Source organism: Acinetobacter sp. SM34 (genome assembly GCF_022012365.1).
Lineage (GTDB): Bacteria > Pseudomonadota > Gammaproteobacteria > Pseudomonadales > Moraxellaceae > Acinetobacter.
Genome location: NZ_JAKLTP010000013.1, coordinates 57,672 through 115,342 on the forward strand (window position 1 = coordinate 57,672; position 57,671 = coordinate 115,342).

At 42.4% G+C, this 57,671-nt stretch carries 61 protein-coding genes and 2 pseudogenes (2 of these 63 cut by a window edge); 23 read left to right on the top strand and 40 right to left on the bottom strand.

The window, feature by feature from the left end:
• From LZZ98_RS11680 to tig, 4 genes are all read right to left on the bottom strand, one after another.
• A protein-coding gene (locus LZZ98_RS11680) for a DUF2846 domain-containing protein (RefSeq protein WP_237787995.1) crosses the window boundary here: on the bottom strand, positions 1 to 364 show its 5' portion. The gene continues 350 nt to the left of window position 1, outside the view; 364 of the gene's 714 nt are visible here — the first part of the coding sequence; it begins with the start codon at positions 362 to 364; its stop codon lies off the left edge, out of view.
• A gap of 202 nt (positions 365 to 566) precedes the next feature.
• A complete protein-coding gene (clpX, locus tag LZZ98_RS11685; protein ID WP_237787996.1) occupies positions 567 to 1,877 on the bottom strand; it encodes an ATP-dependent protease ATP-binding subunit ClpX in 1,311 nt (436 codons plus the stop codon).
• Positions 1,878 to 1,904: 27 nt separating this feature from the next.
• Positions 1,905 to 2,510, bottom strand: coding sequence for an ATP-dependent Clp endopeptidase proteolytic subunit ClpP (gene clpP, locus LZZ98_RS11690; protein ID WP_086198326.1), 606 nt, complete (start codon positions 2,508 to 2,510; stop codon positions 1,905 to 1,907).
• Positions 2,511 to 2,835: 325 nt separating this feature from the next.
• On the bottom strand, positions 2,836 to 4,167 hold the full coding sequence (gene tig / locus LZZ98_RS11695) for a trigger factor (protein WP_237787997.1): 1,332 nt from the start codon (positions 4,165 to 4,167) through the stop codon (positions 2,836 to 2,838).
• Between the two features lie 621 nt (positions 4,168 to 4,788).
• Here tig and LZZ98_RS11700 point away from each other — a divergent pair.
• From LZZ98_RS11700 to LZZ98_RS11740, 9 genes are all read left to right on the top strand, one after another.
• On the top strand, positions 4,789 to 7,104 hold the full coding sequence (locus LZZ98_RS11700) for a TonB-dependent receptor (protein ID WP_237787998.1): 2,316 nt from the start codon (positions 4,789 to 4,791) through the stop codon (positions 7,102 to 7,104).
• A 110-nt stretch (positions 7,105 to 7,214) separates the two neighbouring features.
• A complete protein-coding gene (locus LZZ98_RS11705; RefSeq protein WP_237787999.1) occupies positions 7,215 to 7,898 on the top strand; it encodes a Fe2+-dependent dioxygenase in 684 nt (227 codons plus the stop codon).
• Between the two features lie 370 nt (positions 7,899 to 8,268).
• Entirely contained in the window at positions 8,269 to 10,518 is a 2,250-nt protein-coding gene (locus LZZ98_RS11710; RefSeq protein WP_237788000.1) for a catecholate siderophore receptor Fiu, read from the top strand.
• Positions 10,519 to 10,673: 155 nt separating this feature from the next.
• Positions 10,674 to 11,357, top strand: a complete 684-nt coding sequence (locus LZZ98_RS11715) for a Fe2+-dependent dioxygenase (protein WP_237788001.1) — start codon at positions 10,674 to 10,676, stop codon at positions 11,355 to 11,357.
• Positions 11,354 to 12,451 carry an alpha-hydroxy acid oxidase gene (locus LZZ98_RS11720; RefSeq protein ID WP_237788002.1) on the top strand — a complete coding sequence of 366 codons (1,098 nt, stop codon included), beginning with the start codon at positions 11,354 to 11,356 and terminating at the stop codon, positions 12,449 to 12,451. The genes LZZ98_RS11715 and LZZ98_RS11720 overlap by 4 nt, the downstream gene beginning before the upstream one ends.
• Before the next feature lie 266 nt (positions 12,452 to 12,717).
• Entirely contained in the window at positions 12,718 to 14,415 is a 1,698-nt protein-coding gene (gene leuA, locus LZZ98_RS11725; protein WP_237788003.1) for a 2-isopropylmalate synthase, read from the top strand.
• 101 nt (positions 14,416 to 14,516) lie between these two features.
• On the top strand, positions 14,517 to 15,677 hold the full coding sequence (metX, locus tag LZZ98_RS11730) for a homoserine O-succinyltransferase MetX (RefSeq protein ID WP_237788004.1): 1,161 nt from the start codon (positions 14,517 to 14,519) through the stop codon (positions 15,675 to 15,677).
• A complete protein-coding gene (gene metW / locus LZZ98_RS11735) occupies positions 15,677 to 16,270 on the top strand; it encodes a methionine biosynthesis protein MetW (RefSeq protein ID WP_174558499.1) in 594 nt (197 codons plus the stop codon). The genes metX and metW overlap by 1 nt, the downstream gene beginning before the upstream one ends.
• Positions 16,267 to 16,854, top strand: coding sequence for a tetratricopeptide repeat protein (locus tag LZZ98_RS11740; protein ID WP_086175818.1), 588 nt, complete (start codon positions 16,267 to 16,269; stop codon positions 16,852 to 16,854). Before metW ends, LZZ98_RS11740 begins: the two co-directional genes overlap by 4 nt.
• A 37-nt stretch (positions 16,855 to 16,891) precedes the next feature.
• On the opposite strand, the gene LZZ98_RS11745 is transcribed toward LZZ98_RS11740, so the two are convergent.
• The gene (locus LZZ98_RS11745) at positions 16,892 to 17,335 is read right to left on the bottom strand and encodes a GNAT family N-acetyltransferase (protein ID WP_237788005.1); all 444 of its coding nucleotides are present in this window, start codon (positions 17,333 to 17,335) and stop codon (positions 16,892 to 16,894) included.
• A 121-nt stretch (positions 17,336 to 17,456) separates the two neighbouring features.
• Here LZZ98_RS11745 and rdgB point away from each other — a divergent pair, with 121 nt between their 5' ends.
• On the top strand, positions 17,457 to 18,083 hold the full coding sequence (gene rdgB / locus LZZ98_RS11750; protein WP_237788006.1) for an RdgB/HAM1 family non-canonical purine NTP pyrophosphatase: 627 nt from the start codon (positions 17,457 to 17,459) through the stop codon (positions 18,081 to 18,083).
• A 146-nt stretch (positions 18,084 to 18,229) separates the two neighbouring features.
• Here rdgB and LZZ98_RS11755 read toward each other — a convergent pair whose 3' ends face one another.
• Positions 18,230 to 19,111, bottom strand: a complete 882-nt coding sequence (locus LZZ98_RS11755) for a permease (RefSeq protein WP_237788007.1) — start codon at positions 19,109 to 19,111, stop codon at positions 18,230 to 18,232.
• A gap of 185 nt (positions 19,112 to 19,296) precedes the next feature.
• Here LZZ98_RS11755 and LZZ98_RS11760 point away from each other — a divergent pair, with 185 nt between their 5' ends.
• The 4 genes from LZZ98_RS11760 (at position 19,297) to LZZ98_RS11775 (ending at position 22,964) form a co-directional block, all read left to right on the top strand.
• On the top strand, positions 19,297 to 19,515 hold the full coding sequence (locus LZZ98_RS11760; protein WP_086175821.1) for a Sec-independent protein translocase subunit TatA: 219 nt from the start codon (positions 19,297 to 19,299) through the stop codon (positions 19,513 to 19,515).
• A gap of 12 nt (positions 19,516 to 19,527) precedes the next feature.
• On the top strand, positions 19,528 to 19,950 hold the full coding sequence (tatB, locus tag LZZ98_RS11765; protein ID WP_237788008.1) for a Sec-independent protein translocase protein TatB: 423 nt from the start codon (positions 19,528 to 19,530) through the stop codon (positions 19,948 to 19,950).
• Entirely contained in the window at positions 19,947 to 20,723 is a 777-nt protein-coding gene (tatC, locus tag LZZ98_RS11770; protein ID WP_237788009.1) for a twin-arginine translocase subunit TatC, read from the top strand. Before tatB ends, tatC begins: the two co-directional genes overlap by 4 nt.
• A 207-nt stretch (positions 20,724 to 20,930) precedes the next feature.
• The gene (locus LZZ98_RS11775; protein WP_237788010.1) at positions 20,931 to 22,964 is read left to right on the top strand and encodes a PhoX family protein; all 2,034 of its coding nucleotides are present in this window, start codon (positions 20,931 to 20,933) and stop codon (positions 22,962 to 22,964) included.
• A 40-nt stretch (positions 22,965 to 23,004) separates the two neighbouring features.
• Here LZZ98_RS11775 and LZZ98_RS11780 read toward each other — a convergent pair whose 3' ends face one another.
• Positions 23,005 to 23,787 (bottom strand): NRDE family protein, encoded by a 783-nt coding sequence (locus LZZ98_RS11780; protein WP_237788011.1) that lies wholly within the window; start codon positions 23,785 to 23,787, stop codon positions 23,005 to 23,007.
• 93 nt (positions 23,788 to 23,880) lie between these two features.
• On the opposite strand from LZZ98_RS11780, the gene lgt reads away from it, so the two are divergent.
• The 3 genes from lgt (at position 23,881) to LZZ98_RS11795 (ending at position 25,527) form a co-directional block, all read left to right on the top strand.
• The gene (gene lgt, locus LZZ98_RS11785) at positions 23,881 to 24,693 is read left to right on the top strand and encodes a prolipoprotein diacylglyceryl transferase (protein ID WP_237788012.1); all 813 of its coding nucleotides are present in this window, start codon (positions 23,881 to 23,883) and stop codon (positions 24,691 to 24,693) included.
• 82 nt (positions 24,694 to 24,775) lie between these two features.
• A complete protein-coding gene (locus LZZ98_RS11790) occupies positions 24,776 to 25,162 on the top strand; it encodes a hypothetical protein (protein ID WP_237788013.1) in 387 nt (128 codons plus the stop codon).
• Complete coding sequence (locus LZZ98_RS11795) at positions 25,162 to 25,527, top strand: hypothetical protein (RefSeq protein ID WP_237788014.1); 366 nt, start codon at positions 25,162 to 25,164, stop codon at positions 25,525 to 25,527. The genes LZZ98_RS11790 and LZZ98_RS11795 overlap by 1 nt, the downstream gene beginning before the upstream one ends.
• A 124-nt stretch (positions 25,528 to 25,651) precedes the next feature.
• On the opposite strand, the gene rplT is transcribed toward LZZ98_RS11795, so the two are convergent.
• A complete protein-coding gene (gene rplT, locus LZZ98_RS11800) occupies positions 25,652 to 26,011 on the bottom strand; it encodes a 50S ribosomal protein L20 (RefSeq protein ID WP_004867327.1) in 360 nt (119 codons plus the stop codon).
• A gap of 12 nt (positions 26,012 to 26,023) precedes the next feature.
• Positions 26,024 to 26,218 carry a 50S ribosomal protein L35 gene (gene rpmI, locus LZZ98_RS11805; RefSeq protein WP_004278281.1) on the bottom strand — a complete coding sequence of 65 codons (195 nt, stop codon included), beginning with the start codon at positions 26,216 to 26,218 and terminating at the stop codon, positions 26,024 to 26,026.
• A gap of 236 nt (positions 26,219 to 26,454) precedes the next feature.
• Between rpmI and LZZ98_RS11810 the strand changes: the two genes are divergently transcribed.
• Together LZZ98_RS11810 and LZZ98_RS11815 are read left to right on the top strand one after the other, a co-directional pair.
• The gene (locus LZZ98_RS11810) at positions 26,455 to 27,714 is read left to right on the top strand and encodes an MFS transporter (RefSeq protein WP_237788015.1); all 1,260 of its coding nucleotides are present in this window, start codon (positions 26,455 to 26,457) and stop codon (positions 27,712 to 27,714) included.
• A gap of 103 nt (positions 27,715 to 27,817) precedes the next feature.
• Positions 27,818 to 28,558 (top strand): TonB family protein, encoded by a 741-nt coding sequence (locus LZZ98_RS11815; RefSeq protein ID WP_237788016.1) that lies wholly within the window; start codon positions 27,818 to 27,820, stop codon positions 28,556 to 28,558.
• 36 nt (positions 28,559 to 28,594) lie between these two features.
• On the opposite strand, the gene LZZ98_RS11820 is transcribed toward LZZ98_RS11815, so the two are convergent.
• The 3 genes from LZZ98_RS11820 to LZZ98_RS11830 all read right to left on the bottom strand — a co-directional run bounded on the left by LZZ98_RS11820 (position 28,595) and on the right by LZZ98_RS11830 (position 30,025).
• Positions 28,595 to 29,020: a YqaA family protein gene (locus tag LZZ98_RS11820; protein WP_237788017.1), complete on the bottom strand. Its 426-nt coding sequence runs from the start codon at positions 29,018 to 29,020 to the stop codon at positions 28,595 to 28,597.
• A gap of 15 nt (positions 29,021 to 29,035) precedes the next feature.
• The gene (locus LZZ98_RS11825) at positions 29,036 to 29,320 is read right to left on the bottom strand and encodes a hypothetical protein (protein ID WP_237788018.1); all 285 of its coding nucleotides are present in this window, start codon (positions 29,318 to 29,320) and stop codon (positions 29,036 to 29,038) included.
• A 75-nt stretch (positions 29,321 to 29,395) separates the two neighbouring features.
• Positions 29,396 to 30,025, bottom strand: a complete 630-nt coding sequence (locus LZZ98_RS11830) for a glutathione S-transferase N-terminal domain-containing protein (protein WP_237788019.1) — start codon at positions 30,023 to 30,025, stop codon at positions 29,396 to 29,398.
• Between the two features lie 324 nt (positions 30,026 to 30,349).
• On the opposite strand from LZZ98_RS11830, the gene LZZ98_RS11835 reads away from it, so the two are divergent.
• A complete protein-coding gene (locus tag LZZ98_RS11835; protein WP_237788020.1) occupies positions 30,350 to 30,811 on the top strand; it encodes an Hsp20 family protein in 462 nt (153 codons plus the stop codon).
• A gap of 139 nt (positions 30,812 to 30,950) precedes the next feature.
• On the top strand, positions 30,951 to 31,346 hold the full coding sequence (locus LZZ98_RS11840) for a hypothetical protein (protein WP_237788021.1): 396 nt from the start codon (positions 30,951 to 30,953) through the stop codon (positions 31,344 to 31,346).
• A 95-nt stretch (positions 31,347 to 31,441) separates the two neighbouring features.
• On the opposite strand, the gene infC is transcribed toward LZZ98_RS11840, so the two are convergent.
• The 4 genes and pseudogenes from infC to LZZ98_RS15570 all read right to left on the bottom strand — a co-directional run.
• Positions 31,442 to 31,993 carry a translation initiation factor IF-3 gene (infC, locus tag LZZ98_RS11845; protein WP_086175836.1) on the bottom strand — a complete coding sequence of 184 codons (552 nt, stop codon included), beginning with the start codon at positions 31,991 to 31,993 and terminating at the stop codon, positions 31,442 to 31,444.
• A gap of 5 nt (positions 31,994 to 31,998) precedes the next feature.
• Positions 31,999 to 33,921, bottom strand: a complete 1,923-nt coding sequence (thrS, locus tag LZZ98_RS11850; RefSeq protein ID WP_086175837.1) for a threonine--tRNA ligase — start codon at positions 33,919 to 33,921, stop codon at positions 31,999 to 32,001.
• A gap of 233 nt (positions 33,922 to 34,154) precedes the next feature.
• A pseudogene (locus tag LZZ98_RS11855) lies at positions 34,155 to 34,504 on the bottom strand (hypothetical protein); the annotation flags it as partial.
• Positions 34,505 to 34,839: pseudogene (locus LZZ98_RS15570) on the bottom strand (FAD-binding protein); the annotation flags it as partial.
• Positions 34,840 to 35,075: 236 nt separating this feature from the next.
• On the opposite strand from LZZ98_RS15570, the gene LZZ98_RS11865 reads away from it, so the two are divergent.
• Entirely contained in the window at positions 35,076 to 36,716 is a 1,641-nt protein-coding gene (locus LZZ98_RS11865) for an acyl-CoA synthetase (protein ID WP_237788022.1), read from the top strand.
• Positions 36,717 to 36,867: 151 nt separating this feature from the next.
• Here LZZ98_RS11865 and yjgA read toward each other — a convergent pair whose 3' ends face one another.
• The 9 genes from yjgA to mazG form a co-directional block, all read right to left on the bottom strand.
• On the bottom strand, positions 36,868 to 37,404 hold the full coding sequence (yjgA, locus tag LZZ98_RS11870) for a ribosome biogenesis factor YjgA (RefSeq protein WP_086175840.1): 537 nt from the start codon (positions 37,402 to 37,404) through the stop codon (positions 36,868 to 36,870).
• Between the two features lie 2 nt (positions 37,405 to 37,406).
• Positions 37,407 to 37,676 carry an HPr family phosphocarrier protein gene (locus LZZ98_RS11875; RefSeq protein ID WP_086175841.1) on the bottom strand — a complete coding sequence of 90 codons (270 nt, stop codon included), beginning with the start codon at positions 37,674 to 37,676 and terminating at the stop codon, positions 37,407 to 37,409.
• The gene (gene rapZ, locus LZZ98_RS11880; RefSeq protein ID WP_237788023.1) at positions 37,673 to 38,524 is read right to left on the bottom strand and encodes an RNase adapter RapZ; all 852 of its coding nucleotides are present in this window, start codon (positions 38,522 to 38,524) and stop codon (positions 37,673 to 37,675) included. Before rapZ ends, LZZ98_RS11875 begins: the two co-directional genes overlap by 4 nt.
• 27 nt (positions 38,525 to 38,551) lie before the next feature.
• On the bottom strand, positions 38,552 to 39,397 hold the full coding sequence (gene panC, locus LZZ98_RS11885; RefSeq protein ID WP_086175843.1) for a pantoate--beta-alanine ligase: 846 nt from the start codon (positions 39,395 to 39,397) through the stop codon (positions 38,552 to 38,554).
• Between the two features lie 2 nt (positions 39,398 to 39,399).
• A complete protein-coding gene (gene panB, locus LZZ98_RS11890) occupies positions 39,400 to 40,209 on the bottom strand; it encodes a 3-methyl-2-oxobutanoate hydroxymethyltransferase (RefSeq protein ID WP_237788024.1) in 810 nt (269 codons plus the stop codon).
• Positions 40,210 to 40,256: 47 nt separating this feature from the next.
• Positions 40,257 to 40,742 (bottom strand): 2-amino-4-hydroxy-6-hydroxymethyldihydropteridine diphosphokinase, encoded by a 486-nt coding sequence (gene folK, locus LZZ98_RS11895; protein ID WP_237788040.1) that lies wholly within the window; start codon positions 40,740 to 40,742, stop codon positions 40,257 to 40,259.
• Positions 40,742 to 42,196, bottom strand: a complete 1,455-nt coding sequence (gene pcnB, locus LZZ98_RS11900) for a polynucleotide adenylyltransferase PcnB (RefSeq protein ID WP_237788025.1) — start codon at positions 42,194 to 42,196, stop codon at positions 40,742 to 40,744. The genes folK and pcnB overlap by 1 nt, the downstream gene beginning before the upstream one ends.
• A gap of 135 nt (positions 42,197 to 42,331) precedes the next feature.
• Positions 42,332 to 42,739 (bottom strand): ComEA family DNA-binding protein, encoded by a 408-nt coding sequence (locus LZZ98_RS11905; protein ID WP_237788041.1) that lies wholly within the window; start codon positions 42,737 to 42,739, stop codon positions 42,332 to 42,334.
• Positions 42,740 to 42,750: 11 nt separating this feature from the next.
• The gene (gene mazG, locus LZZ98_RS11910) at positions 42,751 to 43,512 is read right to left on the bottom strand and encodes a nucleoside triphosphate pyrophosphohydrolase (protein ID WP_237788026.1); all 762 of its coding nucleotides are present in this window, start codon (positions 43,510 to 43,512) and stop codon (positions 42,751 to 42,753) included.
• 552 nt (positions 43,513 to 44,064) lie between these two features.
• Here mazG and LZZ98_RS11915 point away from each other — a divergent pair.
• A complete protein-coding gene (locus LZZ98_RS11915) occupies positions 44,065 to 44,436 on the top strand; it encodes a hypothetical protein (RefSeq protein ID WP_237788027.1) in 372 nt (123 codons plus the stop codon).
• A 185-nt stretch (positions 44,437 to 44,621) separates the two neighbouring features.
• Here LZZ98_RS11915 and LZZ98_RS11920 read toward each other — a convergent pair whose 3' ends face one another.
• The 15 genes from LZZ98_RS11920 to LZZ98_RS11990 form a co-directional block, all read right to left on the bottom strand.
• Positions 44,622 to 45,269 carry a 4'-phosphopantetheinyl transferase family protein gene (locus tag LZZ98_RS11920; protein WP_237788028.1) on the bottom strand — a complete coding sequence of 216 codons (648 nt, stop codon included), beginning with the start codon at positions 45,267 to 45,269 and terminating at the stop codon, positions 44,622 to 44,624.
• A gap of 93 nt (positions 45,270 to 45,362) precedes the next feature.
• Entirely contained in the window at positions 45,363 to 46,775 is a 1,413-nt protein-coding gene (gene der, locus LZZ98_RS11925) for a ribosome biogenesis GTPase Der (protein ID WP_086175850.1), read from the bottom strand.
• Positions 46,776 to 46,937: 162 nt separating this feature from the next.
• Positions 46,938 to 48,086, bottom strand: coding sequence for an outer membrane protein assembly factor BamB (gene bamB / locus LZZ98_RS11930; protein ID WP_237788029.1), 1,149 nt, complete (start codon positions 48,084 to 48,086; stop codon positions 46,938 to 46,940).
• The gene (locus LZZ98_RS11935) at positions 48,086 to 48,787 is read right to left on the bottom strand and encodes a YfgM family protein (protein ID WP_237788030.1); all 702 of its coding nucleotides are present in this window, start codon (positions 48,785 to 48,787) and stop codon (positions 48,086 to 48,088) included. Before LZZ98_RS11935 ends, bamB begins: the two co-directional genes overlap by 1 nt.
• 29 nt (positions 48,788 to 48,816) lie before the next feature.
• Positions 48,817 to 50,112: a histidine--tRNA ligase gene (hisS, locus tag LZZ98_RS11940; RefSeq protein WP_237788031.1), complete on the bottom strand. Its 1,296-nt coding sequence runs from the start codon at positions 50,110 to 50,112 to the stop codon at positions 48,817 to 48,819.
• 3 nt (positions 50,113 to 50,115) lie between these two features.
• Positions 50,116 to 51,237, bottom strand: a complete 1,122-nt coding sequence (gene ispG / locus LZZ98_RS11945) for a flavodoxin-dependent (E)-4-hydroxy-3-methylbut-2-enyl-diphosphate synthase (RefSeq protein ID WP_237788032.1) — start codon at positions 51,235 to 51,237, stop codon at positions 50,116 to 50,118.
• A gap of 24 nt (positions 51,238 to 51,261) precedes the next feature.
• Positions 51,262 to 52,053: a helix-turn-helix domain-containing protein gene (locus tag LZZ98_RS11950; protein WP_237788033.1), complete on the bottom strand. Its 792-nt coding sequence runs from the start codon at positions 52,051 to 52,053 to the stop codon at positions 51,262 to 51,264.
• A complete protein-coding gene (pilW, locus tag LZZ98_RS11955) occupies positions 52,044 to 52,805 on the bottom strand; it encodes a type IV pilus biogenesis/stability protein PilW (RefSeq protein WP_237788034.1) in 762 nt (253 codons plus the stop codon). Before pilW ends, LZZ98_RS11950 begins: the two co-directional genes overlap by 10 nt.
• A 61-nt stretch (positions 52,806 to 52,866) precedes the next feature.
• Positions 52,867 to 54,102 (bottom strand): 23S rRNA (adenine(2503)-C(2))-methyltransferase RlmN, encoded by a 1,236-nt coding sequence (gene rlmN, locus LZZ98_RS11960; protein WP_086175857.1) that lies wholly within the window; start codon positions 54,100 to 54,102, stop codon positions 52,867 to 52,869.
• A gap of 122 nt (positions 54,103 to 54,224) precedes the next feature.
• Positions 54,225 to 54,656, bottom strand: coding sequence for a nucleoside-diphosphate kinase (gene ndk, locus LZZ98_RS11965; RefSeq protein WP_035265623.1), 432 nt, complete (start codon positions 54,654 to 54,656; stop codon positions 54,225 to 54,227).
• Positions 54,657 to 54,766: 110 nt separating this feature from the next.
• Positions 54,767 to 54,967 carry a Fe-S cluster assembly protein IscX gene (iscX, locus tag LZZ98_RS11970; RefSeq protein WP_086175858.1) on the bottom strand — a complete coding sequence of 67 codons (201 nt, stop codon included), beginning with the start codon at positions 54,965 to 54,967 and terminating at the stop codon, positions 54,767 to 54,769.
• 89 nt (positions 54,968 to 55,056) lie between these two features.
• Positions 55,057 to 55,608 carry a phosphatase PAP2 family protein gene (locus LZZ98_RS11975; protein WP_086175859.1) on the bottom strand — a complete coding sequence of 184 codons (552 nt, stop codon included), beginning with the start codon at positions 55,606 to 55,608 and terminating at the stop codon, positions 55,057 to 55,059.
• A gap of 31 nt (positions 55,609 to 55,639) precedes the next feature.
• Complete coding sequence (locus tag LZZ98_RS11980) at positions 55,640 to 56,923, bottom strand: glycosyltransferase family 4 protein (RefSeq protein WP_237788035.1); 1,284 nt, start codon at positions 56,921 to 56,923, stop codon at positions 55,640 to 55,642.
• Positions 56,924 to 57,126: 203 nt separating this feature from the next.
• Positions 57,127 to 57,540, bottom strand: coding sequence for a hypothetical protein (locus LZZ98_RS11985; RefSeq protein WP_237788036.1), 414 nt, complete (start codon positions 57,538 to 57,540; stop codon positions 57,127 to 57,129).
• 13 nt (positions 57,541 to 57,553) lie between these two features.
• Positions 57,554 to 57,671: the 3' portion of a fimbria/pilus outer membrane usher protein gene (locus LZZ98_RS11990; protein WP_237788037.1), read on the bottom strand. The gene runs 2,222 nt beyond the window's last position; only the last 118 of its 2,340 coding nucleotides appear in the window; its start codon lies beyond the right edge, outside the window; it ends in the stop codon at positions 57,554 to 57,556.

Genomic DNA, 57,671 nt, shown 5'->3' on the forward strand with positions numbered 1-57,671 from the left:
TCCCGACAGGTAGTTCAACCCAATAATAGTGATTATTTAATAAGCTTGGGATACGTTCACTATTAATAAATAAACTGGATGCCACAATTTCCTGACGGTTCCATTTACTGTCAGGACGATATAGATACACTATAGCTGCCTGATCATTTTGCGCCTGTACCGGCTGAAAGCGCTGTCCTAATTTTTGATTGACCCAAGCACCAATGGTAAACATACCAAAACGATATTGCTCCAGCATACCCGGCTCATGTTCGGTATCTACAGGTTTTAAGGTTGATGTAGCTTGAGTATGCTCCATAGCAGATTTGCCATGACATCCCAATAAAATAAAGCTTGCACAGACTGCAATACAGACTCCACGCATGATTTTCCCTCACTGCGTATTTTTTATTTTTGTACTCAATTGAAAATTCATTCTTCGCTTATTGATCGCGACATTGATCTGAGTTAGTTGATCTTATTTAGGCGTCCACGCCTAATCATTGAGATTAACATTGCGTTTTATTTTTGGAAATAAAAAACGTGCGAAAACACCAGTTTTCCGCACGTTTCTGACGAATAGCGAGTTAAGCAGATTTAGAATTTACCACTTTTAAATCTACTTTAGAGGCATTTTCAGTCTCTGATTTGGGCTGACGCTCTGCTTTTAATACCGGTTTGGCTTCACCAGAAATCACTGCATCACTCACAATTACCGTCCCGATATCGCTACGGCTTGGTAAATCATACATGGTTTCAAGTAACGAGTTTTCCAGAATTGAACGCAGGCCACGCGCACCCGTATTACGCTCCAATGCTTTTTTGGCAACGGCACGCAGTGCTGAATCTTCAAATACCAGATCAACATTTTCCATATCAAATAAATATTGATATTGACGGGTTAAGGCATTTTTAGGTTCAGTCAGAATCTGCATCAAGGCTTCTTCATCCAGTTCATCCAAAGTTGCAATGACCGGTAAACGACCAATAAATTCTGGAATCAAACCAAATTTCACCAGGTCGGTCGCCTCAACTTGACGGAACAAATCAGATAATTTTTGAGTATCATCTTTGTTCTTCACTTCTGCCGTGAAACCAATACCGCCTTTTTCCTGACGCTGTTGCACGATCTTCTCTAGACCTGAGAAAGCACCGCCACAGATAAACAGGATATTTGAGGTATCAATTTGAATGAACTCTTGTTGCGGGTGCTTACGACCACCTTGAGGTGGAATTGAAGCAACCGTACCTTCAATCATTTTCAGTAAAGCTTGCTGAACACCCTCACCCGATACATCCCGGGTAATCGACGGGTTTTCAGACTTGCGGGTAATCTTGTCGATCTCGTCGATATAGATAATACCCTTTTGCGCTTTCTCTACATCATAGTCGGCTTTTTGCAAAAGCTTCTGTACGATGTTTTCAACATCTTCCCCTACATAACCGGCTTCGGTCAGTGTAGTGGCGTCTGCCATGGCAAATGGAACATCCAACAAACGCGCTAAAGTTTGTGCCAGTAAAGTTTTACCTGAACCTGTTGGCCCGACCAAAAGAATATTACTTTTTGCGAGTTCAACAGCATCTTCAGGCTTATGGCCTGAATGAGTGACTTTTAGGCGTTTGTAATGGTTATATACTGCAACTGAAAGCGTTTTCTTAGCCACATCCTGACCAATCACATATTGATCAAGTGCAGCACGAATTTCGTGTGGCTTTGGCAAAGGCTTACTTGCCCAATCACCAGATTCAACTTGCTGACTGGTTTGGACTAAATCTAAGCATACGTCCACACACTCATTACAGATGTAAGCGTCCTCACCTGCAATCAGTTTCCCGACTTCAGACTGCGTTTTACCGCAAAATGAACAATGCTTTTGTCCTTGAGGATGGTCGGACATATTCACTCCAATATAAAAATCTGAAAATTATGGACGTTTACTTAACACTTCATCCACGAGACCGTACTCTTTAGCAGCCTGTGCTGTCATAAAGTTGTCACGGTCAGTATCTCTGGCAACAGTTTCATAGTCTTGACCACTATGCTCTGCCATTAAACGGTTTAAACGTTCTTTAATGAATAGAATTTCACGTGCGTGAATTTCAATATCTGATGCTTGACCACGGAAACCACCAAGCGGCTGGTGAATCATCACACGTGCATTTTCCAAGCAATAACGTTTACCCTTAGCACCTGCATTCAGCAGGAATGCACCCATCGATGCTGCCTGCCCCATACAATAAGTCACCACATCAGGTTTAATAAACTGCATGGTGTCATAAATGGCCATACCCGCAGTCACTGAACCACCTGGTGAATTAATATAGAGATGTATATCTTTATCTGGGTTCTCTGCTTCTAAAAACAACATTTGCGCAACAATTAAATTTGCCATGTTGTCTTCAACTTCACCGGTCAAAAAGATAACGCGTTCACGCAAAAGACGTGAAAAAATATCGAAAGAACGCTCACCACGAGAAGACTGTTCTACCACCACTGGTACTAAAGCGTTATCAATTGTTGGAACATACATACGTTATTTATTCCTAAATTCTTGTTACTCAACTCATAGTCACAATATGAGGGATAATTGCCGAAAATGCAAAATATTCCCAATTAAATAACAGATATTTTTTATATAAGCATTGTGAATTTAGTAGAGGTTCAACAGGGTTTGTTGACAATTCGTCTATGTTTGCGACTACGAGTATTTTTTAGGCAATACAAGGCGTGAAATACGAAATTTAGTCATTCTAAACGAGTAGTTCACAACGCAAACCATTTATGAAATGTCAACAGACCCTATAAGTCTGTAAATAAAAAAGGCGCATGATGCGCCTTTTTTTAATCAGCTAAACTTAGCCTTGTTGACGAGCTTGTTGCTCTTTCAATAAGTCTTCGTAGCTTACTTTAGTGTCAGTCACTTTAGCAGATGCCAAGATGTGATCAACAACTTGATCTTCTAGAACAACAGCTTCTATTTGAGCACGTTGCTGTTTGTCATTTTTGAAGTATTCAATCACTTCAGTTGGATCTTCATAAGAAGAAGCCATGTCTTCGATGTAAGCCTCAACGCGAGCTGCATCTACTTCGATTTTAGATTCAGCCAATACTTTGCTTACAAGCACGCCTAATTTAACTGCTTTTTCAGCTTGTTCTTTGAACAATTCATCTGGAAGCATGCTTGAATCAAATGCTTTAGCGCCTTGAGCACCAAACTGTTGAGTGAACTGTTGGATCATTTGTTGACGTTGGCGGTCAATTTCTTGAGACAACATAGCTTCAGGAATTTGAACTTCGTTTGCAGCTACAAGCGCATCAAAAGTTGCACCTTTTACCTGGTTACGAAGACCATTTTTCACTTCACGTTCCATGTTTTTACGAACGTCAGCTTTTAATTTTTCAACGCCTTCTTCTTCAGTTAGACCGAAAATTTTAAGGAATTCAGCATCAATTTCTGGAAGTTTTTGTTTTTCAACTAATTTCACAGTGATTTTGAATTGAGCAGCTTTACCCGCTAAGTTTTCAGCTTGGTAGTCAGCAGGGAAAGTAACATCAATTACTTTCTCTTCGCCTTTCTTCATACCAACAATGCCGTCTTCGAAGCCAGGGATCATACGACCTGAACCTAAAACAAGCTTGAAGTCTTCAGCAGCGCCGCCTTCAAATTTCTCGCCGTCCACAGTACCTTCGAAATCGAAAGTCACTTGCATGTCTTTTTTAGCCATGCCTTTAGTTTCAGTCCAAGAAGCACGTTGCTTTTGAAGGTTTTCGATCATTTGATCAACGTCTTTGTCGTTCACTTCAGTTGCTTTACGCTCAACTGCCAGACCGTCAAATTTAACTTCAACTTCTGGATAAACTTCTACAGTTGCTTCATAAACAAGAGCGTCTTCTTTGTTTTCAACTTTTTCAATGTTTGGCATGCCAACAGCATTGATTTTCTCTTGTTGAATTGCTTCAAATACTGTGTCACGAATTACATCGTTCACAACTTCTTGATAAATGCTTGCGCCATATTCACGACGTACCACATTTAAAGGCACCTTACCTGGACGGAAGCCGTTGATCTTCACAGTTTTAGCAGTGCGTTTTAAACGAGCTTCAAATTGCTCGTTCACACGGCTCGTCGGTACAGATACATTTAAACGACGGGCAACGCCCGAAACCGCTTCAGAAGTTACTTGCATGGCTTCCTCGATATAGAAATAGTAATTGCAATTTTGAAAGTGCCACATTATATGACAACATTGAAAGATATACAAAACAGGATGGCTTAACCATGTAATTTTACGCTTTTTAGATAAAATTCTGGCTTTATTGTTCTTTCATCCCATCTTTTTAAAGATAACACCTTGCCGAATTTGTTCGTATTGCATTTGTGTGGTCTATTCTTCTCATTATTTTACCCGCTTCTCTTTTGGATGCTTATTCATAAATAGGGTTTTGTCCCCTATTTCTGCAACATCTCTCTATAAATACGACATCAGCTTAAATTATTTATCATGTTTTAAAAAATACGCTTTTCACGAGATGAAATATGCGTGGGTAAAATGCAAGAATTTGTTCTATCTCTGCGCTGAAAATGTTAAAAATTGATATCAATATTCACAATTAATAATACTTTCTTGATCGTTTTATTAATTAATAATAATTATCAATAACTTAATTAAATATTAATACATCATACCATCCATATAAACACTTAATTATTTACTTTTAATCGTCAATTCCAATTCAACTTAATAGTGATGTAAAATAAGAATCATTATTATTCTCATACATTTTCACAATACCATATTGAGTTAAAAATGGCCTTCATTAAAACACGCAAAAAAATCGTATCTTCTGCGATTGTGTCATCACTTTCAATGATGGCAGCTAATGCAATTGCACAAGATCAGGTTGCTCAGCTTGACACTATTCATGCTCAAGCGGAAGCAGAAACAACTCAAGGTTTAAAAGTAGATAAATCTGCAAACTCCAAGTTCGTTGCTCCTTTGCTTGATACGCCTAAATCAGTTTCTGTTATTTCTAAACAGCTGATTGCAGATACTCAAGTGACAACTTTAAGCGATGCTTTGCGTACAGTACCGGGGATTACTCTAGGTGCTGGTGAAGGTGGTAACCCGAATGGTGACCGTCCATTTATTCGTGGTTATAACTCTGAAAGCTCGATGTATATAGACGGTGTACGCAATGCGACATCGCAAAACCGTGAAATGTTTGCAGTAGAACAGGTTGAAGTGACCAAAGGTTCTGCATCTGCAATGGGTGGTGCAGGTACTACTGGCGGTAGCATCAACATGATTTCTAAAGTTGCTAAAAAAGGTGACTCATTAGAAGGTTCTATTGGTGCAGGTACCGATAATTACCAACGTATTACCCTAGATGGCAACAAAGATTTTGGTAACGGTATTGCTGCTCGTGTTGCAGTGATGGGCCATCACAATGAAAAAGCCGGTCAGGCAGATGGTACTGAATACAAACGTGCCGGGATTGCACCAAGCATTAGCTTTGGTTTAGACACCCCTACCCGTGCAACTTTAAGCTATTACTACTTAAAGACAGATGATATTCCGGATTCTGGTATTCCTTATAACAACCCTTTCGGTGCGCCAAGTGCCGGGGCGACTGATTACCGACCATTAAATGGAAATGGTAAGCCTATCGATGTGAAACAGGGTAAATATTACGGCTGGAAAGACCGTGATTTCCAGAAACAGGAAAACCAGTCTGCTACGATTAAACTTGAACATGACCTGACTGACAATCTAACCATTTCAAATACCGCTGTTTATAGCAATTCTAAAAATGATTATCTATGGACTAATCCGGATGATTCTCAGGGTAATTTCTATAACAAAGCTGGTTTTACAAATGAATTAATAGGTAACGTTTGGGCACGTACCAACTCACGTGTAGCTGATACCGATACCTTTACTGACCAGCTGGCTTTAACCGGCAAGTTTAATACGGGTGCCTTACAGCATAGCTTTAACCTGGGTGCAGAGTACTCAGATCAGGAAACTGACCGTACCCAATACATTATTGATGGTCTAAACGCGACAGGTAATGCACATAATGCCTGTAATGCTACTGATATTGCTTCGGGCTGGTGTACTTCAGTACAAAACCCAAACCGAGGCCCATGGAACGGCTCTATTAGCACAGAGGGGGCTGATCAGTACAATATTCAAAGTAAATCAACATCGGTTTATTTCTTGGATAATATTGAATTCAATCCACAATGGATTTTAGATTTGGGTGTACGTTGGGACAAATTTGATACCCAGCAAACCATGATTGCAGGTAGTAAAAATACTGTTGTTCCCCCAGGCACTGTACGCAAAGCAGAAAATGACAATAATTTCTTCAACTATCAAGCCGGCATTACTTACAAACCTGTAGAAAATGGCTCTATTTATGCAAGCTATGCGACTTCAGCGAATCCGGTCGGTGTTGATGGAGGTGATGGTTCTGAATCATTCAGCAATCAAAGCGGCTCTACTAGCCTAGAACAGGCAAATTACCTCAACAATCTAAAACCTGAAGAAGTCCGCACTATGGAGTTAGGCACCAAGTGGGATATTCTGAATGACAAGCTGAACTTAACTGCCGCGATTTTCCGTACCGAAAAAACCAATACCCGTGCAGTAGATTCTGATGGCTTCACGCGTAATATTGGTGAAACTCGTGTCGATGGTCTTGAGCTTGGTGCAAACGGTAACATCACGGATAAATGGGCAGTTTCTGCGGGTTATACTTATTTAGATAGTGAATTGGTTGATGATGGTGCTGGTACAAATGATGGCAAACAAGTTCAAAACGTTGCGAAAAACAGCGCAACCCTTTGGACAACTTATCAAGTATTACCACAGTTAACACTGGGTGGTGGTGCAACTGCAATGGATAAAGTCTACGGTAATGCTGCTAATACCAAGTTTGTTCCAGGTTATGTACGTTACGATGCTATGGCACGTTATAACGTCAACAAAAACGTTGATTTACAACTTAACCTAAACAACTTGTCTGACGAACGCTATTTCACTAAAGCTTATGCATCTCACTATGCCACTGAAGCGGAAGGCCGTAGCGCAGTATTGTCTCTAAACTTCAAATACTAAAATCGACTTTAAAAATCCCATAATTTATTTATGGGGTTTGATTTAAAATAGCCTCATAATGAGGCTATTTTTATAGCTAAAAGAATTCATCCTTCCAAAGGTATATTGCCGTGATCCATCATATTCCTAACGTCCTGAGCAAAGAACAAGTCCAATATTTCCGTGAAGAAATGAATAAAATTGAATGGGTCAATGGTAAGGTCACAGCCGGCACGTTTTCGGCAACTGTTAAACAAAACCAGCAACTGCCTGAAGATCATCCCCTCACTCACCATTTAAGTACCATTATTCTAGAGTCATTGGGGCAACATCCGCTATTTTTATCTGCGGCCATTCCGCTCGATATTATTCCACCGCTGTTTAACCGTTATGAAAACAATGAAGCTTTTGGTTTTCATGTCGATAATTCAATTCGCCGGATCCGTGGCAGTAATGAGCGCCTGCGTACAGACTTGTCCTGCACAGTTTTTTTGAGTGAACCAGAGGAATATGAAGGCGGTGACTTGGTGGTAGAAGATACCTATGGTTACCATGAGGTTAAACTGCCTGCAGGCGATATGATTCTCTACCCTTCCACCAGTGTGCATGAAGTCACGCCAGTGACCTCCGGCTGCCGTCTCGCTTCATTCTTTTGGGTACAAAGCATGATTCGTGATGATGCAGAACGCCACATGCTGTTTAACCTAGACCAGTCCATTCAGAACTTGCGTATGCAATTAGGCGATCAGCATCAAGAAGTCATCAAGCTGACCAATCTTTATCATAATTTAATGCGCAAATGGGCTGAACTCTGATTTTTTAAAGCCATAAAAAATGAATAGCTTAAATGCAGAATTGCGGCTGATATGGGTTTAATTTCGTAAAAAACCCAGCAGTAGAGTTAAGCATTTCATTGTGAGCCAGTAAAAAATCACAGCATAATCATCATTCTTGTTCATTAGCGCACTGGATTAAGCACATCCATTGCGCTTTTTTAAGCAACATTTCAAATAAAGCCTGACAATCTCATACAAACTTATTGCAAATAATAATAATTATCATTAATATTTACACCATTGTTACAACCCATAACAATATGTTCACTTTTAGTTCCAGATTACTGACCTCAAAAGTTGCAAAACAGTATTGGAATTCTGTCATATACGAAACCAGAGATTACCGACCATGGCACAAATCAAAAGCCGTAAACACCACAGAAACGCTCAACTGGTTGCATTAGCGGCATCGTTCCCGCTTATGACTCATGCAGCAACCAGCAATGGTGTAACCCAGCTGCCAACCATTACCGTGGAATCTAAAGCGGAAAATAAATATAAAGCCGATAGCCTCAGTTCCCAAAAATATACTCAGCCGCTGGTCGATACCCCGCAAACCATTTCAGTGATTAAAAAAGAATTATTAAAAGAACAAGGTGCAACGTCTTTGGTTGAAGCCTTAAGAAACACACCGGGAATTACCCTGCAACTGGGTGAAAATGGTAATACCAGTGCCGGCGATGCCTTTCAAATGCGCGGTTTTTCTACGCAAACCTCGACCTATGTCGATGGTATCCGTGATTTAGGTGCAGTCACCCGTGATGTCTTTAACGTGGAACAGATTGAAGTGGTCAAAGGCCCTTCTGGTGCGGAAGCCGGTCGTGGTGCAGCATCAGGGTATATCAACCTGGCCAGCAAACTGCCACAGACTGAAAATAGCCGTGAAGTTTCTGCCACTTACAATACTGCAGAACATGCCCGCCTGACTACTGATATCAATCAGGTGATTAATGATGGCATTGCAATTCGCTTAAATGCCATGGGACAGGACGGCGGCGTTGAAGGCCGCGATTATATTGAAAATAACAGCTGGGCGATTGCACCCTCGATTGCCTTTGGCCTAGATAGCGATACCCGCCTGTATCTATATTCACAGCATATTCGTCAACGCAATATTCCGGATGGCGGTATTCCGACCATTGGCATGACAGGTTTCTACAATGCCGATTCAGCTTTAGCCATAGCACCTAAAGTCAACCGTGAGAATTATTATGGCCACGTCGATGACCATGAAGATGTCGATGCAGACATGTACACGGCAAAAATTGAAAGTGATCTGGCTGAAAACGTCAAACTGACCAACATCACCCGTTTGGGTAAAACCAGTATGAACCGTGTTTTAACCGGGATCAATACCGGTTCAGCAGGTTTAAGAACCAATGGTTCAACTGATCCAAAAGACTGGGAAGTTAACCGTTCACGTCAGGGTGTCGATCAGGAAAATAAGATTCTGGCTAACCAAACGACTTTGAACCTGAATTTAACAACCGGTGCGATTGAGCATGATGTGGTTGCCGGTCTGGAATTCTTAAAAGAACAGCAACATACAAAAACTATGGCTACGCAAATGCCGGGTCAAGCGACGGTCGCAACCTCTTGGGCAAATCTTTATGATCCAGATCGCAATGAAGCAATGCCCGGCCTGATGTATAACGGGGGCTATACCCATGGTGAAACCGATACAGCTGCCGCCTATTTATTCGATACGCTTAAATTTGGCGAACGCTTCCAGCTGAATGGCGGGGTGCGGGTCGATTATTACGACACTGAATATGATGCTTTGACCTTGCCATCGGGTAGCAGCAGCTTGGTTCCATCCAGTTTTGGTGCCCATGACACCTTGGTCAGCTGGAAACTGGGAGGCTTATTTAAACCTACAGTTAAAAGTGGCGTATATGCTTCTTATGCCAAATCCCTGACCCCTCCGGGAAGTGCCAACTTTAGCCTTTCAGCAGATGGAATTAATAGTGCTGCTGCAAAACCGCAAGAAACCCATCACTATGAAATTGGCACCAAGTGGGATGTGTTGAATGATCAACTGGCACTCAATGCTGCTGCTTATTACACTGAAAATGAAAACCAGTTTACTCAGGATGCGATTACCCAAGAATCCATTCAACAAGGTAAAACGACCGTAAAAGGGGTTGAACTGAGTGCTGTGGGTAAAATCACGGATGCATGGAATGTATCTGCCGGGGTTGCGCACATGAAAACTGAACAAGAAGACCAGCTCAGCGTGAATGCAACCACAGGCGCAATTACCCGAACCAACAATGTGCGCTGGTCACCGGAATGGACAGCAAGCTTATGGTCGACCTATGATGTTGCCGGCTTTAAACTGGGTCTAGGCGCACGTTATGTTGATGAGCAAAAACGTGTGATTACCGACAGCACGGCAGCGGCGAATATGCCTAACATTCCAGGCTATGTGGTATTTGATGCTATGGCGGGTTATAACCTGAATAAAAATGCCTCGGTCAACTTGAATGTCTATAACCTGGCAGATAAGGAATACATCAGTACCTTGAACAATGGTGGTGGCCGTGTGATTTTAGGACAACCGCGTTCAGCAGCTTTAACCTTTAACTATAAGTTTTAAGCCATTCGCTAAGTCTTAGCAGATTGAGTATAAATGTGTAGTGCGTTAGATTTATAGTGACTGTTGACGCCTCGTGTATGAAATAGCAACTGTACCTAATGCACTACATGATTTATTTTTGAGTCCAATTAACTTTAGGGATGCAGATCAAGCTGATGATGTTACATATTCCTGAAATTCTGAGCAAACAGCAGGTTGCCGAGCTACGACAACAATTAGATAACAGTCAGGCCTGGATTCAGGGTCAGCACAGCGCCGGCTTTCAGGCTCAAAAAATTAAAAATAATCTACAGATTGATCCCAACAGCATTGCTTACCAATCCTTTGCGGCCAAAATTCTTCAGGCCTTACAACACAACATCCTGCTCAAATCTGCGGCATTGCCCAAGCATATTCTTCCGCCGTTATTTAACTGCTATCAGGATCAGGGGCATTATGGCAATCATGTCGATAATGCCGTGCAATATTCCGGCAGCATCGGACATGCCATTCGGACTGACGTTTCCATCACCGTGTTTTTATCTGAACCTGATGAATATGCAGGCGGTGAACTGATTGTAGAAGACAATTATGGCAGCCATGAAGTCAAGCTCGATGCGGGAGATGCCATACTCTACCCGGCGACCAGCTTACATCGGGTGGAACCGGTGACCCAAGGCAAGCGGATTGCGGCATGCACCTGGATACAGAGCATGGTCAAAGATGACTGGCAGCGCAGTATGCTGTTTAACCTGGATATGAACATTATTAAATTACGCCAGCAGATTGGCGATAACGAAGAAATTCTGGGTTTGACCAGTCACTATCATAATTTATTACGCCAATGGGGAGACCTATGAAAACCGTTGCTCCCCTCTCGCAGATTCCGCCCTATTTACAAACTATTGCCGATTATGAAATTGAAGCACAAAAGCATCTTTCCGACATGGTGTGGCAGTACTTGCAAGGCGGCTCTATGGATGAGGTCAGTGTTCGCGACAATCTGGATCAGTTTCAACAGATTCACTTATTGCCCCGAATGCTCAAAAACCTGACTCAAGGTCATACCCACTGTAAAATTTTAGGGCAGGAATATCCGCACCCGATTTTTCTGGCCCCGATTGGACACCAGCAACAGTTCCATCCTGAAGCTGAAGCAGCAACCGCACTGGCAGCAGAAGTGCTGGGTAGTAATATGGTACTCAGTACCTTTAGCAATACCGACATGCGCCAGCTAAAACAGGACAATCCATACAAATGGTTTCAGCTGTACTGGCAAGGTGACCGGGAAAAATCGCTGGCGCTGGTGAAACTGGCCGAACAGCACAATTTTAAAGCCCTGGTGATTACCGTGGATTCACCGCATACCGGCATCCGTGACCGTGAACGTCGGGTATTCTTTCATTTACCTGAAGGCATGCAGCATCCGCATACACCGGCGCATATTCCCTTGCCTGAATTGCAGGAAGGAGATCACCCCGTATTTAATGGCTTGATGAAAATTGCGCCTACCTGGGAAGATATTGCCTGGCTGGTTCAGCACACCTCACTACCGGTCATTTTAAAAGGGATCGTCAATCCGCAGGATGCTTTGCTGGCCATACAGCACGGCGTACAAGGCCTGATTGTATCCAATCATGGTGGTCGTGTGTTAGATACTTGCATTCCTCCACTCACCGTATTGCAGCTGATTAAAAAAGTAGTGCCGGCCGATTTTCCGCTGTTATACGATGGCGGGATTCGCCGTGGTTCAGATGTATTTAAAGCTATTGCGCTAGGCGCTTCCGCGGTTTTCATCGGTCGTCCTTATATTTATGGGCTGGCAACTGCGGGGGCATTAGGTGTGGCGCATGTGATTAAAATATTGAAGGAAGAATTTGAAATTACCATGGCATTAATGGGAACAGCCACGCTAAAAGACATCAACAATGATTATATTTTCCACAATAAATAAGATTGGTGAAAAATATTTTCTTAAGTTAGCCCCTAAATGCAAAAATAGAAAAATATTTTCGGAATAAATGAATTAATATTAAGTTATAGATTTACAAGTGCTACGGTAAAACTAAATCATAATAATGCATTGGTTTTATTACAACTTTCGACTAATGTCTTCCAGTGTCAGACTTGTAAATTGCTAGAATAGACACAATCTATATAAGTAACAGGTTGCCGTTATCCACGACTTTAAGCAACCCATGTTACACAAGGAGTTACCTCATGATGTTGGCTGATCCAAGTAAAAAATATCGTCGCATGTATCAACGTGTCGACTTGCCAGACCGTCAATGGCCGAATAATGAAATTACCAAAGCGCCAATCTGGATGAGCACCGACCTTCGTGACGGTAACCAAGCCATTTTTGAACCGATGGATATGGATCAAAAATTCAAGATGTTCCAGATGTTGGTGAAAATCGGTTTCAAGCACATTGAAATTGGTTTCCCTTCTGCATCGCAAATTGATTTTGACTTTACCCGCAAATTGATTGAAGAAAACCATATTCCGGATGATGTTTACATCGAAGTGTTGGTGCAGGCACGTGATCATTTGATCCAGCGTACTTTCGAATCATTGGTCGGTGCAAAACGTGCCATCGTGCATATCTACAACTCAAACTCTCCAACTTTCCGTCAAAAAGTCTTGAATGTGGATGTGGAAGGTGCACGTCAGTTAGCGATTAATGCTGCACAAAAAGTGAAACAATATGCAGCGCAATATCCTGAAACTGAATTTATTTTTCAGTACAGCCCGGAATGTTTCTCTGCAACTGAATTGGAAGTGGCAAAAGCAGCCTGTGATGCAGTGACTGAAATCTGGGAAGCCTCTCCTGAGAATAAAGTGATTTTGAACTTGCCAGCCACTGTTGAAGTTTCAGGTCCAAACGTTTATGCCGACCAGGTAGAATGGATGCACCGCAACATTCAGCGTCGTGATGGCGTGATCATTTCTGTACACTGCCATAATGACCGTGGCTGCGGTATTGCAGCATCAGAATTGGCGATTATGGCCGGTGCTGACCGTGTTGAAGGTTGTGTGTTTGGTAATGGTGAACGTACCGGTAACGTCGATGTTGCAGCTATTGCCTTGAACATGTATACCCAAGGTGTGGCACCTCACTTGGATTTCTCCAACATCAACGAAATTATTGCCACTGTTGAAGAATGTACAGGCTTGCCAGTGCACCCTCGCCATCCATATGCCGGCGACTTGGTGTTCACCGCATTCTCCGGTTCGCATCAGGATGCCATCAAAAAAGGTTTTGAATTTCAGAAAAACGAAGAAATCTGGGATATGCCGTACTTGCCAATTGACCCTAAAGACTTGGGCCGTGACTATGATGCGGTGATTCGCGTTAACTCACAGTCAGGTAAAGGCGGTATTTCTTACTTGTTGGAATCGAACTACAACGTGGTGTTGCCGCGTCGCTTACAGATTGAGTTTTCGCAAGTGGTTCAACAGGTGACTGACGAGCAAGCCAAAGAAGTTTCTGCACAAGACATCTGGACCTTGTTCAAAGACACTTATGTAGCAGCGAAAGATGCTCATTACTCGGCCAAAAACTACAAATTATCAGATGAAAATGGCAATCAGGTCATTGAGTTGGATATTGAAGTAAACGGCGAAGTTCAACACTTGCGTGGTGAAGGTAACGGTCCGATTTCTGCAATCTTGAATGCATTACAGTTGCCAATTGACGTGTTGAACTATGAAGAACGCAGTATTGGTTCTGGTGCAAATGCCAAAGCATTGGCCTTGGTTGAGCTTCAGGTCAAAGGTACCGGTAAATCAGCCTTTGGTGCCGGAGTGCATGACAACATTGTGACCTCATCTATCGAAGCGATTATTGCCTGCACCAACCGCTTGATTGAACAAGGTGTATTAAGTACCGATCAGGTGATTGCTGCTGCGGTATAAGTATTAGCAATAATATTTAGCATTAAAATGACTTTAGAAGGATACCCGCTAGTGGTATCCTTTTATTTATTGATCCTAAAGATTTAAGGCGAAAATTTCCTGTGTCTTTTCCAGCTGATTCAGTGGGCTTAGTTACCCCGCAAAAGTTTATTTTTGAAGAGCCGTTAGAGCTCGAATGTGATCGAATTCTTCCACGTTTTGAGCTCATGGTCGAAACTTATGGCGAACTCAATGCCGACAAATCCAATGCAATTCTGATTTGTCATGCGCTTTCAGGCCATCACCATGCGGCAGGTTATCATCATGAAGATGACCGCAAACCCGGTTGGTGGGATGCATGCATTGGACCAGGCAAAGCAATTGATACTTCTAAATTCTTTGTGGTTGCACTAAATAATATTGGCGGTTGCAGTGGTTCGACCGGCCCGATTTCGCCGAATCCGGAAAATGACAACCGTCCTTATGGACCGGATTTCCCACTCGTCACCGTGCGTGACTGGGTCAAAACCCAGGCCCTGCTCTCTGACCGTATGGGCATTGATGTTTGGTATGCCATTATTGGCGGTTCTCTGGGCGGCATGCAGGCTTTGCAATGGTCGGTGGATTATCCGGACCGTTTAAAAAAATGCGTCATTATTGCCAGTGCACCGAAACTATCGGCACAGAATATTGCCTTTAATGAAGTGGCGCGTCAGTCCATTTTGTCTGATCCCGACTTCCATAATGGCCGTTATCTGGAAAATGACAGCTATCCGAAACGTGGCCTGATTTTGGCACGTATGGTCGGTCATATTACCTACCTCTCTGAAGAAGCCATGAAACAGAAATTTGGCCGTGACTTGAAATCGGGCAAATTTATGTACGGTTTTGACGTTGAGTTCCAGGTGGAAAGCTATTTGCGTTATCAAGGCGAACAGTTCAGCCGTAACTTTGATGCCAATACCTACCTGATTATGACCAAGGCGCTGGACTACTTTGACCCATCACGCGAGTATGAGCAGTCATTGAAAAAAGCCATGGCAAATACCCAATGTAAATTTCTGGTGGTTTCATTTACTACCGACTGGCGTTTTACTCCGCAGCGTTCACAAGAAATTGTCGATGCACTGATCAGCAACCATAAACCGGTAAGCTATGTCGATATTGATGCCGAACAGGGTCACGACTCGTTCCTGTTCCCGATTCCGCTTTACGTTAAATCATTACGTGCATTTTTAGGTGGTGTAGAACACCTCGAAGCCACACCTAAGGAGACTGTGTAATGCGTATCGATCATCAACTGGCAGAAACATGGATTAAACCAGATTCCAGCGTACTGGATTTAGGCTGTGGCGATGGTGAACTGCTGGCACATATGAGCAAAAAGCACAATATTCGTGCATATGGCCTAGAAATTGATCAGGAAAAGATTGCAATTGCAGTCAGTCGAGGGTTAAATATTATCCAACAAGACTTGAACCTCGGTTTAAGCCGCTTTGCAGACCAGTCCTTCGACTATGTGGTGATGGCACAGGCTTTGCAGGCTGTAGATGCACCGGACGTATTATTGCGTGATATGGTGCGTGTGGGGAAACAGGCAATTATCACCTTTCCTAACTTTGCGCATTGGAAGACCCGTTCTTTCTTGGCATTAAAAGGGATGATGCCTGTTTCAGAAGCATTACCGTATATGTGGTATAACACGCCAAATATTCATTTATGTACTTTCCGTGATTTTGAAGCACTTTGTGCCGAAAACGATATCCGGATTATTAATCGACTCGCCGTGAATGGGGATCAGCAAGGTAGTTTACTCAGTAAACATATCCCGAATCTGTTTGGTGAAGTCGCTATTTATCGAGTGAGCGCACTATGAAAAAAATATTATTAAGCACACTATTCGTTGGACTGTTTAGCATTCAAGCCCATGCAGAATATGTTGCACCTACAGCTTCGGTTTCAAGCCAGGCTGCGCAGTATTCTGTTATGGATATCAACAACCTGACCAAAGCCGCTAAAGCCGGTCAACCCGCTGCACAATTTTATCTTGGTACCAAATATCAATACGGCAAGGATGTTCAGAGAGATGAGCAGCAAGCCTTTACCTGGTACAAAGCCGCTGCGGACAATGGCTTGACCGCCGCCCAGCTGAATGTGGGTCGTATGCTGGCGGATGGTATTGGCACCAAAAAAGATGAAGCTTTGGCACGTAAATATTTTGAAAAAGCAGCAAGCCGTGGCGATAACCGTGCCAGCTTCAATCTAGCCAGGATGGAAGAGCAAAAGAAAAACTATGTTGGTGCATACCAGTGGTATGAATTGTCTACCCGTGACGGCATGCTCGACAATAAAGTTATTTCCCTTTCTGAAGGCAAAAAAACCGCTTTGGCTGCCAACTTGAGCCAAGAACAGATTCGTCAGGCACGTGACCGTGCGGACAAGTGGATTCAGGCACAGTAATTCTGCCTGATTCTAAAAAGCACCTGCGGGTGCTTTTTTATGCACAGGATGATTTGAGCCGAAGCATTTTAATAAAGCGCAAACCGCCAAACTCACAGACATCTGAAATACATTCAAAACCAAATTTTTTATACACAGCAACAGCATTACAACTCGAATTTACACTCACTTGCTGAGGGTTGCCATCTTCCAGACTTTGCAGCAGATAATTCCATAATAATCGTCCAATCCCCTGCCCCTGATAAGCCTGATCTACAAAAAAATGAACGAGATGCGTTGGTTCTCTATAAGCGATTACACTAATTATTTTGCTTGCTCTTTCATAAACAAAATAATGGACTTTTGTTTGTTGTAATAACCGTTCTAAAGCAGACTGGCTAAATTTCTGCTCGCCTTCTGCATGAATAGCAAAGTCAGAAATATAGGGCTGAATCAGCTGCTGTATGTCTACACTATCTGACAACTCGGCAATTCTAATCACAATTTATTTCCTTAATTTTCTTATTATTTAATTCAAACTTACAATCAGCAGCGCTGAAGCAAATTAGGAACTAAAAATCCGTTAAAATAACACTATATTTATTGATACAAAGAGCACAACAATGGCGTCTCAAGACTGGTTATCTCAAGGAACCCTCGTTCTTGCAAGCAACAACAAAGGTAAAATTGCCGAATTTGAAAAAATGTTTGCAGAACTCAATCTTCCTGTTGAAGTCATTCCACAAGGCAAACTGAATATTGAAGATGCTGTTGAAGACGGCTTAAGCTTTGTTGAAAATGCGATTATAAAAGCGCGTCATGCGTCTAAGATTTCAGGAAAACCAGCGATTGCCGATGACTCGGGTATTTGCGTTCCTGTACTGGGCGGTGCGCCAGGTATTTATTCTGCAAGATTTGCCGGCGAACATGGCAATGATGCCGCCAACAATGTAAAGCTGTTAGCCCAACTGAAACCGCTTCGTAAAGAAGGCGAAGTAATTGAAGGCATGTTTGTTTGTGTCCTGGCACTGGTGCAACATGCTGATGATCCACTGCCACAAATTTTCCAGGGTATTTGGACTGGTGAAATACTAGAAGCTGCTCGCGGTGAAAATGGTTTCGGCTATGATCCATTGTTCTGGTTGCCTGAACTGAATGTATCCAGTGCAGAATTATCAAAAGAAGATAAAAATAAAATTAGTCACCGTGGTCAGGCGATGCATTTATTTAAGGCGAGTTTAGAAAGTTAAAAAAACTTCTCAATAAAGTTCTCCCTCCTCTCAGGAGGGATGAGAAGTTCAGCTTCGCAAGGGGAGGTTAATCTTTCAAAACCCTCTCTCTAACTCCCTCCCAAAGGGAGAGAGAACTTTCAAAACTCTTCTAAACATGTCATAAATCATAAATTCGGCACTAAGCTATGTAACACCACTCCATACACGCCAATCAATATCGCACTCGCAATCGTACCTGACGCAATATATTTAGCAGAATGGCCTGTGCCCTGATAATGGGTTTCCAACGCCACAATATTAGCTGCGGGTGGAAGTAGGAAATACATCATCATAACAGCGTAGCTCAGTACTTGATGCGGAATAGGTAAAAACAAATAAGCTCCTGTTACCAAACCTAAAGCGAGAATAAAACGACCGCTAATCAGCAGCAGACTTCGCTTTAAATCGCTTAGTTGAATCCTGACTTTACTCAGCCACATCCCCAAAATACACATCCCGGCAAAAGTCACCAGAACCTTATTGGCCTGATAGCCCCACTGAATGACTGGGTGAGATTCATAAGCACTAAAATCCCAGAAGGATAGAATCCCGGCAATCGTCAGTGCCATCACCGGCGGTGATTTCAGCATATTTTTAACAATAAATTTTGGATCCTGTTTATCAGGACTGACTGCCACGACCGCACTAACATTTCCAAATAGAGAACCACCGATATATAAGGCAACAATGGTATTTAAGGCTTCAGGACCAAACAATGCCAAAGCAAATGGGAAACCGAGCCAGACACCGTTTAAATAACTAAAACACAGTGCATGTAATTTATCTCGGGAAAAAACATAGAACAGGCCAAACAGGAATAGTGAACTACAGATACTAAAACCGATCAGCCACAAACTCCCCTGCTGATAGAACACCATGTTGTAAATTACAATCAAGGGGATCAGTAGACGAGCCAGTATTGCGGCCATCATCGGGCGAATCGGCTTTAATACATTGACACCCAAATATCCAATAAGAAACGAGATGAGTGGAAGGATAAGTGCCATGGATTGCAAATTGAATTGAAGCAGAAGTTTAAATCCTAGCACAATCCTATAAATAGCATGACCGAGTCTGCTTATTTTTCTGATTCCATCTCCATTCATGATTGTCTTGAAACTGAAATTTTTCAGTCACATTGCTGTCATGGCCAAATGTTCAGATAGAGCTAAATAAAAAAAGAGTAAAGAACATGGCAGGATTATCAATTTGGCACGTAGTCATTTTTGCAATTGTGGTGATTTTATTGTTTGGCACCTCCAAACTGAAAAACCTAGGTAAAGATGTCGGTGGTGCAGTCAAAGATTTTAAAAAATCCATTAAAGATGATGAAGCTATTCCATCTAGATTAAATGAACCCCGTACCATTGAGGCACAGGTGAAAAATCCTGAAAATTCAGTGAAAAGCTAAGAGTACCGTGCCATGCTGAATGTAGGTATGACAGAACTGCTGTGCTTTGCCATTATTGCATTGCTGGTACTCGGTCCAGAAAAGCTTCCTGAAGCTGCGCGCTTTGCGGCGAAATGGTATGGCAAAGCCAAACGTTTCATTCAGAGTGTTCAAACTGAAGTCGATCGGGAACTCAAGCTTTCAGATTTTCGTGAAGAAATCCAAAAAGAAATTGACCGCATGACAGAAATAGAACAGCGCTTGCAAAAGCAGCTGGATCATTTGACTCAGTCAACACAACAAGAAAAGACTCAAGCGCCATCTTCCCCCCTTTATACTTGGCTCAGTCCGTGTCGTTTGACACCCTTTTCAGCGAATTTTGTTCAGTTACATGGCACTGATGCGCTCATGACTTCAACCCCTCACATTCCATCTAAATTGAAGATTGCCGTATGAGCCCAAGTCAATTGCCTGCCGCTGTAGTCAAATCAGAGACTGAAAATCTGGAACAAATGCCTGTGATGCAGCATTTAATCGTTCTGCGTCAGTATTTATTTAAAATCGTTGCTATTACCCTACTGCTGTTTTTCTGTTTATTGCCATTTCGCAATTATACTTATCAGCTTTTGTCGGAACCACTCAGACAGCAATTGCCTGTCAATTCAACCATGATTGCCACCGATGTTACTGCAACCTTTATGGCACCGTTTAAGCTGAATTTATTTGTGGCCTTGATGCTGGCAATGCCGCTGATCATCTACTTCTTATGGTCATTTGTACGCCCTGCCCTGTATGAAAAAGAGCGCCACCTCGCTATTCCGCTTTTAGCCGGCAGTATTTCTTTATTTTACTTAGGTATAGCTTTCGCCTACTTCATTACCCTACCGGCAATTTTGCATTTCTTTATCAGTGTGTCGCCGGAGAGCGTTGCACCAATGACCGACATCAACAGTTATTTAAGTTTTTGTTTAAAACTGTTTTTGGTGTTTGGATTGACCTTTGAAATTCCGATTGTCACTTTAGTCCTGATACTGATTGGTGTGGTCAGCACGCAAAGTCTGGCAGAAAAACGTCGTTTTATTGTGGTGGGCTGTTTCTTTGTCGCCATGTTTGTGACTCCACCTGATGCTCTTTCCATGGTGATGCTTGCCATTCCCATGTGGTTATTATTTGAAATAGGATTATTTCTTGGAAAGATGTTAGAAAAACGCCACGCATTTAAACCGTAATCAGACTACTTTTACCCGGCTCCAAACCTGAAACGCAAGTTTTGAGTTTTTATTTATATATATTAAAATATTGATTTTATTATTTTTAAATAAAACAAATTGTCTTTAAATTGACCAAAAAGTGTAAAAAAACTGTCATTACCCGTTTATACAATCGCTCATGATAACCAACTAAACAATAACTTAATTACACTTTACGGATTGAATATGACAACCACTTCTCATCAGCCAACTCGTCGCGATCTTTTAAAATGGTTTTCTGGAATTCCTTTTTTACCGCTTGGGGCAATGGCCACAACAGCAGCATTAACGGGGTGTAATAATAGTGATTCAGACGCCATCACTATTCCACCGACAAAACCAGTCAATTTTAAAAGTGCTAAATTCACCCCAATGACTGCACCAAGCACAGTTTCTGACATGGCGACGACATCGGTCAAATCAAAACTACAAATTACTTGGGATGATGCAACAAATACCGAATATCAGCTTGCATATAAACCCTTCTTTGTTACAGGTCAAACTGTACCCAAACATGGTGGCGGAACAATTGTTGCCGGCGGCTATTTTGATGTGAATGGCAACCCGATTATGGATAAATCCGTCGTAGGACAAGAACGTCAGTTCTTTTCTGATGCTCCGGATGGTTCATCACTCATTCATTTAGACGGTGCCAAAGTCGAGGGTGTGACAACCCCCGTATTCCATGTGGTTCAGTTTGAATATAATTCAAAAGACCAGTCAGGTGCAGACACCTACGGTCAATTGCCTTCTCCAATTGCCATTTTGACTCTAGATCAGGATCAAAAGACCGGTCATTTAGAACTTAAAAAGTATTTCAATGTGAATACTGCACCTGTGCACGGTTTATGGATTACCTGTGGTGCCAGTCTTTCTCCGTGGAATACCCATCTTTCCAGTGAAGAATATGAACCTGATGCTTTCAACCAAGGCATTGGCGGTGCAGATCCAGCCGGATTTGGAAAATACTTCTTTAATAATGATATGAGTAAAGTCAAACCATATAACTATGGTCATTTACCCGAAGTGATCGTGAACTTAGATGGCACAGGTAGCATCAAGAAACATTATTGTTTAGGTCGTATTTCACATGAACTGGTTCAAGTCATGCCTGACAATAAAACCGTCATCATGGGTGATGACTATACCAATGGCGGTTTCTTTATGTTTATTGCAGATAAAGAGAAAGACCTCTCTGCGGGAACACTCTACGCTGCTAAATACAAAGATGAATTAAATGAAACCTCTACAGCACGTATTGAGTGGATTAAGCTTGGTTCTGCAACCAGCAAAGAAATTGAAGATTTGGTCAATGTTCAAAATATTCAACCAACAGATATCATGGAAAGCTTAAACGTAAATCCAAATGATGCGAGCTATACTGAAATCACCTTAGCGAAGAAAAAGCTTTGGGTCAAACTCAAACCAGGTATGGAAAAAGCAGCCGCTTTCTTAGAAACCCATCGTTATGCGGCACTGATGGGTGCGAGCATGGCATTTACCAAAATGGAAGGCACAACCGTTAATATCAAGGATAAAGTGGCTTACTCTGCCCTTGCCAACATCCAAGACTCGATGGTTGTCACAGGTAAAGGTTATGTTGCTGCACATAATGTTAAATTTGCAAAAGCATTGAAAGCAGGTGGTGTACTTGCTCATGATCTTAAAGGCAGCCAAGTTGACAGCAATGCTACACTCATTAAAAGTGAATGGGTGCCTGCGCAAAGCCATATGTTATTGATGGGCAAAGATATTAACTTTGACAACTTGGGTAACACAGCTGATCCAGAACAAATTGCCAGTCCAGATAACTTGAAGTTCTCGGAAAAACTACGCACTTTGTTTATCGGTGAAGATTCGGGCAACCATTTGAATAACTTCTTGTGGGCTTACAATGTGGATACGAACACCTTGGATCGTATCTTGTCTACGCCAGCCGGCGCAGAGTCCACAGGTTTGCATGCCGTAGATGAAGTGAATGGCTGGACCTACATCATGAGTAACTTCCAGCACCCAGGTGATGAATGGAATCGTTTCTATAAAATCGATGCTACAACTGGTGCACGTAGCGGCTTAAGCGCAGATTTACTGACGCAAATTGACACTGCAATTGATGCAAACTACAACAAAAAATTCGCTGCGGCGGTAGGTTATATTACTGCTGATCCTATTGCTCCATCAGTGACCAAAAAAGTTACCGATACCAAGAAGCCTGCGTAGACTCAACAGATAAAAATGCCGACCTCGTGTCGGCATTTTTTTATTCATTTAAAGGCAAATCAATCTGGATAATATTGTCTTGGGTTTCCCCCTGCTGGGATTTTTCCTGCCACAGCCAGAGATCATTTTTCAGCCTTAAAAAATTGGAACAGCGTGTGCCATAAACGGGACTTTGAATAAAAGTCGATGAGAGCAATTCTTCCATCTCTAAACTAATGCCGGTTTGGGGCAAAAGTTCCGGAATAATTTTTCGTTCATCTTCCAGAATGTCCCACACCGTAAAATCAAGATCGGCTTCGGCTATATCTGCCTGTTGTAACATCGGCAAAAATTCCTGGGTAAAACGCTTACGCAGGTGTTTGGTCTTTTCCCAATGCTCGGTCATTAAACCATTGGACACCACATACACGCCTTTGGCTAACACCTGCGGTGCTTCACCTCTATTACTCATATAAACCGCCTGATGCTGATCACCGACAAACAGGTTAAAACCGGCATAATCACATTGCCGTTTTTCCAGGGCTTGAGCAAAACGAATCGAGGTTAAATCAGATTCTAAAAAGGCCTGAATCAAATGACCACGTGAAGTTGGATACTGCTTTTTATCAGTCGCGTCTCTAAAATTGGTCACGACTGCCCAGCGACCTGATGCAGTAATTCCCATCCATGTGCCACCTGACTGTAAATCTTTTCCGGCAATAATCGGGCTGTTTTCCCAGTAATGTAATGCCGAACTCGGCCGCTGATAAAACTCATCCCGATTGGAAATCAGACACAGCGGTGTATCATCCAGAACCTGCCAAGCTAAAGCTACAATACACATAATTCATGCTCTTTATCTTTACACATTGAATGTACAACATTTTTCCTTGGTTTCAGCTAAAATCTGTGCAAAACATAATGACAAGGAACAGGAATGCTGAGCTATCCGAATATAGACCCAGTTGCGGTATCGCTGGGACCATTACAAGTCCACTGGTATGGACTGATGTATTTACTGGCATTTTTATTTGCCTGGGGACTGGCGACTTATAGAACCAAACAGCGTGATGGCTGGACACCCGAGATGGTTTCAGACCTAATTTTCTATGGCGCTTTAGGTGTGGTGGTGGGTGGTCGTGTAGGTTATGTGTTCTTTTATGGCTTTGAGCAGTTTCTGGCCAATCCGCTATGGCTATTCCAGGTCTGGACAGGTGGCATGAGCTTCCATGGCGGATTTCTGGGTGTCATGCTTGCCATGCTGTTCTGGTGCAAAAAATATCAGAAAACCTGGTTTCAGACTTTGGACTTCATTGCACCCTGCGTTCCGACTGGCCTAATGTTCGGTCGTATTGGCAACTTCATTGGCGGTGAACTGTATGGCCGTCCGGTCACTGATCCAAATTTTGCGCTTGGGATGATTTTTCCCAACGACCCGCTGCAACTGGTGCGTCATCCCTCACAGCTTTATCAGGCACTGGGTGAAGGTTTAATCCTGTTTATTGTGCTGTGGTGGTTCAGCTCCAAGCCGCGTCCACGTATGGCTGTGTCAGCTCTATTCCTGATCGGTTACGGTATTGCCCGCTTTGTAGTGGAGTTTTTCCGCGAACCCGATAATGGCCAGCTGTTTATTGGCTGGATGAGTAAAGGTCAATTCCTGACTGTACCAATGATTTTGATTGGCCTCTGGATGATGTGGTATGCCTATCAGAAGAAAATCTATGATTGGGGCCCAAATAAAAATTCTTAATTTCTAGCGAGGCAAAAGCCTCGCTTTTTTATTGCCGTTTTTGCTAAAGTGCCATTAGCTCTCATTTATCTATCGGAACAATATGCTTGAATTTTGGTTTAATCCTAAAGTTTCCATCCTCCGTAAATTGCTAATCTTTGTGGTCATTGCTATTGCAACAGGCGTGCTGTACTGGATGGAACCTTTAAAACCAGATGCGATTCTGATGTTTCTGGGAACAGGGATTATTTTTCTAATTTGCCGTTATTGTAAAATTCATTTTGCTGCAAAAAATCCGACCGGCCTGTTCTACCGGCTATTGGTCTGGATTCCGATTGCCCTATTACTTGCGCTGATTTTCATGCATATGCAGAACGGAGAAATTCTCATTCCGGGTGCTCAAGGCATTGGTTTTATGGCATTGGCCATTTGTCTGTTTTCGCCTTTATCTTTACTGAATAAAAATGATTCTTTAGATGAGCAAAAATAATGCTGGAATTTTGGTATTCAGACAAATGTAGCCATCAACTAAAACTGATGGTTTGCATTGCAACTTGTGTGATCATTTATCTCTGCTCTACGGTACAGCAACTTTCAGCTGTATTTACCGGGATCAGTGTGGGGATTGGTATGGCCGTACATGGATTAAGGGCTTTAAACTTAAAAATTGCTGTAGATAATCCCTATAAAAAAGGTTTTGCAATTCTTATTTTGATCATGCCGCTAATGGCTTTAATCAGCTTGATTTCAGTACTGCCAGCACAGCATAAACTGATGCTTGCCATTCAGGCGATTGGCTTTGCTGCGATTGGTTTATTTTTATTATCGGGCTTTCCCAAACGCAGATTTGATTAAAATGAACTGAGCGAACCGTCCTATATTTGGCCCTCAAAATAACCCTGAATGAATAAGGGATATTTTTAAAGCCGAAAATAAAAAAGACCGCTAAAAAGCGGTCTTTTTTTAAGTCTTAAAAGACTTATGCAGCTAATGCGCCTTTAGCTTTTTCAGCTAAAGCAGCAAATGCAACTGCGTCATGCATAGCGATGTCAGCAAGTACGCGACGGTCGATGATCACTTGAGCTTTTTTCAAGCCATCGATCATACGGCTGTACGACAAACCATTTTGACGAGCACCGGCATTGATACGTGCAATCCACAAAGCGCGGAATTGACGTTTCTTTTGACGACGGTCACGATAAGCGTATTGACCTGCTTTGATTACTGCTTGGAACGCAACGCGGTAAACGCGTGAGCGAGCGCCATAGTAACCTTTAGCACGAGCAAGAATTTTTTTATGACGGCGATGAGCCTGTACACCACGTTTTACACGAGCCATTTATAAATCTCCTTAGATGTATGGGCACATACGGCGAACTGAAGCAACGTCACTGACGTGAACCATTACACAGCCGCGTAATTGACGAATACGCTTAGCAGATTTTTTGGTCAAAATGTGGCGTTTGAACGCTTGTTTACGCTTAAAACCGTTAGCAGTCGCTTTAAAGCGTTTAGCTGCACCACGGCGAGTTTTCATCTTAGGCATAACAACCTCTTTTGAACACCTGTTCGGCTCGTTTGCACCATTACAAAACGACCTGCAGGTAAGGGAGCCAGTATTCTAAAGCATCTTTGCTTAAAACAAAAGCACATATGCTGAAAATAGCGCACCGATCATCGACTTCACTTAGACTTATTTTCACTATTCAAAGCGGGATGTTTTTATTAATAAATCAACTATTCGGCATTATAATTATCACAACATAAGAATACTGGACTCCTATGAACCCTGCACAGGATGCTTTTGCAGCCCTGCGTTATCGTGACTTTTCCATTATGACGATCAACCAGTTCTGCCTCACCCTCGCTATTTTAATTCAAGAAATTATTGTCGCCTATTCGCTGTATCAGATTACCAAAGATCCGTTGACGCTGGGTTTAATTGGACTTGCCGAAGCAATTCCGTTTATTGCCTTGTCATTATGGGGCGGCTATTTTGCCGACCGCTTTAATAAACAGACCATCATGAAAATCTGTTTGTTTTTTGCCTTACCTCTGCCTCTAATCTTATGGTGGCTTTTTCATGCTTATGGCTTAGGTCAAATTCAGGTGAATACCCTGTCTTGGGGGATCTATGCTGTTATTTTTGGCTTGGGCACCATTCGCGGTTTTTACAATCCATCTGCAACATCGCTCAAGCCTTTTCTGATTCCACGTGAGCTCTATGCCAATGGTGCAACCTGGACCACAATTGGCTGGCAAAGTGGCGTGATTATTGGTCCCATGCTCGGTGGTTTTATGCTGGCATTTTTAGGTCGCGAAACCAGTCTACTTGCTGTTTCAGTATTACTGGCCATCTGTTTTATCCTCATCAACCTGCTGCAAAAACGTAGTTTTCCCAAGATTGAAACAGACAATTTACTGGAAAGTTTGGGTGATGGTTTCCGCTTTATCTGGAAAACCAAAATTGTGCTCTGGGCCATTTCACTGGATCTGGTTTCAGTACTGTTTGGCGGCGTGATTGCCTTATTGCCGATTTTTGCTGAAGACATTTTAAAAGTCGGACCTGAGGGTTTGGGTTATTTGCGTGCTGCTCCTTCCATTGGTGCACTCATCACCATGATTGCCTTAACCAGATTTCCACCGACCCAGAATGCCTGGCGCAATATGCTGCTTGCAGTGGCCGGGTTTGGACTGTTTACCTTGCTATTTGCTCTCTCGAACAATATATGGCTATCGCTGTTTGCCTTGGCCATGACCGGTGCCTGTGACAGTATTTCAGTAGTTATCCGACAAACCATTCTACAAATTTACCCGCCAGAAAATATGCGTGGTCGCGTCGCAGCGGTTAATGGCATGTTTGTATCATCCAGTAACGAGCTGGGCGCTTTTGAATCCGGTTTGGCCGCAAAATATATGGGCACCATTATGGCAACCGTATTTGGCGGCTGCATGACCATGGTGGTGGTGGCCATGAGTTGGGCAAAAACCCATGATTTATTTGGTGTCGATATTACTAAAGCGCATGATCATGAACATTAATTGAATTTTTAGACTTGCGAGTATTTCCAATTCAGGAAATACTTCGCACTAACAATACTCCACTCCTGCCGCAAGATCTGGTTTGATTAAGAAATAAATATTTATGAAACAAATACTGTGTTTTTCTCTACTCATGAGCCTCCCGTTCAGTGCTGTCTATAGCGCCGCACCCAAAGCAGCAAAACAACTCGCCGTTCAGAAAAGTGCAGCCCTTCCAGCGCATTTGACTACCCGCATTCAGTGGACCAAATTTCCGCGCCCCAACTACAAAAATGAAGATTTAAAAGACCAGAATCGCAGTGCCATTATTCGTATTTATGCCGATGAAACCGGCAGTATTACCAAAGCCAGCGTACAAGAAAGTACCGGATTGGCACATTTGGATAACCTGTTAATGAATGCCGTGCATGAAGCACATGTTAAACCGCATATGGAAAATGATACTGCAACCCCCCTCATTGGCTATCAAACCTTTAATTTAAGATTAAGCCAAGATGATGCTGAAATTTGTTCTTATCACTTTGAATCGAAAAATTGGCAGGCTCAACAGCAGAACAGAAAAACACCTTTTTCATACCAAACCCAGCCTCAGCTAGACATCGATTCTGAATTGCTCAACGGCCACAATCGTAGCGTTAAATTCACCTTTAAGGTCAATAAACACGGCGATGTAAAAAAAGTTAAAGTGAAACAGGGTTCAGGTATTTATGCTTTAGATCAACAGATCGTTCAAGCTGTATCAAATAGTCAAGTTACGGTAAAACGTACTGCCACGACCTTATGGCTGTATAAAAAATCCAGCTTTAAAGATGAGATTAAGTTCGACTTAAATCACTGTGAATAAGCAAAATAAAAAGAGAGATACTCAGGTATCTCTCTTTTAAAATAGACTAAAAGCCAAATAGATAAATAAATAGCGCCCTATTTTAGCAATTGAAACCATCATTAAAAATCGGGCAAAATTTTCTTTCAGCAAACCGGCAATCAGGGTAATCGGATCACCAATGATCGGCACCCAGCTCAGCAATAATGACCAGTAGCCATATTTGTGATATTTCGCCTGTGCTTTCCACATTTGCTGCTCTGATACCGGAAACCATTTTTTGTCTTTGTAGTGTTCAATCTTAAAACCCAGCCACCAGTTCACACAGGATCCCAGAATATTTCCCAGACTGGCAACAGCAATTAACAGCCATACCGCATGCTGACCTTCGAACAGAAAAGTGAGCAGCACCGCTTCAGACTGTAACGGTAATAAGGTGGCCGCACCAAAAGCAGAAATAAACAGTAACAGGTAGGCCGGCATTAGGCTGATACCGGTTTAAAGCCCAAGTTTTTTCTTGGTCGAGATATATTCATAAACAGACCAAAGCACCGCTAAAATCAGAATCAGATAACGGCTATAGCTATAGCGCTGCGTCAAAGGCTGGATAGCTGCGTATAATGCATTTTGATCCTGCGTATTTAAAGTTGCCATAAAATTCTGGATGTGCACGGCTTCTGCAATAAAAAGGATTAGACAAGCCGCTATACCAAAAATAATACTCCAGTAGATTCTGGCATTTCGTTCAAGAATACGGGTTGAATTTAAAAAGAATGCTTTCATAAGGTGCTGATCCAATAAAAAACCACCGCTGGGGTGGTTTATTTTTCTATACCGCCATCTTAACACAATTGCAATTTATGCTAAGCCATCTACCCGAATCGACAATGCTTTCTGCACAGCTGGACGTGCAGTCAGACGATCTACATATTCTTTCACATGTGGATAATCTTCAAGCTGAATTTGCTGCCATTCATGGCGTAAAATCCACGGTAAAATGGCCATATCGGCAATCGAATATTCCCCAGCCACATATTTTTGACCAATCAGCTGCTTATTCAGCACTCCATATAAACGTTTGCTCTCAGCTACATAACGTTCAATTGCATAGGGAATTTTTTCAGCTGCAAAACGACCGAAATGATGGTTCTGCCCCAGCATCGGCCCCAAACCACCCATTTGCCACATCAGCCATTGCTCGACTTCAACACGCTGCTGTTCATCGGTAGGATAATACAGCCCGGTTTTACGGCCCAAATACTGCAAAATGGCGCCCGATTCAAATATGGAAATCGCATCGCCATTCGGACCATTCTGATCCACAATCGCTGGAATTTTATTGTTAGGAGAAATACGTAAAAAGTCAGGTTGAAACTGATCATTTTCTAAAATATTGATGGGAAAAATTTGATAATCCAAACCCATTTCTTCTAATGCTATTGTAATTTTATGACCATTGGGCGTTCCCCAATAATAGAGATCAATCATGTTTGCTACCTTTTGCCTTTTTCGTTTTACATGACGCTATTGAACTGTGTACTTATTTATAGCATGTTTTTTATGGACAAATCTTAAATCCTTAGTGACGCTTAGAAGCAAAATTACCAATCTAAACACTTATTCTGATTTAGCATGACCAGATTTCTGCATACTTTAAAAAACGAATTTCAGTGATTGAAAATACGCCAAACAGTCTTATATAAAAATAAGGCAATCATCTTTTCAGAGATTGCTTTAAATACTGTGAATGTAATAGCAAACAGGATTTTTTCCTGTTTGTAAAAACTTCGTGATCCTCAGGAGGTTCTATCAATGAGCAGTTTCAGTCTTAGTCCCTTATTTCGCCGGAGTATTGGCTTTGATCGCTTCAATGATCTATTCGATTATGCAATGAAAAGCGATACTCCCAATTACCCACACTATAACATTGAAAAAACAGGCGACAATAATTACCGCATTGTTGTTGCCACTGCCGGATTTAATCAGGATCAGCTCGAGATTAATCTGGAAAACCAGTTATTGACCATTACCGGTAAAGCCGTTGACGAGTCTTCAGACAGCACGGTCGAGTTTCTGCATAAAGGTATTGCCAGCCGTTCCTTTAAACTGTCGCTACGTCTGGATGAACATATAGAGGTGCAACAAGCCGATTATGAAAATGGTTTACTGAAAATAGACTTACAACGTTCTGTACCTGAAGAAGCCCTGCCACGCCAAATTCCAATTGGAGCTAAAGCTACTGAACAGCTCGCTTCACCCGAAAAGGACAAATAAAAGATAAAAAGACCCGCCAATAACGGGTCTTTTTTATAACCATCCTAAAATCCTCAAACACGCTGGATTTTCTTTGCCATATACTGACTAAAAAGCGCTTAAAAACCCAAAACAATAGTTTAAATAAAACAGGTCTATCATGAACTATACAAGACAGCCTCCGCTTAACCCAATCAGCTTATTTATTATCTTATTCTTTTCCCTGCTATTGGTGCTTCTCTTGCTGTTCGGTTGGCCGCATTATAAAGTGTGGAAACAAGGCATGGACGGTCAAGCTGCACTAGCAGAAGCGGAACAATCCAAAATGATTCAGGTGCAAGTCGCTAAAGCAGAACTGGAAAGCGCCAAGCTTCGTGCTGAAGCGATTAAATTGGTTGGAGAAGCGGCTAAAGATTATCCTGAATACCGTAAACAGGAATTCATTGGCGCCTTTGGTGAAGCATTGCGCGATGGGCGGATTCAACAAATCATCTACGTACCGACTGAAGCCAACATTCCCATTGTTGAAGCAGGCAAGCAGAGTACGGCGCAATAAAGTACATATCCAGGTAATAAGAATTTTAGTATTTCTCACAAAAATCAGCCATAAAAAAGCACTGCCATTGCAGTGCTTTTCTAATCAATGAGTGCTTACTTTTTACGTTTTGGTCCAAGTAGCATACCCATTTGACGACCTTCCATTTTTGGTGTTTGTTCAACTACACCGAATTCAGCTACATCTGCTTCAACTTTTTGCAATTGAGCAAGACCAAGTTGTTGGTGAGCCATTTCACGACCACGGAAGCGTAGAGTGATTTTTACCTTGTTGCCTTCTTCAAGGAACTTGATAATGGCACGTAATTTTACGTTGTAATCACCAACATCAGTCGCAGGGCGTAGCTTGATTTCTTTCACCTGTACTTGATGCTGTTTTTTCTTCGCTTCTTTCTGCTTTTGCTTAAGATCAAACAAATGCTTGTTGAAGTCCATGATTTTACAAACAGGTGGCTCAGCATTTGCTACGATCTCTACAAGATCAAGCTCAACGCTTTCTGCCGCACGTAAGGCATCAGCCAAGCTTACGATACCTTTTTGCTCGCCATTTTCGTCTACAAGACGGACTTCTTTTGCACGAATTTCATCATTCAAGGCAGGACGGTTTGATTTGTTACCGCCCTGTTGATTACGGTCAGGCTGTTTAATCGCTGTTACTCCACAATGTACCGGCCGCGTTCGGCTACGGCTGCTTTTACTAAGTCAACGAAAGCATCGATTGACATAGTACCTAAATTTTTTCCTGAGCGGGTACGCACGTTCACTGTACCTTCCTCAACTTCACGGTCCCCGAGAACCAATAAGTAAGGAATACGCTCTAAAGTACGTTCACGAATCTTAAAGCCGATTTTCTCATTTCTCAAGTCAGAAATTGCTCGAATACCGCTTTCTTTAAGTTTAGCGACGACTGACTCACATGCTTCAGCTTGCGAATCGGTAATGTTCATCACACACGCTTGAACTGGCGACAACCAAGGTGGCATAAAGCCTGCGTAGTGTTCAATCAGTATACCAATAAAACGCTCGAAACTGCCAAGAATTGCACGATGTAACATTACAGGCTGATCACGGTCGTTATCTTCTGTTACATAAGAAGCATCCAAACGCTCAGGCAAGTTAAAGTCACACTGAATAGTACCACATTGCCAGATACGGCCTAAGCAGTCTTTCAATGAGAATTCAATTTTCGGACCGTAGAATGCACCTTCACCCGGTTGAAGATCCCATGCAAGACCTGCAGCATCTAAAGCATCTGCTAAAGATTTTTCTGCCATATCCCAAAGTTTATCATCACCGACACGTTTTTCTGGACGTGTCGACAATTTCATTTGCACTTCTTCAAAGCCAAAGTCTTTGTAGACATCCAGGGTTAACTTGATGAAGTCCGCAACTTCTTGACCAATTTGTTCTTTGGTACAGAAAATGTGTGCATCATCTTGGGTAAAGCCACGTACACGCATAATGCCGTGCAATGAACCTGATGGCTCGTTACGGTGACATGAACCAAATTCTGCAAGACGTACAGGTAAATCACGGTACGATTTTAAACCTTGGTTGAACACTTGTACGTGACAAGGACAGTTCATTGGTTTAACCGCATAGTTACGGTTTTCAGAATGCGTGGTAAACATGTTGTCTGCATAGTTTGCAGCATGTCCTGATTTTTCCCAAAGCGTAAAATCAACCACTTGCGGGGTACGGATTTCAAGGTAACCGTTGTCTTGCTGAACTTTACGCATGTACTGTTCAAGTACCTGGTAAATGGTCCAGCCGTTCGGATGCCAGAACACCATACCCGGTGCTTCTTCCTGCATATGGAACAAATCTAAGGCTTTACCGATTTTACGGTGATCGCGCTTTTCAGCTTCTTCAATACGTTTGATATAAGCTGCTAACTGTTTTTTGTCTGCCCAAGCTGTACCGTAGATACGTTGCAGCTGTTCGTTTTTCGCATCACCGCGCCAGTAAGCACCAGAGATTTTAGTCAGCTTGAACGATTTTAAGAATTTGGTATTCGGAACGTGCGGACCACGACACATATCCAAATAATCTTGATGGTAGTACAAGCCCATTTGTGTTTCTTCAGGCATGTCTTCAATCAAGCGGAGTTTGTATTCTTCGCCACGTGCAGTAAATTCTTTAATTACTTCATCACGCGGTGTCATTTTTTTGATGACATCATAGTCCTGATCGATGAGCTTTTTCATACGCTCTTCGATGGCTGCCATGTCGTCTAAAGTAAACGGACGTGGCATCCAGATGTCATAGTAGAAACCTTCTTCAATGACTGGGCCAATAACCATTTTTGCTTCTGGGAACAATTGTTTAACCGCATGGCCGACCAAGTGTGCACAAGAGTGACGAATGATGTGTACACCATCTTCATCTTTAGGCGTGATAATTTGTAAGCTTGCATCTTCGGTGATGAGATCAGACGCATCAACCAAACGATCGTTTACACGACCAGCAACTGTATTTTTTGCAAGACCGGGACCAATGCTCAGTGCAACGTCCATCACAGATACGGCTTGATCAAATTGTTTTTGATCGCCATTTGGCAAAGTGATAATTGGCATAAAAAATCCTTAAGGAGTGATGCCCCGTACCATAGGGCATGTCACCGCGAGATTATGATCGAGGCAGAACCTCAAAAGATAAAAACGGTGGATAAATAAAAATCGCCTAGAATTTTACACGTCTTATCCACAGGATTAAACCTTTTCGCCTAGAAAATTCGCGATTTGGCTCATTTTGAATTTATTTGCCAATGTGCTGCCATCCCCCTAATTAGGGATTTCAGCTGTCATTTTTATTCTCTAAAGCTATCCCATGCTTCAAATTTACCCTCTGCGTAGGCATAGAGCTGCGCAAATTGCGGGATAATCGTTTCACTCTAGGTTGGTCTTAAAAATACATAATCATCCCGATCAATCTCACAGGATTTCGGCACCAGCAGCATTTCCTGATTGCTACTGCGGCCATACAAGCGATGCTGCTTGCTTTTTTCAGGATAAATAAATCGGCCAGCCAATAGCCACCGTACACAAACAGGGCTTTATATTGATGTAGAAAATGGTTCAGCAATTCCAGACCCGGCAATTGGCTATGGCGCAAAACTTTTAAGACTGGCGTGGCAATCCATAAAGCACATTGCAGTTCAGCCAGACTTTGCTGGTCAATATCCCCCTGATTCAGTAGTGCCTGATTGATTGGAGCAAGATATTCGCCTAAATCTTCCAGGCGTGTGCCCGCTTGAACTGTGCATTGACTTTTATCTTCATCAAAGGCCAGCATGCCTTTTAAATGATCAAGATTAAGCAGCACGGTTCTAGCCAAAGCACTAAATGAATGCCCGGCGCCTACTGCACGAATCTGTGCATGCGATTTCACCAGTTGCTGGAGTTCATTCAGCTGTCGGGGTTGAAAAATTCAGGATCAGCCTGCTGGCTTCCAGACCAATTGTGCCATCCTTTATCTGCCTGTTGTATTTTCATTATTATTCCTTGGCTGATACTATTTTAATTGCCCAGTTAGAGTAAAATACCTAAAAAAGCAAATATGGGAACCCATGCGTTCAAAAAAAATCAGTACTGCAAAATATTTTATTTATTTTTCAATGTGTTAAAAATAGCTAAATAGTACTCGACTAAAGCATAAATGCAAGATTTCCAAAAAATGCATATCTTTTTCAACAGGATATCAAAATAAATATATATAACGGAGTTTTAACATGGTTAGCGCATACGATGAATTACCGCGTACCCCCGCAAATTTTGTAGCGTTGTCACCTTTACGCTATCTGGATCGCGCAGCGTATATCTATCCAAATCAGAATGCGATTATTCACGGTAAGCGCCGTATTACCTGGCGTGAAAAATACAATCGTTGCCGTCAGTTTGCCAACCAACTCCAAAACTTAGGCATCGGTAAAAATGACACCGTTTCTGTACTGCTGCCAAACGTCCCTGCCATGCTTGAAGCGCATTTTGCTGTTCCTATGGCAGGTGCTGTACTCAACACCTTAAATACCCGCCTAGATGCCAAGACAGTTGCATTCATGCTTGAGCATGCTGAAACCAAAGTGTTATTGGTGGATCCTGAATTTACTGCGCTCGCTAAAGAAGCACTCGCACTGGTGTCACAAGACATCTATGTGATTGATGTGGCCGATGAAGAGTTTGAAGGTGAAGACAACCGTATTGGTCAAGTTGAATATGAAGACTGGATTGCGCAAGGCGATGCAAACTTTGAATGGCATTTACCGCAAGATGAATGGGATGCCATCAGCTTAAGTTACACTTCTGGAACTACGGGTAACCCTAAAGGTGTAGTTTACCACCACCGCGGTGCCTACATTAACGCAGCCAGCAATATCATTGCCTGCGGTATGATGCCTCGTGCCACCTATTTATGGACACTGCCGCTGTTCCACTGTAATGGCTGGTGTTTTGCTTGGACCATGGCTGCTAACGGCGGTACCAACGTTTGCTTGCGTAAAGTTGATGCTGAACTGATCTTCAAATTGATTGCTGAACATAAAGTCGATTATTTCTGTGGCGCACCTATTGTCCTGTCGATGCTGATCAATACACCAGAAGAGAAAAAGGCCAAGATTGAACACCGTGTTGAAGTGATGGTGGCTGGTGCAGCACCTCCAGCAGCGATCATTCAAGGTATGCGTAATATTGGCATCAATGTTACTCATGTCTATGGCCTGACAGAAACCTACGGTCCTTCTGCACTTTGCGCATCACAAGCGGGCTGGAGTGATTTGTCGATTCAAGAACAAGCGCAGTTGCATTCGCGTCAAGGGGTTCCATATCCATTACAAGACGGTATGAAAGTACTTGATCCTGAAACCATGCAAGAAGTTCCGCATGATGGTCACACCATGGGCGAAATTATGTTCCGTGGCAATATTGTGATGAAGGGCTATTTAAAGAATCCGGAAGCGACTGCCGAAGCCTTTGCTGGTGGCTGGTTCCATACTGGCGATTTAGCAGTTTGCCAACCAGATGGCTATGCCAAAATTACTGACCGTTCTAAAGACGTGATTATTTCAGGGGGTGAAAATATTTCCTCACTCGAAGTGGAAGAAGTGCTGTATCAGCACCCTGCAGTGCTTACCGCAGCCGTGGTAGCAAAACCTGACCCACGCTGGCAGGAAGTTCCGTGTGCCTTTGTGGAGCTGAAACAAGGCAAAACAGCAACAGCTGAAGAACTGATTGAATTCTGCAAACAACACTTAGCACGCTTTAAAGTACCTAAAGATTTGGTGATTACCGAAATTCCAAAAACATCTACCGGAAAACTGCAAAAATTTATCTTACGTGACTGGGCCAAAGAACGTGCCACAGGTGAGTTTAATTAATTTTTTCTGAATAATATCTCAATAACCTCCATCCCAACCTTCCTCCTACAAGAAGGAAGGAGAATGTGGAATATACAAAGAGAAAATTATTAAGGCATAAAAAAGCGACTCAATTGAGCCGCTTTTTTATTTCTATCATGAAACAAAAAAATCAGTTATCTGAAATCAAAGCCACTTGCTGAATATAGTTAAACAGCTTTAACTTCGACGCGGCTAACTCTTCTTCAGATACTTGCTTGGCCATATCACGATGAATACGCAAAATATGCTGACGAATAGGATGATGCTCCGCCGCATTATGCGCTTTCATAAATTCTTTAATCACCGGATCACCTTGAGCGATCATACGGTCGACCCAACGCTGTAATTGAGCTGTTTTCTTTGCCCCTTGCTGCGGGGTTAAATAAGACAAAATCATTGCCTCATCTTCATTACGCAACAATTTACCAATCCGTAGAAACTGGCGACGACGTGCCTCACCTGAAGTAATACTACGCACATCAAGTAAAGCATCAATTAAACGTTCTTCCACAGGGAGTTTCTGAATCTGTTTAAGGCTCAATTCAGCCAGTTGTTCACCTAAAGCAGCCATACGCTGAACTGCTTTTTTTTGTTCGGTTTTGCTTGCACGTCCTTCTAAAGACTCAAAGTCATCTTCAGTAAAACGCTGTTGCGGTCGACGTGCCACGATTAATCTGCCTCGTAAAATTTTGCTGCAAATAGTGCCTGAATTTCAGATAAAGCTTGTTCTTCATCTGCACCTTCAAGCACTAAACGTAAAGTTGTGCCCTTGCCTGCACCGAGCATGAGCAAGGACATAATATTTTTTGCATCTACTAATTTGTTGCCTTTACCAATTTGAATCGATGAACGAAATTTGGTGGTCACTTCAATTAGCTTTCCAGACGCACGCGCATGTAAACCTAGTTTATTAATTACGTCAACAGTTGTGTCAATCATGACCAGTGCTTCATTTCTCTGTGTAGGACTTGGATAGACCATTTTCCCTCAAGGGCTTTTTTGAGTCTATCGACGATATATACTGAACGGTGCTGCCCGCCGGTACAGCCAATGGATACCGTCATATAGTGACGATGCCCTTCTGCAAATGCAGGCAACCACTTATCTAAAAAGTGATAAATGTCTTGGAACATCTCATTGGTTTGTTCACTTTGCAGCAAAAACTGTTGCACAGGCAAATCTAAACCTGAATATTTTCGCAATTCCAGATCCCAATGTGGATTAGGCAAATGACGCACGTCAAAAACATAATCGGCATCAAGCGGAATACCGTGTTTATAACCAAATGACTGTAAAATTAAAATGAGATTATCTGATTGTCCAAGTTTAGACAACAAGGTATGCTTCAGATCATGTACGCTTTTATCGGTGGTATCAATATGTACCGTTGAACGCAACTGTATCGGAAGCAATAAGGTTTTTTCTTCCTGTATACATTCAGTCAGGCTTTTAAAACGGCTGGCTAAAGGATGTGGACGTCGCGATGCACTGAAACGAGAAATCAGTTCTTGATCTTGTGTAGTCAAATAAATGATATCCACCGAACCATACTTCTGTAATTGTTCAAAAACATGGTCAAACTCTTGCAAATCTGCGCGGGTACTGCGTACATCCACGCCTAGTGCCAGTTGTTCCAAATTATTGTCACGATCAAGCTTTTCCACAATTTCCGGCAGCAATGCCAGCGGTAAATTATCAATACAGTAATAGCCCAGATCTTCAAGCACCTGCAGGGCAGATGATTTTCCAGATCCGGATTGTCCTGTAACAATTAAAATACGCTTCATGGCAAGGCTGTCCTTTATAGCAAGAATCTATGCAGTATGCTTAACCTGCAAGTTATCAATCAGACGGGTTGTACCTAATTTAGCAGCGACAAACAGCACCACATCCTGATCAAATGCTTCTATTTTTTGTAATTCTGGAGTACGCGCTTCCACATAATCCACAATAAAACCAGCTTGTGTCAACTTTTGCTTCATATTTTCTAACACTTCCGCAAGACTAACACCACTGTGCAATTGCTTTTCGGCCGCATTTAAACTTTGGTAAATGGTCGGGGCAATGGCACGGTGTTCTGCACTCAAATAACCATTACGCGAACTGAGTGCCAAACCATCTTCAGCACGGGTAATTGGCACACCAATCACTTCCAGCGGAATGTTCAGGTCACGTACAAACTGACGAATCACTGCCAGTTGTTGATAGTCCTTTTGCCCAAAGAAGGCATAATTTGGCTGCACAATATTAAACAGTTTAGTGACCACCACCGCCACGCCATCAAAATGACCAGGACGCTGTAAACCACATAAGTCATTGGTAATATCAGACACGCTAATATTGGTTAAACGTGGCTTATTGCCATACATTTGCTCAACGCTAGGGGCAAAAATAATGTCACAGCCGACATCGGCCAACAAATGGCTATCGCGCTCCAAAGTACGTGGATAACTATCAAAGTCTTCGTTTGGCCCAAATTGAATCGGGTTGACAAAAATGCTGACTACCACAACATCACAGAGTTTTTTTGCTTCACGAACCAGGTTTAAATGCCCTTCGTGCAAATTACCCATGGTTGGGACAAAACCAATAATTTTTCGTGCCGATCGAGCTGGACTCAGTGACGCGCTTAATCCCTGAATGGTAGTTTCTGTTTTCATGTTTACAGCTCAACTTGAAAAGTTTGTTCTTTAGCAGGAAACGAATGATCCTGGACTGCAGCATGGTAGGCTTTAAAAGCATCCAGAATTGCAGTTTCCCCTGCTTGTTCTTTCATAAAATTACGTACAAATTTAGCCACATGGCCACCGGTCAATCCAAGCATATCTTGCACCACCAGCACCTGACCGTCAGTATCTGCGCCCGCGCCAATGCCAATCACAGGAGTATGCGGAAACAATTCACTAATTTCCTTACCGACCTGTGCCGGCACACATTCCAGTAAAAGTATCGCAGCACCGGCTTCCACCACTGCCTTACAGTCGGCAATCAGCTGATCGGCAGCTTCACGGGTACGCGCCTGAACTTTATAGCCGCCAAAGACATGCACAGATTGTGGGGTTAAACCCAAGTGTACACACACAGGAATACCATTGCGGGTCAAAACTTGAACGGTTTCGGCCAGCCATGCACCACCTTCTATTTTCACCATGTGTGCGCCAGCTTGCATCACTTGTTTGGCACTGATGAGTGCATCATTCAGTGTGGCATAACTCATAAACGGCAAATCAGTCAAAATAAAAGCATGCTGGTTGCCACGGCGCACCGCTGCCGTATGATAAGCCATATCCTGTACCGTCACAGGTAAAGTAGAATCACACCCCTGAATGGTCATCCCTAAAGAATCACCAACCAAAATTGTATCAATTTCAGCAATTTCCATTGCTTTCGCCATACTCGCATCATAGCAAGTCAGGCAGGAGAATTTGCGGCCTTTCGCTTTAAATTTTCTTAAGTCACTTAGACTAATCATCCGGATATTCCTCTTATGACGACTTTCTCAAGCGGTCATGCAAAAAATTAAATATTTGCCCAATTTCCTTCATCCAGCACTGTAAGCGACGGATGTTGCAATAGCGGTAAATCTTTTAATAATTGGCCTTTGAGTTGAAAATTTGCATCCAAATCAAGCAATGGCATCAATACAAAATCACGATCCATGACACCTACATGCGGCACAGTCAAGCGCGCGTTATGAATCTGCTCTTCACCATAAATGAGCAGATCCAGGTCCAAAGTCCGTTCGCCCCAATGACGCAGTCGAACTCGACCTGATTCCTGTTCAAAACGCTGCAATTCATCCAGCAATGCAAGGGGTTCCAAGTCTGTAATGAGCTGTACAGCCGCATTTAAGTAATTGGGCTGATCTTGAGGTCCCATGGGAGGACTTTGATACAACCTGGAGGTTTTCACTGTTCCCAATGTCGCCAGCTTCTGCACTGCTTCGATCAAAATTTGACGCGAATCACCTAGGTTACTGCCTAAGCCAATATAGGTTACTGTCATCATTGTGTCGGTCCAAAAACAACCTGACTTAAATCACGCTTGACCCGTTTGCGTTTTAAAATTGGATGATCGTAGCCAATTTCGGAGCGATTTGACGAAGCAGACTGAACTGGTCTTTCAGGTTTTGCCCGGCTCTTGCGTTCACGACGGCTACGAGGTTCAGGTTCGTTCACCAAAGGCTCAATCTCAACAGCCACCAATTTAGTTTCTACCACATCTTCTGTTGCAGTTTTACGACGGCTTTTTGCACGTTGACGGTTGTATTGACTAATGGCACGTTCTTTTTCGTCCGTCGTCATCTGTTGATACGCATCCCACCACACGCCCATGCCTTGGGTGGTGTCGTCGCCCGATTTCTCACGCAGCAACAGAAAGTCAAACCCGGCACGGAAACGCGCATGGGTTGATAAAGCCTGAATTTGTTGCGGCTTAGGATTGAGCAAACGCGTTTGCATTTCCCACACTTCACGAATAAAGGTTTCTGCAAAACGTGGAATGATGGTACGGGTAGCCTGACGTTTTAAAACATCCAAACCAGCTTGTGCTCTTGCCTCTGCAGGAACAACACCTTTACTTAAATAAAAGTTGCAACGCTCTAAGAACGGTTTCCACAACAATACCGCATAAAAGAATGCCGGGTTGATGGTTTTGCCAATTTGAATCCGCTGATCGGTATTAATGGCAGCACGTTCAATAAAGGTCGAGATATCCGGGCTGATGTCTGCAAACAACTGACGCCAAATATCAAAATCAATCAGCATCGGCAGCACACGATTCAAATGCCCCATGGTGAACAACTTCTGTGATTCATCATATAAGCGGTGCGGAGAGATATCACGCAGCAACTGGGTCATTTCAGGGGTAAAAATCTCTAAAATTTCAGGCGCAATACTAAAATTTAATTTTGCAGCGAACCGCAAAGTTCGGAGCATCCGTACCGGGTCTTCTTCAAAACGTAAGGTTGGATCGCCCAATAAACGTAAGGTTTTATTTTTTATATCGTCAATGGCATGACAGAAATCCAGCACAATACCTTTACGCGGCTGGTAATACATCGCGTTAATGGAAAAATCGCGGCGGGCAAAATCCTGTTCAATCGTGCCCCAATTATTGTCACGTAAAATCATACCTGAAGCAGAAGTGACTGCCTTTTTAGGCGGTGCACGGAAAGTGGCAACTTCGATCAGCTCGCGACCGGCATAGACATGAGCAAGCTCAAAACGTCGTCCGATAATCCGGCAACGTCGTCCGAAGACTTCTTTCACCTGAGCCGGAGTTGCATTGGTCACCGCATCAAAATCTTTAGGATTTAGCCCTAAAATTAAGTCACGGACACCACCACCGACGATATAAGCTTCATAGCCAGCCTTGGTTAAAGCATCGATAACATCTAATATGGAAGAAGGTAATTGAGCGGTTGATAAACCACATTTTGACGCGCGCAAAGTTTGCAAAAGACGCTGTCTCCTACGTCTGAACGTAAAATATCTAAGATGACGCTAATCATATCTCTAACACAATCAAAGGGCAATTTGATTATCTCAATGCTCAATATTTTGTTTGATATTTTAAGGATCTATTGCCTTCTATTACAAAGCTAAGCGGTCTTTATTCTTGCTAAATAGCGCAGGTCCAATCCCCTTGACCTGTTGCAATTCTTCAATATTTTTAAATTTTCCATTTTTTTGCCGATAGGCAATAATTGCTTCCGCTTTCTTCTGACCTATCCCAGACAGTTCTTGTAACTGTTCAGCATTGGCCTGATTCAAATTGATCTTTATCGCTGAAGATGTGGAGTTTAAAGCAGGCTTAGCCAGATAATGCTCTCGTATTGAGACCCGCGGTATTTTCAACCGTGCATCGTGGGCCTGCTGTTCAGCCTTCCATTTTAAATATTGCTGGTCAAACTGTTGAGCATAACTATTAGATATACTCAATAAAGACAGCAAACTAAAAAGATAAGAAATCCCCTTCAGGATAAGTATTATTTTTTTCATTGGGAAACCTATTATTTTAATTGTTTTTTCGCCTGCTCCCAAAGTCGATCCATTTCTTCTAAAGACAGGGCTTCAATATTTTTATGTTGTTGTTGAGCCTGATCTTCAATGAAAGCAAAACGTGTTCTAAATTTATGAATGGTACTTAACAGTGCCATTTCACTAGAAAGCCCTAGTTTACGTCCAACATTGATCAATGAAAATAAACAATCGCCAAATTCGTCGAATATTTCGTCGGAATTTTGCTTTTGCATGGCTTGTTGTAATTCAGCTAATTCCTCATTCAGTTTGCCATAAGCGCCTGCCACATCGGCAAAATCAAAACCAATTTTCGCAGCATTTTTTTGAATTTCATGTGCTTGCTGAATTGCAGGTCCATGTTTTATCTCATCTAAACGTGATTGTGCTTTGCCCTGTTTTTCCTGTTGTTTAATTTTCTGCCAAAGTATCGATACATCTTCCGCACTCAATTGTGAATATTGCTCTATCTGAAATACATGAGGATGGCGGCGAATCAACTTCTCGGTAATGGCATTCACCACATCATTGAAATCAAAAGCGCCTTGTTCGCTGTACATTTGTGCCTGAAACACCACTTGCAGAAGCAAATCTCCGAGCTCATCGCGTACTTCCTCTGGCTTGCCCTGCCGTACCGCTGCTTCAACTTCATAGGCTTCTTCTATGGCATATCGGGTCAGGCTTTGCGGTGTTTGCTGCTGATCCCATGGACATTTTTCACGTAGCTCTCGCATTACTGCCAATAATTGATCCATGTTGTTCTCACTCCCATCATTTCAGACACACAACCATTTTCATTATCAATCCTGATGATGCTGAACTTAAATTCGTAAAAAATGCAGCACAGCAAAACTAAATTGAAAGGAAAATCAGTTGCACAGTATAGGGATTAGTGGTGCTGTACAAGGTATTAGACTTTCTTCCATATCTATTATTAATGGACAGCTAGATTGAACTTATTATTCAGCAGATTCATTTGCTCTACGGGATTTAGCGAAAGTCTGGAATAAAGTGGTAAAAAATGAATCTGCTTTAGGTGTAAAGCAAGTAAGACGCAGCAAAACAAAAAAATAGAACCTCTATTCTTTCATCTACTTTAGAAACAGCCTCAAAGTGCAAGGATTGGAGCAGAATAGTGAAGAACCATTTACCCATAACAATTGGTAAAACTTTACTTAAAAAACACCTATGGGCATTGCCTTATTTTGACTAGAATTATCTTTATCCCCCTTTTCAATAAGGCAATAATAATGAAAAATTCTCTTCTTATTTTAATCAGCAGCTTAAGTTTAATGGCATGCACGACTATGCCACATTCATCCGATAAAAATACTTTTCAGAATAACCCAATAAATTCGGCACCGAATGGCAATACCAACAAAGAGATTTCTGTCGAAGGCAGTTATACGGGTGAAATTGTAGGAGATTATAAAAATTCTAAATTTTCCCAGTTAAAAATTGGGATGTCGCAACGTCAGGTAGAAGATCTAGTGGGTGCTTCAACAGACCAAAGAAGCTATCAAACCGCCAAAGCCTGGATACCCGTTGTAGGTGCTTTTTCTAAAGATCAATTTCGTATCGAAACCTATTATCCTGGTGCAGGTCGCTTACTTTATGCAAATAATGGAACGAAATTATATCGAATTGAAGTAGATCGTAGCGAAGATGGCCTTCAATAATCTTTGCGTCTTTCATCAACGATCTGCTCTAGTCGTATCTTAACTATTTATCCATTAAAAACGAGTGATATGCCTAACTCGTTTTTTTGTTTTAAATTTTTTATATTTTTGATCTGCCATTTATTCAGATTAATTTTTTATTCTTAATATCTTATTTTTCATTCCGTTATACAAAAAAACATATTTTAAGATGACAGAAAGATTTTTATTTCAGGAAAAGCAAACCCCTTACAGGAGGCTTCAGATCGCCAAGCAACCGTGAGCATGACCTTGCCCAAATGAAAGTTTTGATAGGCAAAGGTTCCAATTAAAGGATGACTGCACAATCCCCCATCATGCAGCGGGTGAACATGGGTATCCAGCTCATTTAAGTTTAACCGCACTCCCAGTCCGGCAGCTTTTAATACCGCTTCTTTGGTGGTCCAGACTTTAAACCAATAATTTGAATCCTGCTCCAATTCATTCCAGTATGTTAATTCATGAGGATGAAAGGCATGATTCGCCAAGGCTTCAAATCTGACCTTGCGATCCAAGTCTTCAATATCCACCCCGAGATCAGGCATATTGCTACTGGTCGCCAAAGCATAATTTTTTTGGCTATGACTATGATTAAAATAAAATTGTGGAAAATTGATTAAATAAGGTTTGCCATATTCAGTCGTTGCCAACTGCTCTTGCTGAATTGACGTCTGTAACTGTTCTGTGAGTAATTGATTGCGGTAATGATAGATTTGCTGTTTTTGCAGCTGAATTTTAGCTTTACGATCTAATTCATTAGACAGCGTCACTATACGTTCAAGCGCATTCACATCTACCCGTATCCATCTACTCACTTAAGATCGTCCTATCAAAAATACAGTTACATCTTAAAAGAAAAAAGCCCAAAGATCACTTTGGGCTTTTTCAAGATCATTTAAACCTGGGAATTAACCGCGTTTAAATTTCTTCTCGGCTTTCTTGAATTTCTGTACATAACGGCGCTTACGTGCTGCAGTACGTTCATCAATCTGAGTTTTACGACCTTCAAATGGGTTTTCCGAAGTCTTAAACTCAATACGTACTGGCGTACCTTCAAGTTTGTAAACCTTACGGAATACGTTTTCTAAGTAACGACGGTAATCCGCAGGAGTTTTATCTACTTTGTTACCGTGGATCACAATCGTTGGTGGGTTTTGACCACCGATATGCGCATAACGCATTTTAATACGACGACCTTGTACCATACCGGGTTGATGCGCTTCGGTTGCATCATTCAAGATTTGAGTGATTTTTGCAGGTGATACTTTTAAACGTGAAGAATCATACGCACGGTGGATTGAAGGATAAAGATCCCCAACACCTGTACCATGTAGCGCAGAAATTAAATGTACTTTTGCCCATGGAATAAAGTCAAAACGACGATCGACATCAAGCTTACATTGCTTACGATCATACTCAGACATGTTGTCCCATTTATTGATCGCAATCACCATGGCACGGCCTGCTTCTAAAGCATAGCCAATTAAATGTAAATCTTGCTCAACAATACCATCACGCGCATCGACCACAACCACAATGACATTGGCATCTTTAATCGCTTGTAAAGTTTTCACAATCGAGAACTTCTCGATCATTTCATCAACTTTACCTTTACGACGAACACCGGCAGTGTCAATCAATGTGTATTTACGACCATCACGTTCAAATGGAATATAAACCGAGTCACGCGTCGTACCCGGCTGGTCAAATGCAACCACACGTTCTTCACCAAGAAGACGGTTTACAAGTGTTGATTTACCCACGTTAGGACGACCAATGATTGCTAAACGCAAACCTGTGTCTTTATCGTGTTCATCCGGATTTTCATCTTCAGGTACTTCAGATAATACTTCTTCAAGCATTTGCTGAACGCCACGACCGTGACTTGCAGCGACTTGAAGCGGCTCACCCATACCCAGTTTGTAAAACTCAACCAGTGCAGCTTCAGCGTGAACACCATCTACTTTGTTGGCAACAAGATAAACTTTTTTACCCAAAGTACGCAGGTCACGTGCAATCTGTTCATCCGATGCCAGTAAGCCGGCACGTGCATCTACAACAAAGACAATGATATCAGCTTCATGAATGGCGGTTTTTGATTGTTCCGCCATGTATGAATCGATACCACCTTCACTTTCGCCAATACCGCCAGTATCGACAACGATGAATGATTTATTTTGATAAGTCGCGTCGCCATACTTACGGTCACGGGTCAGACCGGCAAAGTCAGCAACAAGCGCATCACGGCTCTTGGTAATCTGGTTAAATAACGTTGATTTTCCGACGTTCGGACGACCAATGAGCGCAATTACGGGTTTCATAAATTAACCTTTATTCAAGATCAGCCAGTAGGTCTGGTCTGAACAAGCAGAAACAATGGAAGAAATAATGGGCCAAAAATAAATAAAACACGGGGCATTGAATACTCAATCCCCCGTGTAAAAAAATACGGTTAGCTTAGTTTAACATAAGGCTGAAAAAAATTAACGGTTCTGCCAGATGCTTAAAGCACCCTTACGGGTCGCCACATAAAGTTGATTGTCAATCACACGCAGTGTACGCACTTCGCCACTGGTTTTTGAACGACCAATCAGCTGGCCTGTTGCCGGATCAATTAAATGCAATACGCCATCCAAATCACCCACCACCAGATCCTGACCCAAGATCACCGGATTACTGAGTTGGCGATTCAGCAGGCTGTCATTTTGCCATAATTGTTGACCTGTGGTCAGTGCATAAGCGGTGATTTTTCCATCAGCCTGAGCAACATAAACGGTGTTATTAAACACTTCAGGACGCTGGATACTGCTGGCATCTTCACTCCACACAATTTGTTGTGCAGCCAGATCCATCACCGTCACTTGCCCCTGGAAACTGGTCGTTACCAGGAATTGTCCAGCTACGACAGGCTCACCATCAATATCATTCAGACGCTGAATATCCGAACGTCCGTCACTGACGGCAACACGACGCTGCATACGCGGCACACCACTGATAATATCCAGCGCATATACATACGCATTGGATGAAGCAATCAGGACAGTACGCGGATCAAGCGCCACCGGTGTAGCAACACCACGCAAGCTGAACTGTACATTCGGCAGGTTATAAGTCCAGACTTGCTGACCTGTAGCAAGATCATGCGCATAGACCGTATCATCATTGCTAATGGTAATGACACGACCAGACTGAATTAACGAAGCAGATAAAATGGCGCCTGACAACTGTGCAGTCCATTTTTGCTCACCTGTGGCCTGATCCAGAGCAAACAATTGACCTTTTTTATTGCCGACCACAACAATGCCTTCACCGGCCTCTATACCCGCGCTTAAACCCTGCTTAGAAACTTTTTGTTTCCATAAGCGTTGTTTACCTTGATAGGCAGACACTTCACCATTTGGATCGACGGCAAAAACTACACCATTAGCGGCATCTAAACGCAGACGTAACGGGTCTGCTTTACCGGTCGAAGAAACACTTTGAGAAAATACAGGAACAAGATTTTTTGCTTGCACCAATTTAGGCAATGGATTCGGTTTAACCTCTTCCACCTTGATTTTATTGGTAGAACAACCGGCAAGTGCAAATGTTAAAATTGTTAGTGCAAACGGTATTTTGTATTTTCTATCCATCACGACTCATCCACTTGTGTTTCTAAAATTGGGCGTTCCACATCAGGATCATCAACTAAAACGCCAACACTTTCGAGTTTAATTTGTAAAATTTGACGTTCTTGCTTACGTTCAAGCAACGCATCCCATGCGCTCATATACGATTTTTTAGCATTTTCTATATCATTTTTAGCCACATAGACATCACCACGTGCTTCATCAGCAGTCGCCTTAAAGGCAGGATCGGTCACCGCAGCCAATGTTTTAATTGCATCGTCATATTTCTTTTGTGCCAGCTGAGCATAAGCTAAACGAAGCTTAACCACTTGCACTAAACCGGCATCATCCAGTTTGGAATTTTCAACTTTTTTCAAGGCACGTTCTGCATGTGCATAATCGGCTTTGTCATAAGCCAGCTTAGCCATCAACAATTGAGTTTGAATGGCCTGGACAGAATCTGGAGCTTCCTTAACAATTTTGTCCGCAGTTGCAGATAAGGCATTAAATGCATTGACATCGCCTGAAACACCTTTTGCATCATCCATCAACTGTTGAACTTTGGCTGTTTGCTTTTGAGACTCAGCCAAGTTCTTCTTCTGCCAATATTCCCAGCCAAAAAAGGCAATCAACGCAATTAAAATCCCACTAATCATGGCAGAACCATATTTTTTAGTGAAAGATTTTAAGTTATCAAGTTGTTCTTCATCACTCAATGCGTTCATGGGATTAGCTTTTCCTTATGTTATTTGGCTTATTTTGAAGAAAATTTTTCGATGATAAATGGCACAAAATCAGCCACGGCAATTTCAGTCTGTTCTGCTGTTGCCAGCTCCTTGACCAGAATTTGCTGAGCTTCGGCCTCACGTTCACCAAAGATTAAAGCATAAACAGCACCCGCCTGATCGGCTTTTTTCATCTGAGATTTCATTGAACCTTGTGAACCGGTTTTTAAGCGGATACGGCTCTTGGCTGCTTCAAGCTGGTCACGGATCTGTTCGGCAAGCACCAAGGCTTGACCTTGAGTTGCAGGGTCTGAAACCAGGAACATTTCACAGTCACGGACTGGCGTATTGTCTTCCACCTGTTCAAGTAGCAGCAACAAACGCTCCATACCCATGGCAAAACCAACGGCGGGTACCGATTGATCAGCCTTGCCTTTCAATTGCCCCACCAGACCATCATAACGGCCACCGGCACATACGGTGCCTTGTGAACCCAAATGCGTCGTAGTCCATTCAAAGACTGTTTTGTTGTAGTAGTCCAGACCACGTACTAATTTTTGGTTGATCACGAAGCTTACGCCCGCATCAGTCAAATATTGCTGTAATTGTTGGAAATGCGCCAAGGTTTCTTCACCCATAAAATCATGCAGCTTAGGCGCATTCTCAAGAATCGACTGAGTTTTGGCATCTTTAGAGTCTAAAATACGCAGCGGATTCGTGGTTAAACGGCGCTGAGAATCCTCATCCAGATCGGCTTTATGCGATTCAAGGAATTCAACCAGTGCTGCACGGTATGCCGCACGCTCATCCGACTCACCCAAAGTATTAAGCTCTAACTGAACCTTGTCGGCTACACCCATGCGTTTCCACAAACGTGCCGTCATCAGAATTAGTTCTGCATCTTGGTCGGGTGTTGCCACACCAAACGTTTCCACACCAAATTGGTGGAACTGACGATAACGACCTTTCTGTGGTTTTTCATAACGGAACATTGGCCCGATATACCACACACGAGGGGTCGCACCGCGAAGCAAGTTATGCTCCAGCATGGCACGTACACAGCCCGCGGTCCCTTCTGGACGCAAAGTCAAAGACTCAGGTGGATTACCTTTGTCCAGAAATGTGTACATTTCTTTTTCGACGATATCGGTTGCATCACCAATTGAACGCTTGAACAGATTGGTCTGCTCAACCATCGGCAAACGGATTTGCTGGTAGCCATAAGCATCCATAAGTGATGCTAAATGTTGTTCAAGACGTCTCCACGCGGGGGTTTGCGTTGGAAGAATGTCATTAAAACCTTTGATTGCGACAATTGAACTCATGATCTACTCAGAAAAACCTGTGCGAATAATCTCTTTAGATTTAGCTTCTTCAAGCTCGGAAACACGTTGACGAACCATAGATTCGATTTCATCAACTAGTTGATTGGTATCGATTAAATGGCTTTTCTCACCATTACGATACACCAGTGAACGCGGACTTGCACCTACTACACCAATATCGGCTTCTTTGGCTTCACCCGGACCATTCACTTTACAGCCAATCACGGATACATCCATTGGAGTACGAATATCTTCCAGACGTTCTTCCAGTGCCTGCATCACTTTAATCACGTTAAATTCCTGGCGTGAACAGCTTGGACAGGCAATGAAGTTAATGCCGTTGGAACGAAGACCCAGTGATTTTAAAATATCAAAACCGATCTTGATTTCTTCTTCAGGCTCGGCCGCCAGCGAAATACGCATGGTATCGCCAATGCCTTCCATGAGCAGACCGCCAAGCGCAATCGCTGATTTTACCGAACCGGTACGATACACGCCGGCTTCAGTCACGCCTAAATGCAGTGGATTATCGATTTGCGCAGACAATAAACGGTAAGCATCCATGGTCAAAAACACATTCGACGCTTTAACCGAAATTTTAAATTCCTGAAAGTCCAAGCGGTCTAGAATATCAATATGACGCATTGCTGATTCAAGCAAGGCCTGACCAGTAGGTTCGCCATATTTTTTCTGAATGTCTTTTTCCAGTGAACCAGCATTCACCCCGATACGCATGGAAATATCATGATGTTTTGCTGCTGCCACCACTTCACGGATTTTCGCTTCGGAACCAATATTGCCTGGGTTAATACGCAAACAGTCTGCACCGAGGTCAGCAACGGCTAAGGCAATTTTATAGTCGAAGTGAATATCGGCAACCAAAGGCACATTCACCTGTTTGCGAATTTCGCCGAATGCTGCTGCCGCTTCCATGCTTGGCACGGAAACACGCATGATATCGGCACCAGCATCGGCACAACGCTGAATCTGAGCAACAGTTGCTGCGACATCACAGGTTTCGGTATTGGTCATACTCTGAATGCTGATCGGTGCATCACCACCTACATCCACAGAACCAACACGAATTTTACGAGTAGGACGGCGCTTAATCGGATTTTCAATCATTGATATCGCTCTATTCTTGACCCATTAACGTGACAAACGGAAATCTGCTTTTCCGTTCACGGTATAAGATGACAATGCAATATTTTCATTGTTCAAGGTTAAAGTCACAGCTGATGCATCATCCAGACGAATTTGGAACGGTGTTTCACCATTCAACTTCAAGTTAGATGACTGACGGCCAGTTGCCAGCACTTTACCGGTTGCATCGACAATATGTACAGAAGTTGGATGACTAAATGTAAGTTCAAGCTGATCTCCCGACACTGCAGTCGAGTTATCCAGATTCAATACCTGAACATCAGATTCAGCTGGAGCAACTTCCTGACTGTCACTTTCTGTGCTGGATGACCAGTTTTGTATTGCCATAACAGCAACAGCGATTGCAACCAGTACCGCCAAAGTCACCAGAATGCGTTTTAACCATTTCTTGTTACGGTCACTCTTAGAACCAGGCAGCTTGCCCATGATTTTAATCGGTGAATTGTTTAAGGCATGATTGGGTAACAATCCGGTATCATTTTGATAGATCTCATCAAAACGTTGAATAATAGAACTTGCATCCACCTTCAGGTATTTCGCATAGGTGCGATAATAGCCCTTGATAAAGGTCGCTTCTGGCAAAGCCTTATAATCATCTTGCTCTAAAGCTGTCAAAGTTTTTACAGGGATGTTTAAATCTTTGACAACTTCACTTAATTCACGCTTTTGTGCAATTCGAACTTGACGTAAGTACTCGCCTGGACGCTGAACATTTCCTAATGCAGTGGGTACTACGCTTGAACCATTCGATTGCGGTGAATTAGGATTTACTTCCATACGGCCTCAGTACTGTACTGTAATTGCAGATAACGTTGGTATTCCGGACTTTCAGGGAACAGTGCACGCAACTGGTTAACTAAAACCTGCGTTCCCATTGTGTCACTATTTGCCCGTGCAATTCGGATACCAATCCAAAGCGCACGTGCACCTTGATTCTTTTGACCGACACTACGCACAAACTGTTCATACAATTGTGTTGCAGCGGCGGTCTGCTGTTTTGCATAAAAAATTTCTGACAACTCTAACATTGAAACATAAGAGTCACGATTGACTTGCAGGGCCTGTTTGAATGTTTTTTCAGCATTCGAAACATCACCGAGTTTTAAGTAAATTCGTCCTGCATTTTCCAATGCTCTGTAGCGTTGATCATAGCCTAATGTAGCGCCTGCCACATTGAGCTGCTGAAGCGCATCATTATAACGCTCAATTTGATACAAATAAGTACCGTAGTTGTTACGCGCTTGTGCATTTTTCGAGTCGGCAGAAATTGCCCGTTTAAAATATGATTCAGCCTTATCCATGCTGATTTTACTGCCTTCTTGCTGCAGTAAAACGCCCATCATCATATTTGCCGTTGAATCACGCGAATCCACTTCAAGTGCCTGATCCAAAGCACGTTTTGCTGAATCCAGGTCACCCGATTTAATATATTCTGCCGCCAATTGAGTGCGAACTTTCACTGCCTTTTCAGGATCTTTTTTTCCTATTGTTGCTGGTGTTTGACACGCAGTAACAAAAATAGCAGACATACAAATTGTTGTAATAAAAGCTAATTTATATGCGGGCTTTCTCAATTGGCATCCCCTTTTATTATCCTTGAGTGCGCAGAATCTCATTTTGCTGCGCGACTTTCTTTTTCCACTGTTCCGCACGACGGGTACGGTCAGCAACTTGACCCACTAACTGTCCGCACGCAGCATCAATATCATCGCCACGTGTCTGACGAATCGTACACACAAAACCGGCATCAGACAAAGTTTTTTGGAAAGAAATAATCCGGTTACGACTTGAACGCCCGTATGGCGCATGCGGGAACGGGTTAAATGGAATCAAATTGATTTTGCTAGGCAAGTTTTTAAGAAGCTTAATCATTTGTTGTGCATGTTCAGGATGATCATTCACCCCATCTAACATTACATATTCAATAGTCACATGCTTACGCGAACTTTCGTTACCGTCTTTGGCGATATAACGCTGACAAGCCGCAATTAATTGTTCTAACGGATATTTTTTATTGATTGGCACAAGTTCGTTACGCAGCTCATCGTTTGGCGCATGCAATGAAATCGCCAAAGCCACATCAATGTCTTTCACCATTTGATCGATTTTCGGTACCACACCTGAAGTCGACAAAGTCACGCGGCGTTTTGACATGCCGTATGCAAAATCATCCAGCATAATGCGCATTGAATTTAACACGGCATCATAGTTGAGCAGCGGTTCGCCCATGCCCATCATCACGACGTTAGTGACTGAACGTTCACGATCTGCCACTGGCACATCTTCCATATAGGAATAGTTCGCCATCCACAACTGACCAATAATTTCAGCCTGACTTAAATCGCGCTGGAAACCTTGTTTACCGGTTGAACAGAATGAACAATCGAGCGCACAACCGACTTGTGAAGAAATACACAAGGTTCGACGTAAGCCGCTACGGTGTTCAGCAGGAATCAATACCGTTTCGACTAATGAGCCATCACCATCGCCAACACGAAATACCCATTTACGCGTACCATCTTTAGAATAATTTTTATGCACCACTTCGGGCGCTTTAATTTCACAAATCTTTTCCAGTTTTTCACGCAGTTTTCCCGAGATATTGGTCATCTCGGCAAAATCAGTCACGAAAAATTGGTGAATCCATTTCATCACCTGCCCTGCACGGAACTTCTTCTCACCCATATCTTCGAAGAATTTTTCCATTTGCGGACGCGACATGCCAAGTAAGTTCACTTTCTCGACAGCCTTTTGCTGTGCTGGAGCGGATGGAGTGTGTTGCTGTGCCTCAGAAACTGCTGATACAGCGACTGCTTCAGTACTCATGTGTATTACCTAAACCATGTCTAAAGATGAAAGGAGAAGCTCAATATGTGAGCAAAGAATTATTCAGGGAATAAAAAAACCAGATAAGTATAATAACACTTATCTGGCTTGAATACTGCGAATTAACGAGTACGTGGAGCAATCTCAGTTTGAGCGAAGAAGTAGTTAACTTCACGATCAGCAGATGCTACAGAGTCAGAACCGTGAGCAGCATTTTCGTCGATGCTTACAGCGAAATCTGCACGGATAGTACCAGGAGCAGCTTCTTTAGGGTTAGTCGCGCCAAGGATATCACGGTGAGCAAGAACTGCGTTTTCGCCTTCAAGAACTGAAACAACAACTGGACCAGAAGTCATGAATGCAACCAGGTCAGCAAAGAAACCACGTTCTTTGTGCTCAGCATAGAAGCCTTCAGCTTCAGCTTGAGTCAAGTGTTTCATTTTAGTTGCAACGATTTTAAGACCAGCTTTTTCGAAACGAGCAAAGATGTCGCCGATGTGGTTTTTAGCAACTGCGTCTGGTTTTACGATAGATAAAGTACGTTCGATAGCCATGATAGGCTCCTTAAGTCAATTGTTGACATGAAAATTTGCCGCATTATACCGAGATAATGTGTATTTTTCTGCTTTTCATCTGTAAAAAAATACTTTTTTAAGATGAGTGCTTAACGTGCTTCGTCAATCCAGGCCATTTGAATCCCTTCCAGCAAACCCTCGGTAGATTTAGTCGGATCATCACTAAAGTCTGGTAACGCACAAACCCAGGCATGTAAATCGGTAAAACGAATCCATTGTGGATCCACATCTGGATGTGCTTCAGAAAGCTCAATCGCAATATCAATAGTATCTGTCCAACGCAAACCCATAGCTATTCCTAATATATTCAAATCAGTTGCGGTACTTTAGCAAATTTTAGAAAAACCGCGTGAATTTCCTGATTTATCGGCACGTATTTTTATAACATGATATTAAAAAAAGGCGCACTCACAATAATTCCACTGGCAACCACTGCACCAATCAATGCGCCCACCACGACATCACTAGGATAATGCAGACCTAATACCATCCGTGAAATCGCCACCAGAATGGTAAAAGGCAGCATCAGAATCAGTAGCATCGGCTGAATATGACCTAAGACAGCACTTGCCATGACAGCATGCAAGGTATGACCAGAGGGAAAACTAAAATGATCGAGCGGTTGTTCTTGCATTCGAATCACCTGATGCACCTGATAGGGTCGAGGGCGTACGGTTTTTTGCTTTAAGATTTTATAAATAAGCGTGCCTACAGATCCGCTAAGCAGCAGATACACTAACTGCACCAGATAAAATACCCCTTCCAGCATCCACAGGCTGGCCAGCATAATTAACCAGAATAAACCATTGCCAAAACGGCTGATCATTTTAAAAAAGTAGGCCACGGCTTGTGAATGTGAAAAATGATTCAGATACAAACAACCTTTTAAATCCAGATCCAACATCGTTATTTTTGCTTTTTTAAAATCCATGATGATGCTCCTTTAAGCTGCTGCTTAAAATTTAGGATGTCATTTCCATCTCCATTGCTACCCGATACAATGCTTGCTCAAACTGTTGTACCGGATATTGCCAGCCTATATGCTGCACAGCTTTTCGGGCTTGAAGCCCCATATATTTCAATTGCTGGTTACTCGGCAACTGATAAATTGACTGAATAAAACCTGTTACATCTCCCAATGAGCTTAACCAGCCTGTCTCACCATGTTTGACATGTAAATGTGCACTGGCATAATTATAGGCAATGACGGGCAAACCACTGGCCATTGCCTCCAGCACCACATTGCCAAAGGTTTCAACCTGACTGGCAAACACAAAAACATTTGCACTTGCATAGGCTTGAGCCAGTTTTAAACCCGATAGATTTCCGGTAAAAATAACATCATGACCTTGGCACAGCAGCTCTAATCGCGCACGACCTGGTCCCTCACCCACAATGACCAGCTTGATATCCTGCTGGGTATTTTTCTTCATTGCGACATAGGCTTGAATCAGAACCTCAATTTCCTTTTCAGGAGATAACCGTCCCACATACAGCAAGACCTGAGTGCTAGAAGTGGCCTGCCATTGTTGACGCAAAACCTCTGAGTAATGGTGTGGAGAAAAACACATCACATCTACACCACGACCCACCACCTCCAAAGGGCAATGAATGCCAAATTCTCTTAAAATATATTCCGTATCTTTGCTGGGAATACAGGTCAGTTGTGTATTGTTATGAAACCAACGTAAATAACGCTGAATCGGCTTAATTAAAAAGGCCAAATCGAAGTAACGACTAAATTCTTGAAAAGGTGAATGAAAGCCACTTGAAACAGGTATTCCCTTGTTTTTTGCAGTCTGTAAAACACTTAAACCTAAAGGACCTTCTGTAACAATATGCACCACATTAGGTGCAAATTGATCCAATGCATTGGCGACTTTTAAAAACTGTGGCCAGCCAAATTGCAGACTTGGATATCGGGGAATAGCTTGAGCTTTGACTAAACACTCCCGGTTGGGCAAAAATTCACCACAAGTCAGCTTTTGTTCTGGTCGAATCAGTAAAATTTTATGTCCTTGCTTTTGTAGCCCCTTACACAACTGTAATAAGGAAAGTGCTACCCCATTAATTTCTGGCGACCAGGTTTCTGTCACAATCGCAATTTTCAGCCGCGGGCGAATTAAATCATTGAGTATCGCGATATCATTACAAATGCGATCTTGCTTATTTTTTTTAAAATAAAATTGGAAATTTTCTGGAAAATTTTGTTGTTTTAGCAGGCTGGTCGCATATAAAGTTGCCATACAACACCTATATCGTTATTTTAGATTTAGCATAGATGTTATTTCTTTCAGTTTGATGATCTTTAGATGACCGTTTATTGAAACAATGTATAACCCTAACAACCAATAAAAAAACCATTCGCTTCCAAACCTAACTCTTTTAAACAGCTCTTTTTTAGTTTTATTTTCAATTACAGACAAGCTCTTCACGGCATACAAAATAATTAAAATGATAGGTTTACGTATATTACATCGCTATATATACCAACTGGGGTACGCATAGAAGGCTGTTCTTCCAATCGTACCGCAATGACATATTTACTATCTTTTGAATTTTTAGATTGGGACAGAGGAACATTCCATTGATTTCTTACCGGACCCGAAATACTCATTCTAGTTTTTAAGCGATAAGCACCATTCGATACATAACTTGAACCATCCGAACTACGCAAATTTTGACTGCTAAATTTGATTGCATAAGATTGGTCGCAAAAAACTCTAAAAGAAGTTGCAGCAAAACTATGATAATAATCTGCCAAATGCATTACGGGTTCAGATATAGCATTTAAATAACATTGTCCCGCATTCACTAAAGCACTATTTGCATACAATAAAGTCACTATTATAATTTTTTTCATTGTAATACCCTCTCTAGCGACAAATTACATCCATAACGGACTGCTCTACCGCTTTTTGGTTTTGATTTGACACTTCAAAAACACCCTGACATGTCTGACCGCCCTTGGTTTTAGCTAACAACCTATATTTA

Coding starts and splice junctions, on each gene's coding strand:
- pilW (WP_237788034.1), bottom strand. CDS start 52,805: ATGTCTGCTATTTTTGTTACTGCGTGTCAAACACCAGCAACAATAGGA.
- rapZ (WP_237788023.1), bottom strand. CDS start 38,524: ATGAAGCGTATTTTAATTGTTACAGGACAATCCGGATCTGGAAAATCA.
- der (WP_086175850.1), bottom strand. CDS start 46,775: ATGAAACCCGTAATTGCGCTCATTGGTCGTCCGAACGTCGGAAAATCA.
- LZZ98_RS11700 (WP_237787998.1), top strand. CDS start 4,789: ATGGCCTTCATTAAAACACGCAAAAAAATCGTATCTTCTGCGATTGTG.
- LZZ98_RS11790 (WP_237788013.1), top strand. CDS start 24,776: ATGCTTGAATTTTGGTTTAATCCTAAAGTTTCCATCCTCCGTAAATTG.
- LZZ98_RS11740 (WP_086175818.1), top strand. CDS start 16,267: ATGAAAAAAATATTATTAAGCACACTATTCGTTGGACTGTTTAGCATT.
- rdgB (WP_237788006.1), top strand. CDS start 17,457: ATGGCGTCTCAAGACTGGTTATCTCAAGGAACCCTCGTTCTTGCAAGC.
- LZZ98_RS11905 (WP_237788041.1), bottom strand. CDS start 42,739: ATGAAAAAAATAATACTTATCCTGAAGGGGATTTCTTATCTTTTTAGT.
- tatC (WP_237788009.1), top strand. CDS start 19,947: ATGAGCCCAAGTCAATTGCCTGCCGCTGTAGTCAAATCAGAGACTGAA.
- rpmI (WP_004278281.1), bottom strand. CDS start 26,218: ATGCCTAAGATGAAAACTCGCCGTGGTGCAGCTAAACGCTTTAAAGCG.
- LZZ98_RS11950 (WP_237788033.1), bottom strand. CDS start 52,053: ATGGAAGTAAATCCTAATTCACCGCAATCGAATGGTTCAAGCGTAGTA.
- LZZ98_RS11760 (WP_086175821.1), top strand. CDS start 19,297: ATGGCAGGATTATCAATTTGGCACGTAGTCATTTTTGCAATTGTGGTG.
- rlmN (WP_086175857.1), bottom strand. CDS start 54,102: ATGAGTACTGAAGCAGTCGCTGTATCAGCAGTTTCTGAGGCACAGCAA.
- clpX (WP_237787996.1), bottom strand. CDS start 1,877: ATGTCCGACCATCCTCAAGGACAAAAGCATTGTTCATTTTGCGGTAAA.
- clpP (WP_086198326.1), bottom strand. CDS start 2,510: ATGTATGTTCCAACAATTGATAACGCTTTAGTACCAGTGGTGGTAGAA.
- leuA (WP_237788003.1), top strand. CDS start 12,718: ATGATGTTGGCTGATCCAAGTAAAAAATATCGTCGCATGTATCAACGT.
- iscX (WP_086175858.1), bottom strand. CDS start 54,967: ATGGGTTTGCGTTGGACAGATACTATTGATATTGCGATTGAGCTTTCT.
- LZZ98_RS11715 (WP_237788001.1), top strand. CDS start 10,674: ATGATGTTACATATTCCTGAAATTCTGAGCAAACAGCAGGTTGCCGAG.
- LZZ98_RS11720 (WP_237788002.1), top strand. CDS start 11,354: ATGAAAACCGTTGCTCCCCTCTCGCAGATTCCGCCCTATTTACAAACT.
- panB (WP_237788024.1), bottom strand. CDS start 40,209: ATGATTAGTCTAAGTGACTTAAGAAAATTTAAAGCGAAAGGCCGCAAA.
- LZZ98_RS11775 (WP_237788010.1), top strand. CDS start 20,931: ATGACAACCACTTCTCATCAGCCAACTCGTCGCGATCTTTTAAAATGG.
- thrS (WP_086175837.1), bottom strand. CDS start 33,921: ATGCCAATTATCACTTTGCCAAATGGCGATCAAAAACAATTTGATCAA.
- LZZ98_RS11835 (WP_237788020.1), top strand. CDS start 30,350: ATGAGCAGTTTCAGTCTTAGTCCCTTATTTCGCCGGAGTATTGGCTTT.
- hisS (WP_237788031.1), bottom strand. CDS start 50,112: ATGAGTTCAATTGTCGCAATCAAAGGTTTTAATGACATTCTTCCAACG.
- rplT (WP_004867327.1), bottom strand. CDS start 26,011: ATGGCTCGTGTAAAACGTGGTGTACAGGCTCATCGCCGTCATAAAAAA.
- LZZ98_RS11830 (WP_237788019.1), bottom strand. CDS start 30,025: ATGATTGATCTCTATTATTGGGGAACGCCCAATGGTCATAAAATTACA.
- LZZ98_RS11840 (WP_237788021.1), top strand. CDS start 30,951: ATGAACTATACAAGACAGCCTCCGCTTAACCCAATCAGCTTATTTATT.
- LZZ98_RS11795 (WP_237788014.1), top strand. CDS start 25,162: ATGCTGGAATTTTGGTATTCAGACAAATGTAGCCATCAACTAAAACTG.
- LZZ98_RS11935 (WP_237788030.1), bottom strand. CDS start 48,787: ATGAACGCATTGAGTGATGAAGAACAACTTGATAACTTAAAATCTTTC.
- LZZ98_RS11915 (WP_237788027.1), top strand. CDS start 44,065: ATGCCACATTCATCCGATAAAAATACTTTTCAGAATAACCCAATAAAT.
- LZZ98_RS11780 (WP_237788011.1), bottom strand. CDS start 23,787: ATGTGTATTGTAGCTTTAGCTTGGCAGGTTCTGGATGATACACCGCTG.
- LZZ98_RS11710 (WP_237788000.1), top strand. CDS start 8,269: ATGGCACAAATCAAAAGCCGTAAACACCACAGAAACGCTCAACTGGTT.
- ndk (WP_035265623.1), bottom strand. CDS start 54,656: ATGGCTATCGAACGTACTTTATCTATCGTAAAACCAGACGCAGTTGCT.
- LZZ98_RS11820 (WP_237788017.1), bottom strand. CDS start 29,020: ATGCCGGCCTACCTGTTACTGTTTATTTCTGCTTTTGGTGCGGCCACC.
- lgt (WP_237788012.1), top strand. CDS start 23,881: ATGCTGAGCTATCCGAATATAGACCCAGTTGCGGTATCGCTGGGACCA.
- LZZ98_RS11825 (WP_237788018.1), bottom strand. CDS start 29,320: ATGAAAGCATTCTTTTTAAATTCAACCCGTATTCTTGAACGAAATGCC.
- folK (WP_237788040.1), bottom strand. CDS start 40,742: ATGACAGTAACCTATATTGGCTTAGGCAGTAACCTAGGTGATTCGCGT.
- LZZ98_RS11810 (WP_237788015.1), top strand. CDS start 26,455: ATGAACCCTGCACAGGATGCTTTTGCAGCCCTGCGTTATCGTGACTTT.
- LZZ98_RS11815 (WP_237788016.1), top strand. CDS start 27,818: ATGAAACAAATACTGTGTTTTTCTCTACTCATGAGCCTCCCGTTCAGT.
- LZZ98_RS11755 (WP_237788007.1), bottom strand. CDS start 19,111: ATGGCACTTATCCTTCCACTCATCTCGTTTCTTATTGGATATTTGGGT.
- LZZ98_RS11980 (WP_237788035.1), bottom strand. CDS start 56,923: ATGGCAACTTTATATGCGACCAGCCTGCTAAAACAACAAAATTTTCCA.
- panC (WP_086175843.1), bottom strand. CDS start 39,397: ATGAAAACAGAAACTACCATTCAGGGATTAAGCGCGTCACTGAGTCCA.
- ispG (WP_237788032.1), bottom strand. CDS start 51,237: ATGATTGAAAATCCGATTAAGCGCCGTCCTACTCGTAAAATTCGTGTT.
- LZZ98_RS11975 (WP_086175859.1), bottom strand. CDS start 55,608: ATGGATTTTAAAAAAGCAAAAATAACGATGTTGGATCTGGATTTAAAA.
- LZZ98_RS11875 (WP_086175841.1), bottom strand. CDS start 37,676: ATGATTGACACAACTGTTGACGTAATTAATAAACTAGGTTTACATGCG.
- metW (WP_174558499.1), top strand. CDS start 15,677: ATGCGTATCGATCATCAACTGGCAGAAACATGGATTAAACCAGATTCC.
- LZZ98_RS11985 (WP_237788036.1), bottom strand. CDS start 57,540: ATGAAAAAAATTATAATAGTGACTTTATTGTATGCAAATAGTGCTTTA.
- mazG (WP_237788026.1), bottom strand. CDS start 43,512: ATGGATCAATTATTGGCAGTAATGCGAGAGCTACGTGAAAAATGTCCA.
- tig (WP_237787997.1), bottom strand. CDS start 4,167: ATGCAAGTAACTTCTGAAGCGGTTTCGGGCGTTGCCCGTCGTTTAAAT.
- bamB (WP_237788029.1), bottom strand. CDS start 48,086: ATGGATAGAAAATACAAAATACCGTTTGCACTAACAATTTTAACATTT.
- tatB (WP_237788008.1), top strand. CDS start 19,528: ATGCTGAATGTAGGTATGACAGAACTGCTGTGCTTTGCCATTATTGCA.
- LZZ98_RS11865 (WP_237788022.1), top strand. CDS start 35,076: ATGGTTAGCGCATACGATGAATTACCGCGTACCCCCGCAAATTTTGTA.